Source organism: Huintestinicola butyrica, assembly GCF_025567215.1.
GTDB lineage: Bacteria > Bacillota > Clostridia > Oscillospirales > Ruminococcaceae > Huintestinicola > Huintestinicola butyrica.
This window is the reverse complement of sequence record NZ_JAOQKB010000002.1, coordinates 1-57671: the sequence shown is the minus strand read 5'-3', so window position 1 is coordinate 57671 and position 57671 is coordinate 1. Positions and strand designations below refer to the sequence as shown.

General features: G+C 45.0%; 50 protein-coding genes and 1 other annotated feature (1 of these 51 running past the window's edge). Of the genes, 40 read left to right on the top strand and 10 right to left on the bottom strand.

The window, feature by feature from the left end; all coding sequences use genetic code 11:
• From nusA to OCV68_RS02410, 15 genes are all read left to right on the top strand, one after another.
• Window positions 1–875, top strand: the 3' portion of a protein-coding gene (gene nusA, locus OCV68_RS02480) for a transcription termination factor NusA (RefSeq protein ID WP_022475730.1). The gene continues 169 nt to the left of window position 1, outside the view; the window shows 875 of its 1044 coding nt (coding positions 170–1044); its start codon lies beyond the left edge, outside the window; it ends in the stop codon at window positions 873–875.
• Between the two features lie 55 nt (window positions 876–930).
• Window positions 931–1179 carry an RNase P modulator RnpM gene (gene rnpM, locus OCV68_RS02475; protein WP_147621831.1) on the top strand — a complete coding sequence of 83 codons (249 nt, stop codon included), beginning with the start codon at window positions 931–933 and terminating at the stop codon, window positions 1177–1179.
• Window positions 1166–1474, top strand: coding sequence for a L7Ae/L30e/S12e/Gadd45 family ribosomal protein (locus OCV68_RS02470; protein ID WP_022475728.1), 309 nt, complete (start codon window positions 1166–1168; stop codon window positions 1472–1474). The genes rnpM and OCV68_RS02470 overlap by 14 nt, the downstream gene beginning before the upstream one ends.
• A 44-nt stretch (window positions 1475–1518) precedes the next feature.
• A complete protein-coding gene (gene infB, locus OCV68_RS02465) occupies window positions 1519–4173 on the top strand; it encodes a translation initiation factor IF-2 (protein WP_262570449.1) in 2655 nt (884 codons plus the stop codon).
• Between the two features lie 30 nt (window positions 4174–4203).
• Window positions 4204–4587: a 30S ribosome-binding factor RbfA gene (rbfA, locus tag OCV68_RS02460; RefSeq protein ID WP_022475726.1), complete on the top strand. Its 384-nt coding sequence runs from the start codon at window positions 4204–4206 to the stop codon at window positions 4585–4587.
• A 59-nt stretch (window positions 4588–4646) separates the two neighbouring features.
• On the top strand, window positions 4647–5633 hold the full coding sequence (locus OCV68_RS02455; RefSeq protein ID WP_262570447.1) for a DHH family phosphoesterase: 987 nt from the start codon (window positions 4647–4649) through the stop codon (window positions 5631–5633).
• Window positions 5621–6535 carry a tRNA pseudouridine(55) synthase TruB gene (truB, locus tag OCV68_RS02450; protein ID WP_262570445.1) on the top strand — a complete coding sequence of 305 codons (915 nt, stop codon included), beginning with the start codon at window positions 5621–5623 and terminating at the stop codon, window positions 6533–6535. The genes OCV68_RS02455 and truB overlap by 13 nt, the downstream gene beginning before the upstream one ends.
• A gap of 17 nt (window positions 6536–6552) precedes the next feature.
• Window positions 6553–7470, top strand: a complete 918-nt coding sequence (gene ribF / locus OCV68_RS02445; RefSeq protein WP_262570444.1) for a riboflavin biosynthesis protein RibF — start codon at window positions 6553–6555, stop codon at window positions 7468–7470.
• Between the two features lie 37 nt (window positions 7471–7507).
• Complete coding sequence (gene gltX, locus OCV68_RS02440; RefSeq protein ID WP_022475722.1) at window positions 7508–8971, top strand: glutamate--tRNA ligase; 1464 nt, start codon at window positions 7508–7510, stop codon at window positions 8969–8971.
• A gap of 182 nt (window positions 8972–9153) precedes the next feature.
• The gene (locus tag OCV68_RS02435) at window positions 9154–10263 is read left to right on the top strand and encodes an ABC transporter ATP-binding protein (RefSeq protein WP_262570442.1); all 1110 of its coding nucleotides are present in this window, start codon (window positions 9154–9156) and stop codon (window positions 10261–10263) included.
• Window positions 10263–10970 (top strand): ABC transporter permease, encoded by a 708-nt coding sequence (locus tag OCV68_RS02430; protein WP_022475720.1) that lies wholly within the window; start codon window positions 10263–10265, stop codon window positions 10968–10970. Before OCV68_RS02435 ends, OCV68_RS02430 begins: the two co-directional genes overlap by 1 nt.
• Window positions 10971–11023: 53 nt before the next feature.
• Window positions 11024–12598 (top strand): GldG family protein, encoded by a 1575-nt coding sequence (locus OCV68_RS02425; RefSeq protein ID WP_262570440.1) that lies wholly within the window; start codon window positions 11024–11026, stop codon window positions 12596–12598.
• Window positions 12598–14055, top strand: coding sequence for a DUF4340 domain-containing protein (locus OCV68_RS02420; RefSeq protein WP_262570438.1), 1458 nt, complete (start codon window positions 12598–12600; stop codon window positions 14053–14055). Before OCV68_RS02425 ends, OCV68_RS02420 begins: the two co-directional genes overlap by 1 nt.
• Before the next feature lie 184 nt (window positions 14056–14239).
• Window positions 14240–14536, top strand: coding sequence for a hypothetical protein (locus tag OCV68_RS02415; protein ID WP_022475716.1), 297 nt, complete (start codon window positions 14240–14242; stop codon window positions 14534–14536).
• 192 nt (window positions 14537–14728) lie between these two features.
• Window positions 14729–14857, top strand: coding sequence for a hypothetical protein (locus OCV68_RS02410; RefSeq protein WP_022475715.1), 129 nt, complete (start codon window positions 14729–14731; stop codon window positions 14855–14857).
• A gap of 78 nt (window positions 14858–14935) precedes the next feature.
• On the opposite strand, the gene OCV68_RS02405 is transcribed toward OCV68_RS02410, so the two are convergent.
• From OCV68_RS02405 to OCV68_RS02395, 3 genes are read right to left on the bottom strand one after another with little or no spacing between them, the layout of a single operon-like run.
• A complete protein-coding gene (locus OCV68_RS02405; RefSeq protein ID WP_262570436.1) occupies window positions 14936–16168 on the bottom strand; it encodes a phenylacetate--CoA ligase family protein in 1233 nt (410 codons plus the stop codon).
• Window positions 16169–16218: 50 nt separating this feature from the next.
• The gene (locus OCV68_RS02400) at window positions 16219–17280 is read right to left on the bottom strand and encodes a type IV pilus twitching motility protein PilT (protein ID WP_022475713.1); all 1062 of its coding nucleotides are present in this window, start codon (window positions 17278–17280) and stop codon (window positions 16219–16221) included.
• A gap of 20 nt (window positions 17281–17300) precedes the next feature.
• The gene (locus OCV68_RS02395) at window positions 17301–17846 is read right to left on the bottom strand and encodes a bifunctional adenosylcobinamide kinase/adenosylcobinamide-phosphate guanylyltransferase (protein ID WP_262570434.1); all 546 of its coding nucleotides are present in this window, start codon (window positions 17844–17846) and stop codon (window positions 17301–17303) included.
• A gap of 347 nt (window positions 17847–18193) precedes the next feature.
• On the opposite strand from OCV68_RS02395, the gene OCV68_RS02390 reads away from it, so the two are divergent.
• A complete protein-coding gene (locus tag OCV68_RS02390; RefSeq protein ID WP_262570432.1) occupies window positions 18194–18616 on the top strand; it encodes a hypothetical protein in 423 nt (140 codons plus the stop codon).
• Between the two features lie 53 nt (window positions 18617–18669).
• On the opposite strand, the gene OCV68_RS02385 is transcribed toward OCV68_RS02390, so the two are convergent.
• A complete protein-coding gene (locus tag OCV68_RS02385; protein WP_262570430.1) occupies window positions 18670–20931 on the bottom strand; it encodes a sialidase family protein in 2262 nt (753 codons plus the stop codon).
• Between the two features lie 224 nt (window positions 20932–21155).
• On the opposite strand from OCV68_RS02385, the gene OCV68_RS02380 reads away from it, so the two are divergent.
• From OCV68_RS02380 to leuB, 9 genes are all read left to right on the top strand, one after another.
• A complete protein-coding gene (locus OCV68_RS02380; RefSeq protein ID WP_262570429.1) occupies window positions 21156–22718 on the top strand; it encodes a DUF3794 and LysM peptidoglycan-binding domain-containing protein in 1563 nt (520 codons plus the stop codon).
• A 21-nt stretch (window positions 22719–22739) separates the two neighbouring features.
• Window positions 22740–24218, top strand: a complete 1479-nt coding sequence (spoIVA, locus tag OCV68_RS02375; RefSeq protein WP_262570427.1) for a stage IV sporulation protein A — start codon at window positions 22740–22742, stop codon at window positions 24216–24218.
• A 62-nt stretch (window positions 24219–24280) separates the two neighbouring features.
• Window positions 24281–24523, top strand: a binding site (T-box leader).
• A gap of 138 nt (window positions 24524–24661) precedes the next feature.
• Window positions 24662–26320 (top strand): 2-isopropylmalate synthase, encoded by a 1659-nt coding sequence (locus OCV68_RS02370; RefSeq protein WP_022475707.1) that lies wholly within the window; start codon window positions 24662–24664, stop codon window positions 26318–26320.
• 222 nt (window positions 26321–26542) lie between these two features.
• Window positions 26543–28111, top strand: coding sequence for a YceG family protein (locus tag OCV68_RS02365; RefSeq protein WP_262570424.1), 1569 nt, complete (start codon window positions 26543–26545; stop codon window positions 28109–28111).
• Window positions 28112–28116: 5 nt separating this feature from the next.
• On the top strand, window positions 28117–29283 hold the full coding sequence (locus tag OCV68_RS02360) for a toxic anion resistance protein (protein WP_262570422.1): 1167 nt from the start codon (window positions 28117–28119) through the stop codon (window positions 29281–29283).
• Between the two features lie 104 nt (window positions 29284–29387).
• Window positions 29388–30650 carry a 3-isopropylmalate dehydratase large subunit gene (gene leuC / locus OCV68_RS02355; protein ID WP_022475704.1) on the top strand — a complete coding sequence of 421 codons (1263 nt, stop codon included), beginning with the start codon at window positions 29388–29390 and terminating at the stop codon, window positions 30648–30650.
• Window positions 30651–30661: 11 nt separating this feature from the next.
• The gene (locus OCV68_RS02350; protein WP_022475703.1) at window positions 30662–30961 is read left to right on the top strand and encodes a Dabb family protein; all 300 of its coding nucleotides are present in this window, start codon (window positions 30662–30664) and stop codon (window positions 30959–30961) included.
• Between the two features lie 38 nt (window positions 30962–30999).
• Complete coding sequence (gene leuD, locus OCV68_RS02345; protein ID WP_022475702.1) at window positions 31000–31482, top strand: 3-isopropylmalate dehydratase small subunit; 483 nt, start codon at window positions 31000–31002, stop codon at window positions 31480–31482.
• A 37-nt stretch (window positions 31483–31519) separates the two neighbouring features.
• Window positions 31520–32602 carry a 3-isopropylmalate dehydrogenase gene (gene leuB / locus OCV68_RS02340; protein WP_022475701.1) on the top strand — a complete coding sequence of 361 codons (1083 nt, stop codon included), beginning with the start codon at window positions 31520–31522 and terminating at the stop codon, window positions 32600–32602.
• Between the two features lie 60 nt (window positions 32603–32662).
• Here the strand turns inward: leuB and OCV68_RS02335 are convergent, their stop codons facing one another.
• Entirely contained in the window at window positions 32663–33250 is a 588-nt protein-coding gene (locus tag OCV68_RS02335; RefSeq protein ID WP_262570419.1) for a TetR/AcrR family transcriptional regulator C-terminal domain-containing protein, read from the bottom strand.
• A gap of 199 nt (window positions 33251–33449) precedes the next feature.
• Here OCV68_RS02335 and OCV68_RS02330 point away from each other — a divergent pair, with 199 nt between their 5' ends.
• The 3 genes from OCV68_RS02330 to OCV68_RS02320 all read left to right on the top strand — a co-directional run bounded on the left by OCV68_RS02330 (window position 33450) and on the right by OCV68_RS02320 (window position 40328).
• Complete coding sequence (locus tag OCV68_RS02330) at window positions 33450–35948, top strand: efflux RND transporter permease subunit (protein ID WP_317259195.1); 2499 nt, start codon at window positions 33450–33452, stop codon at window positions 35946–35948.
• On the top strand, window positions 35935–39612 hold the full coding sequence (locus OCV68_RS02325) for a YhgE/Pip domain-containing protein (protein ID WP_262570417.1): 3678 nt from the start codon (window positions 35935–35937) through the stop codon (window positions 39610–39612). Before OCV68_RS02330 ends, OCV68_RS02325 begins: the two co-directional genes overlap by 14 nt.
• A gap of 137 nt (window positions 39613–39749) precedes the next feature.
• Complete coding sequence (locus OCV68_RS02320; protein ID WP_147621498.1) at window positions 39750–40328, top strand: hypothetical protein; 579 nt, start codon at window positions 39750–39752, stop codon at window positions 40326–40328.
• A 7-nt stretch (window positions 40329–40335) separates the two neighbouring features.
• Here OCV68_RS02320 and sigE read toward each other — a convergent pair whose 3' ends face one another.
• Both sigE and OCV68_RS02310 read right to left on the bottom strand, forming a co-directional pair.
• Complete coding sequence (sigE, locus tag OCV68_RS02315; protein ID WP_022475696.1) at window positions 40336–41055, bottom strand: RNA polymerase sporulation sigma factor SigE; 720 nt, start codon at window positions 41053–41055, stop codon at window positions 40336–40338.
• Window positions 41056–41071: 16 nt separating this feature from the next.
• Window positions 41072–41917: a sigma-E processing peptidase SpoIIGA gene (locus OCV68_RS02310; RefSeq protein WP_147621499.1), complete on the bottom strand. Its 846-nt coding sequence runs from the start codon at window positions 41915–41917 to the stop codon at window positions 41072–41074.
• Window positions 41918–42097: 180 nt separating this feature from the next.
• Between OCV68_RS02310 and OCV68_RS02305 the strand changes: the two genes are divergently transcribed.
• The 3 genes from OCV68_RS02305 to OCV68_RS02295 all read left to right on the top strand — a co-directional run bounded on the left by OCV68_RS02305 (window position 42098) and on the right by OCV68_RS02295 (window position 44822).
• Window positions 42098–42898, top strand: a complete 801-nt coding sequence (locus tag OCV68_RS02305) for a hypothetical protein (protein WP_262570412.1) — start codon at window positions 42098–42100, stop codon at window positions 42896–42898.
• A gap of 195 nt (window positions 42899–43093) precedes the next feature.
• On the top strand, window positions 43094–43786 hold the full coding sequence (locus OCV68_RS02300; protein WP_022475693.1) for an iron-sulfur cluster assembly scaffold protein: 693 nt from the start codon (window positions 43094–43096) through the stop codon (window positions 43784–43786).
• Window positions 43787–43820: 34 nt separating this feature from the next.
• Window positions 43821–44822 (top strand): GGGtGRT protein, encoded by a 1002-nt coding sequence (locus tag OCV68_RS02295; RefSeq protein WP_262570410.1) that lies wholly within the window; start codon window positions 43821–43823, stop codon window positions 44820–44822.
• 293 nt (window positions 44823–45115) lie between these two features.
• Here OCV68_RS02295 and OCV68_RS02290 read toward each other — a convergent pair whose 3' ends face one another.
• Window positions 45116–45421: a hypothetical protein gene (locus OCV68_RS02290; RefSeq protein ID WP_262570408.1), complete on the bottom strand. Its 306-nt coding sequence runs from the start codon at window positions 45419–45421 to the stop codon at window positions 45116–45118.
• Window positions 45422–45640: 219 nt separating this feature from the next.
• Between OCV68_RS02290 and OCV68_RS02285 the strand changes: the two genes are divergently transcribed.
• The 3 genes from OCV68_RS02285 (at window position 45641) to OCV68_RS02275 (ending at window position 48244) form a co-directional block, all read left to right on the top strand.
• Complete coding sequence (locus OCV68_RS02285; protein ID WP_262570407.1) at window positions 45641–45859, top strand: hypothetical protein; 219 nt, start codon at window positions 45641–45643, stop codon at window positions 45857–45859.
• 18 nt (window positions 45860–45877) lie between these two features.
• The gene (locus OCV68_RS02280) at window positions 45878–46387 is read left to right on the top strand and encodes a hypothetical protein (RefSeq protein WP_262570405.1); all 510 of its coding nucleotides are present in this window, start codon (window positions 45878–45880) and stop codon (window positions 46385–46387) included.
• 981 nt (window positions 46388–47368) lie between these two features.
• Window positions 47369–48244, top strand: a complete 876-nt coding sequence (locus tag OCV68_RS02275) for a hypothetical protein (RefSeq protein ID WP_262570403.1) — start codon at window positions 47369–47371, stop codon at window positions 48242–48244.
• Between the two features lie 47 nt (window positions 48245–48291).
• On the opposite strand, the gene OCV68_RS02270 is transcribed toward OCV68_RS02275, so the two are convergent.
• The gene (locus tag OCV68_RS02270; RefSeq protein WP_262570401.1) at window positions 48292–48870 is read right to left on the bottom strand and encodes a recombinase family protein; all 579 of its coding nucleotides are present in this window, start codon (window positions 48868–48870) and stop codon (window positions 48292–48294) included.
• Window positions 48871–49510: 640 nt separating this feature from the next.
• Between OCV68_RS02270 and OCV68_RS02265 the strand changes: the two genes are divergently transcribed.
• The 6 genes from OCV68_RS02265 to OCV68_RS02240 all read left to right on the top strand — a co-directional run bounded on the left by OCV68_RS02265 (window position 49511) and on the right by OCV68_RS02240 (window position 54309).
• Window positions 49511–49753, top strand: a complete 243-nt coding sequence (locus tag OCV68_RS02265; RefSeq protein ID WP_262570398.1) for a helix-turn-helix domain-containing protein — start codon at window positions 49511–49513, stop codon at window positions 49751–49753.
• A complete protein-coding gene (locus tag OCV68_RS02260) occupies window positions 49753–49953 on the top strand; it encodes a helix-turn-helix domain-containing protein (RefSeq protein WP_262570396.1) in 201 nt (66 codons plus the stop codon). Before OCV68_RS02265 ends, OCV68_RS02260 begins: the two co-directional genes overlap by 1 nt.
• Window positions 49953–51194, top strand: a complete 1242-nt coding sequence (locus OCV68_RS02255; protein ID WP_262570394.1) for a site-specific integrase — start codon at window positions 49953–49955, stop codon at window positions 51192–51194. The genes OCV68_RS02260 and OCV68_RS02255 overlap by 1 nt, the downstream gene beginning before the upstream one ends.
• 610 nt (window positions 51195–51804) lie before the next feature.
• A complete protein-coding gene (locus OCV68_RS02250; RefSeq protein WP_262570391.1) occupies window positions 51805–52389 on the top strand; it encodes a hypothetical protein in 585 nt (194 codons plus the stop codon).
• A 105-nt stretch (window positions 52390–52494) separates the two neighbouring features.
• A complete protein-coding gene (locus OCV68_RS02245) occupies window positions 52495–52788 on the top strand; it encodes a hypothetical protein (protein WP_262570388.1) in 294 nt (97 codons plus the stop codon).
• Between the two features lie 228 nt (window positions 52789–53016).
• Window positions 53017–54309, top strand: coding sequence for an ATP-binding protein (locus OCV68_RS02240; RefSeq protein ID WP_262570386.1), 1293 nt, complete (start codon window positions 53017–53019; stop codon window positions 54307–54309).
• Window positions 54310–54392: 83 nt separating this feature from the next.
• Here the strand turns inward: OCV68_RS02240 and OCV68_RS02235 are convergent, their stop codons facing one another.
• The gene (locus tag OCV68_RS02235) at window positions 54393–57362 is read right to left on the bottom strand and encodes a type III restriction-modification system endonuclease (RefSeq protein WP_262570385.1); all 2970 of its coding nucleotides are present in this window, start codon (window positions 57360–57362) and stop codon (window positions 54393–54395) included.
• Window positions 57363–57671 lie beyond the last annotated feature (309 nt).

The window sequence follows — 57671 nt, the reverse complement described above, 5'->3', positions numbered from 1 at the left end:
ATGTATGCGTTCTCAGAACTGTCGTTGATGATGAGCCTATCGACCTCAACGAGATAAACATCGAAGAGGCAAAGACTATCGTTCCCGGCTGCGTTTGCGGCGACAGAGTTCCTTACAAGCTTGATACAGCAAAGTTCGGCAGAGTTGCTGCTCAGTATGCAAAGCAGTCTATCCGCCACGATGTAAAGGAATTTGAGAAGGAAAAGCTCATTGCCCAGTACAAGGATAAGGTACATGACATTATCTCCGCAACAGTTCAGAAGGTAGAGCCGGCAACAGGCAACGCTGTTCTGCTGGTTGACAAGAATGAGATCTATCTTTACAAGAACGAGCAGATCCCCGGAGAGGTACTTACAGAGGGCGATATCATCAAGATATATGTTGTGGGCATCGTTAACCCCGACAGAAAGCCTGCCATCAAGATTTCCCGTACACATAAGGATCTGGTAAAGAGACTTTTCGAGCTTGAGATACCAGAGATATACGACGGCGTAGTTGAGATAAAGTCCATCGCAAGAGAAGCGGGCTCCAGAACAAAGATCGCAGTTTGCTCCAAGGACCCCAACGTTGACTGCGTAGGTGCGTGCATCGGCCCCAAGCGTTCAAGGATAAGCAAGATAGTTGAGGAGCTGGGCGGCGAGAAGATCGACATCATCGTTTATGACGAGGATCCTGCAGTATTCATTGCCAAGGCACTTGCTCCCGCTGATGTTATCAGGGTAGATGTGGCTGAGGGCGACGAAAAGGCGTGCACTGTTATCGTTCCCAACAACCAGCTTTCACTGGCTATCGGAAACAAGGGTCAGAATGCCAAGCTTGCAGCCCGTCTGACTGGCTATAAGATCGACATCAAGCCTGAAAATCCTGTGGACTGACCGTCCGCATTTATATAAATGAGGTGATATTGTGGCAGCGGTAAAAAAGATACCCATGCGTATGTGCCTGGGCTGCAATGAAATGAAGCCCAAAAAGGAGCTTATCAGGGTGGTAAGGTCTCCCGAGGGCGAGATATCTCTGGACACAACGGGAAAAAAATCAGGCAGAGGAGCTTATGTGTGCCCCAATGCCGAGTGCCTGAGACTTGCGAGAAAATCCAGAAAACTTGAAAAAAGCTTTTCCTGCCGCATATCAGACGAGGTTTATGATAATATGGAGAGAGAGCTGAATGAGCGTCAGTAAAGAAAAATTATTCGGTCTGCTTACGATCTGCCGAAAAGCGGGAAGAATGACCATGGGTTTTGATTCTGTTAAGGAGTCCATACTCACGGACAAAGCGAAAGCGGTTTTTCTTGCCTCGGATATATCCGCAAAAACAGAAAAAGAAGTCAGATTTTTCGCAGACCAAAAGGCTGTTCCCGTTCACTGCATTGATGCCACTATTGCTGAGATAGAGTTCTCGGTGGGCAGAAAAGCAGGTGTTATCGGAATATGCGACGAAGGATTTGCAAAGAAACTGACAGAGCTTATCGGATAATATCCGAAAGACGTCACGTAATAATAGGAGGGTAATTATAGCCTATGAGTACAAAACAGAACCAGACAAAATCCAAACTCAGCGAGGTTGCCAAGGACCTTAAAATATCAAATCAGGAGCTTAGCGACTTTATTTCCGATAAGTTCGGAACCGTAAAGAAGCCATCTGCAAGCATTACACAGGATGAGCTTAATTATATTCTCGAGTCTTTTTCACAGAATAATCAGGTGGATAGCTTCAATCCTTACTTCGAGTCAAGGAACAATAAGCCCGAGCCTAAGAAGGAAGAAAAGCCTGCCGATAAGAAGCCTGCACCTGCAAAGAAGCAGGAAAAGCCTGCCGCAAAGAAGGATACCGCTCCCAAGGCTCCCCAGAAAGCAGCTGCCGAGGCTGCAAAGCCCGCACAGCCTGTTCAGACTGCAAAGCCTGCTGCTCCCAAGGCTGAACCAAAGGCAGAAAAGCCTGTTGAGAAGAAGCCCGAGGCACCCAAGAACAATAATAACAATAACGAAAAGATGCCTCTTCACAAGAGCGAGCAGAAGTCTGCGCTTGAAAGGTTCAACAATCAGGTGAAGAAGTCTGACGAAAAGAAGAACAGCGCTGTTAAGCAGGAGCCTAAGAAGCCCGAAAACAAGATCGCTGACAATAACAAGACTGTCAAGACCAAGCTTGGCGGCAATTTCTCTTCCGAGAGCGTAAAGGTAGAGCAGAAGATGCGTACCGTTGATACAAGAGGAAGCTATGTTGATATCGACAAGTACAACGAAAAGTACGAGAATATCGCACCTCTTTCCGGCGGCGGAAGCGGAAAGCGCAGCAAGGACAATTTATCCAAGAAGCAGAAGCTCACACAGAAGTCTGCTCAGAGAAACAAGCAGCAGTATTCCAGCAAGAAGGAGACCGAGGCTGAGAAGCTCCGCAGACTGGAGCTTGAGCGTGCAAGAAAGCAGCAGCTCAAAGTTCTCATTCCCGACGAGATCGTTGTTTCCGAGCTTGCTTCCAGACTGAAGGTAACAGCTACCGAGGTCATTAAGAAGCTCATGGGTCTGGGCGAGATGTGCACTATCAACCAGGTCATCGACTTTGATACAGCTTCTCTCGTTGCTGAAGAGCTGGGCGCAAAGGTTGAAAAGGAAGTCATCGTTACCATTGAAGAGCGTCTTATCGACGACAGCGACGACGAGGGCGAGGGCGTTGAGCGTGCTCCCGTAGTTGTTGTTATGGGTCACGTTGACCACGGTAAAACTTCACTTCTCGACAGGATCAGAAACTCCCACGTTACCGACTCCGAGGCGGGCGGTATCACACAGCACATCGGTGCTTACAGAGTAAATTACAAGGGCAAGGACATCACATTCCTTGATACTCCCGGCCATGAGGCATTTACCTCTATGCGTGCAAGAGGTGCTTCCGTAACGGATATCGCTATCCTCGTTGTTGCCGCTGATGACGGTATCATGCCCCAGACAGTTGAGGCTATCAACCACGCAAAGGCTGCGGGCGTTTCCATCATCGTTGCCATCAACAAGATGGATAAGGAAGGCGCAAACCCTGACAATATCAAGCAGCAGCTCACCGAGCATGACCTTGTTGTAGAGGAATGGGGCGGCGACGTTATCTGCGTTCCTGTATCCGCAAAGACCGGTATGGGCATTGACGAGCTGCTTGAAAACGTACTTCTTCTTGCCGAGGTTGCCGAGCTTAAGGCTAACCCCAACAGACTGGCAAAGGGTACTGTTATCGAAGCACGTCTTGACAAGGGAAGAGGACCTATCGCAACTCTGCTTGTACAGAACGGTACACTGAGAACAGGCGATGTTATCATCGCAGGTACTTCCGTTGGACGTGTTCGTGTTATGACAAACGACAAGGGCAATGTTGTTCATGAGGCAGGTCCCTCTTATCCTGTTGAGATAACAGGCCTTGCAGAGGTTCCCTCCGCAGGCGATGTGTTCAACGCAGTTGAAGATGAGCGTCTCGCAAGAGAGCTTGTTGAACAGCGTAAGCATGAGGCTAAGCAGGAGCAGTTCAATCAGTATCAGAAGGTTACTCTTGACAACCTGTTCAGCCAGATCGAGCAGGGCGAGATCAAGGAGCTTCCTATCATCGTCAAGGCTGACGTTCAGGGCTCCGTTGAGGCAGTAAAGCAATCTCTTGAAAAGCTCTCCAACGATGAGGTCCGCATAAAGGTCATCCACGGCGCAGTTGGTGCTGTTTCCGAGAGCGACGTTATGCTTGCAAGCGCATCCAATGCTATCATTGTAGGCTTCAATGTTCGTCCCGACCCCGTTGCTACAGAAAACGCAGAGCGTGACGGCGTTGATATCCGTCTCTACCGTATCATTTACGATGCTATCGAGGAGATCGGCACCGCTATGAAGGGTATGCTTGCTCCCAAGTACCGTGAGATCGCTGTCGGACGTATCGAGGTCCGTCAGGTATATAAGATCTCCAACGTTGGTCTTGTTGCGGGTGCATATGTTCTCAGCGGCAAGGTAACAAGAGCGTGCCAGATAAGAGTTGTAAGAGACGGCATAGTTATTGCCGAGGATAAGATGTCCAGCCTTAAGCGTTTCAAGGACGATGCCAAGGAGGTAGCCGAGGGCTACGAGTGCGGTATCACACTTGAAAAGTTCAATGATATCAAGGAAGGCGATATCTTCGAAGCATTTATCATGGAAGAATATCGTCCCGACTGATAATAACAGTGCGGAAAGGACGGCGCAGATATGCCAAACTTTAAGAATGCAAGATTATCCGAAGATATTAAGCGTGAGATCTCAGGACTTATCCGTGAGAGAATAAAGGACCCAAGAGTAAAGGACGGACTTGTTTCTGTTGTCCGTACCGAGCTTTCGGGCGATAATTCACACTGCAAGGTATATATTTCCCACCTTGACGGCATGGAGGCTTCAAAAAATGCCGTAAAGGGTCTGGAAAGCGCAGGGTGGATGATAAGAAAAGAAATTTCCAACAAGCTTCATCTGAAAAAATGCCCCGAGCTGAAATTCATTGCGGACGACTCCATCGAGCATTCCGCAGAGATAGCAAAGATGCTCGAGAACATTGCGGAAGCTGAAAATGAGGAAGAGACACAGTCTGAAGACGAATAATAAAGCCGAGGAAGGCAGACAGCCGTAATGGTGCGGCTGTCAGAAAGGTGGTCATAGGTTTGAACAGTGATAAAAAGGTTGAAAGCATAACAGTTCTTGAAGCTGCAAATTTTCTGCTTAAAAATGACAATTTTTATATCCTTACCCATGTTAATCCTGACGGAGATGCTATGGGCAGCGGATTCGGACTTTGCAGAGCGCTGAGAGCTGTGGGCAAAAAGGCGAATGTCCTTTGCTCCGACCCCTTTCCCAAGAGATATTCCTATCTTTACAACGGCTATGAGCCTCAGAAGTTCGTTCCCCAGACTATAGTTTCAGTAGATCTGGCGGATACGAACCTTTTCGGAAAGGCTCTTTCCGTTTATGCGGACTTTGTTGACCTGGCTATTGACCACCACATTTCCAACACGGGCTATGCCGCAAAAACTCTGCTCAACGGCAAGGCTGCGGCTGCCTGCGAGGTGCTTTTCGAGGTGTTCACCGAGGGCAAGTTCCCCATAGACCTCCAGACTGCCGAGTGCCTTTACACCGGCATTTCCACAGATACAGGCTGCTTCCGTTTTGAAAATACCACTCCCAGATGCCATGAGATAGTGGCAAAGCTTATGGGATACGGTATCCCTTACGCAAAGATAAACCGTGAGCTGTTCGAGATAAAGAGCAGGGCACGCCTTACTGTAGAGCAGCACGTTATCAACTCCATGGAAATGTACCTTGATGACAAGTGCGCTGTTATTGCAGTTACCTCCGATATGATAGCGGAAACAGGACTTGCTCCCGAGGAATTTGAGGGACTGGCTTCCATTCCCATGCAGGTGGAGGGCGTTGAGGTAGGCGTTACCATCAAGGAAAAGGAGCCGGGCAAATTCAAGGTCTCCATGAGAAGTGCGGAGAGCGTGAATGTTTCTGAACTTTGCGCAAAGCTTGGCGGCGGCGGACATATCCGTGCGGCTGGCTGTACTGTGGAGGGCAACCTTTCCCAGGTAAAGCTCAAGATACTTTCTGTTATTGCGCCTGCGCTGGGTTTTGATCTATGGCTGTCATGAGTGAGCTTAACGGTATCATCTGCGTTTATAAGCCTGTGGGCTTCACTTCCTTTGATGTTATTGCCAAAATGCGTGGTATCCTCAAAATGAAAAAGCTTGGTCATGCAGGTACTCTTGACCCTATGGCGGAGGGCGTTCTGCCTGTGTTTGCAGGCTGCGCCACAAAAGCGTGCGATATGCTTCCCGACCATGACAAGGTTTACCGTGCAGGCTTCCGTCTTGGCGTTACTACCGATACTCAGGACAGCAGCGGAACGGTCATTTCAGAAAATGACACACCTGTTTACAAAGACGGGCTTATATCTGCGGCAGAGTGCTTCAGGGGAGATATAATGCAGCTTCCTCCCATGTATTCGGCAGTTTCGGTCAACGGAAAAAGGCTTTATGAGCTGGCAAGACAGGGCAAGACCGTTGAAAGAGAGCCGAGACCTATAACCGTTTATTCCCTTGATATAAAGGAATATGATGAGCAGACACGCAGCGGAGTTATGGAGATATCCTGCTCAAAGGGTACATATATCCGCACCCTTATAAATGATATAGGGGACAAGCTGGGCTGCGGCGGAATAATGACATCGCTTGTGCGCACGGCTGCCTGCGGCTTTACTCTCGATGACTGCGTGACTATTGAGCAGCTCCAGCAGACTGCCGACGGTGACAGGGACTTCGGTAAATATCTTCTCCCCGTAGAAGCTGTTTTTGACTATCTGCCAAAGGTAAGACTGTGCGAGGCTCAGGAAAGAATGTACAGAAACGGGATACGCCTTGACGTTTCCCGACTTGATATTGATGATGCGGCTTCGGAAAGATACGCAGTATTCGGCAGCAGCGGCGGATTTATCGGCACTGCCGTTATAATGCGTGACGAAGATCTTCTGAAAGTCGAAAAGAATTTTCTCTGATTTTTGAGGTGATTGCTTTGATCCTTCTGTCCGATGAGGAGCAGATAAACGGAAAATACACATCTGTTGCCCTTGGCGTTTTTGACGGAGTTCACAGGGGGCATAAAGCGGTCATTGACGCAGCTGCGGAAAATGCCGCAGCGAATGATCTCAGCGCCGCCGTATGCACTTTCAGGACTGCAACGGTGGATACCAAGGGCACAGGCTTTCGTCCCATTTACAGCGACGAGACCAAATGCCTGCTCCTTGAACACGAAGGGGCAGAGTATGTTTATATGCCCGATTTTTCCCGCATAAAGAATAATTCTGCCGAGGATTTTGTGAGAGATATCCTACGCAAAAAAATGAACGCCAAGACTGTGGTATGCGGCAGGGATTTCAGACTGGGCAGGGGAGCTTCCTGCACTGCTGAGGGACTGTCCGTGCTGTGCAGAGAAAACGGCATGGAGCTTATCGTAGTCGATGATATCACCGATAACGGCGTAAGGATATGCTCTTCCGATATAAGAAAGGACATTGCCGAGGGGGATATCGTTTCCGCAAACCGTCTGCTGGGGCATGATTATGCCATAACCGGCGAGGTGGTCAACGGCAATCATTTTGGTCGGCAGATGAATTTTCCCACCGCCAATCAGCGTATGGACAGCGGCTGTGTTCTGCCGAAATTTGGCGTGTATGCTTCCTATGCCATGATAGACGGAAAATTTTATAAGGGCGTTACCAATATCGGCGTGAAGCCTACAGTTGAAGTAGGCGATGCCCCTCATGCGGAGACATATTTTATCTCCTTTGACGGCGACCTTTACGGCAGGAACATAGTTCTGCGGCTGGTGGATTTTCTCCGCCCCGAAAAGCGGTTCCCGAGCATTGAAGCTCTCAGGAAGCAGATAGCAAGGGACACCGAGACCGTCAGAAGCAGAGAATACAATATATAAAAGTATATCTGATATTTTCAGAAAGGACTGTTTATAAATGGATACATCTAAGAAAATACGCACCCGATTTGCACCCAGCCCCACAGGCTTTATGCACATCGGCAACCTGCGTACAGCTATCTACACCTATATCATCGCCAAGAAGTACGGCGGAGATTTTATCCTTAGGATCGAGGATACCGACCAGGAAAGATACGTTGAGGGCGCAGTTGAAAAGATATATGACACCCTGAGAGTCTGCGGACTTAACTGGGACGAAGGCCCCGATATCGGCGGACCCGTTGGTCCCTACATTCAGTCCGAGAGAATGGGTATCTACAAGGAATATGCTCTGAAGCTCATTGAGTCGGGTCATGCGTATTACTGCTTCTGCACCAAGGAGAGAATTGATGCTCTTCACAAGGCTCAGCAGGAAGCTAAGGTATCCAATATGATGTACGACCGCCACTGCCGCAATCTTCCCAAGGAAGAGGTTGACAGGCTCCTTGCGGAGGGTACACCCTATGTTATCCGCCAGAAGATGCCTCTTGAGGGCAGCACTACATTCCACGATGTTCTTTACGGCGATATTACCGTTGAAAACGCTATCCTTGACGACCAGATACTTATCAAGGCTGACGGTATGCCTACCTATAACTTTGCAAACGTTATTGATGACCACCTTATGGGCATCACCCACGTTGTAAGAGGAAACGAGTATCTTTCCTCCGCTCCCAAGTACAACCTGCTTTACGAGGCATTCGGCTGGGATATCCCCGAGTATATCCACGTTGAGCATATCATGCGTGACGCACAGCACAAGCTTTCAAAGCGTGACGGCGACGCATATTTCGGCGATTTTGTTGACAAGGGCTTCTATGTTCCCGCTATCATCAACTATATCGCACTTCTGGGCTGGGCGCCCAAGGGCGAGAACGAGATATTCTCTCTTGATGAGCTGGTACAGGAGTTCGATATCTCGGGACTTTCCAAGTCTCCCGCAGTTTTTGATATCGTGAAGATGAAGGCTATCAACGCCGAGCATCTCAGACGTCTTTCCCACGACGAGTTCAAGGCTCTGGCACTTCCCTATATCCGTCAGACCTGCAAGCGTGAGGATATTGACATTGATGTTCTCGTAAAGACACTCCAGCCCAGAACCGAGCTTTTCACCGATATCCCCGAAAAGGTGGATTTCATTGACGAAATGCCCGAGTACAGCGATGAGCTTTACTTCAACAAGAAGATGAAGACAAACGCCGAAACAGGTCTTTCCGCACTGAAAATGCTTCTTCCCGTGCTGGGGGGCGTTGAGGACTGGAACGAGGAGAATATCCACTCCGCAATATTTGCTGAGATCGAAAAGCAGGGCGTAAAGAACGGATTTATGCTCTGGCCTCTCAGAGTTGCACTTTCAGGCAAGGCCCTTACCCCCGGCGGCGGAATCGAGCTTGCCGCAATTCTCGGCAAGGACGAGACCATCAGGCGTACAGAAGCTGCAATTACCAAGCTTGGCGGCTGAAAATACTCCGCTTTATCACTGCAGAAAGCATAAATTTGAAGATTTTTTCTGCATTAACGTGTACTTTTCACATAACTGACACATTGAAACGCTAAAATATCATTAACGAATTTGTGCAGTGATGCAGTAAAGTCATAGTGCGACTTTCGGAATTACAATTCTCACGGAGAGGAATGACTATAATGATCGAGGTTAAAAACCTTACCAAGCATTACGGCAGCAAAAAAGCTCTGGACGATATCTCGTTTACCGTAAATGACGGCGAGATACTGGGCTTTCTCGGCCCCAACGGCGCAGGTAAATCCACAACCATGAATATCCTTACAGGCTACATTTCCGCCACCGACGGAGAGGTGCTCATCAACGGGATAGACATTCTGGACGACCCCACAGCCGCAAAGAAGGAGATAGGCTATCTCCCCGAGCTGCCGCCCCTTTACCTTGATATGACCGTCAAGGAGTATCTCAGCTTTGTTTATGACCTTAAAAAGTGCAAGATACCCAAGCAGGCGCATCTTGAAGAGATCTGCAAGCTTGTAAAGATATCAGATGTCTATAACCGTGTCATCAAGCATCTTTCAAAGGGCTACAAGCAGCGTGTGGGCATGGCTCAGGCTCTTATCGGAAACCCCAAGATACTTATTCTTGACGAGCCTACAGTAGGTCTTGACCCCAAGCAGATACTTGATATAAGAAACCTTATCAAGAGGCTGGGAAAGAAGCATACCGTTATCCTTTCTTCCCATATCCTGTCCGAGATACAGGCAGTCTGCGACAGAATAGTTATCATCAATCAGGGCGTTATCGCAGCAGATGATACTACCGAAAACCTTACAAAAACCGTTTCCGACGATCTGCGCTACACCGCAAGGATCGACGGCCCCCGTGAAGAGATACTCAAGGTCATCGGCACAATTCCCGGCGTTAGGGAAGTTACTGCCGAGATGGAGAGAGAGCCCGGCGCTTACGATTACGAGATAGAGGTGGAAGAGGACTCCGATATCAGACGTGAGCTTTTCAAGCGCATTGCAAGCAGAAACTGGTATATGCTGGGTCTCAAGTCCAACGAAATGACCCTTGAAGATATCTTCCTTAAGATAACAATGGGCTCCGATGTCAAGATAAAGTCCAAGCCCGTTGACGAGGATACTCACAGAAAGCTGATGGAGCAGGTTGACGGTGCAGTTGCAGTGGCAAATGCAGTCGATATCGCAAACGCTGCTCAGTCCGCTCCCGATATCAATGAGTCCGACGGGGAAGAAGAGGAAAAAGCAGACGGAGGTGAAATGTAATGGGCGCAATTTTTAAAAGAGAAATGAAAGCATACTTTACATCACCCATTGCTTATATTTTTCTCGCAGTATTTTATATTATCACAGCCTTTTACTTCGTTAATATGAATCTGGCAAACGGTTCTACCGATATGTCCTATGTGTTTGCGGGAGTATTCGTTATTATGATGATACTTCTCCCGCTGCTGACCATGAGGCTTTTTGCAGATGAAAAGAAGCTCAAAACAGATCAGGGACTGCTCACCGCTCCCGTAAATCTTTTTGAGATAGTAATGGGCAAGTTTTTTGCAGCAACAGTCGTTTTCCTTGTGGGCATGGCAATATACATTCCCTATATCCTTGTGATACTGAAGCTTGCGGGAACGATCGCATGGGCTTCCGTTATCGGAAATCTTCTTGGACTGCTGCTTCTCGGCTGCTCATTCATTTCCATCGGAATATTCGTTTCCTCCCTTACAGAGCTTCAGATAGTAGCTGCCATCGTAAGCATCATCATCAACCTTGTGCTTTATATGATTGATGTTATCGCATCTACCGTAAGCATCGACATTCTTAAAAAGGTAATGGTCGCTATCGGCTTCTACAACAGATACACGGAATTTACTCAGGGTATCCTTAATATCACAAGCGTTGTGTTCTTTATCAGCACAATATTTATTTTCAACTTCCTTACCGTCAGGGTACTGGAAAAGCGCCGCTGGAGTTGATGCCTGACGGCTGACCGAATTGATGTTTACATCTGATGAAAGGAATGAAATAAATGGCTAAGGAAAAGAAAAATGCCGAGAATACAAAAAATACAGCCGTTTCCGTTGATGAGACCACCGAAAAGGCTGTAAAGAATAAAAAGGCATTCAATAAAAGAAAATTCAAGTACGGCTCCATTGCAACAGCCATTACAGTAGTGGTAATTGCAGTTGTCGTTCTTGTGAATGTTGTTGTGAACATGGCATCTGACAAGGTGAATATGTCCATCGACCTTACCACCAACGGAAACTTCGAGATATCCCAGCAGACCATTGACTACCTCAATACTGTTACCGAGCCTGTTTCCATTGTATGTATGTCCGATGAGCTTACTTTCCAGACCTCCAACTACATTTATTATAAGCAGGCTTACGAGGTACTTAAAAAGTACTCAATCTACAATGACAACATAACACTCAAGTTCGTTGATATGGTCAAGGACCCTACCTATGCTGACCGCTACAAGGACAAATACAAGGGCGAGATAAGCGCATACAGCATCGTAGTTGAAAGCGACAAGAGAATCAAGGTGCTGACTATACAGGATCTTTACAACACCGAAACACAGTTCGATTACTCTTCCTTTACTTCCTATGATGTTCCCGTTTCTTCCAAGGCGGAGCAGGAGATAACCTCTGCTATCATGTATGTTACCGACCCCGATCCTATGGAAGCAGTTCTTTTCAAGAGCGAGACATCGGGTACTTCCTACGACAATATCAATTCTCTTCTGGCTGCAAACGGCTATGAGGTAACTGAGATAGATCCTCTGGTGGATACTATCCCCGAGGACGCAGATATCGTTGTTATTGATGCGCCCCTTAACGATTACGATACCAACGTGATCGATATGCTCTATGATTTCCTCGACAACGGCGGAAATCTTGGCAAGAACCTTATCTATCTTGCAGACTACACCCAGAAATCTACCGCAAACATTGACGTATTCCTTGCTGAATGGGGCATAAAGGTAGAGGACGGCGTAGTAGGCGACCAGGACACCAACAATCTCCAGGGTCAGAGCTACTATGTTGTAAGAAACTACATTACCGACAATGATTATTCGGGAAATGTTGCACAGACAGCTCTTCCCGTTATTGATTACCAGTCCAGACCCATTACTCTCCTGTTCGACACCAAGGATACCAGAAGCACAGTTGCGCTTCTCCAGACCAAGGACACAGGCTTTGTGATGACCGAGGATATGCAGGCTGATATCCAGAACGGCAACACTCCCAATATCGTAAACGGAGTTCAGACCACTATGGCTCTGGGCAGAAAGTACGTTTTCGACAGCGACAACAATATGGTATTCAGCAATGTCCTTGTTATCGGTTCTTCCGAGACAATGGACGAGGCATTCACCTCCACCACTTACTATAACAACGGCGATTATTTCGTTTCCGTACTCAACACCATGGCAGGCAAGAACAGCGGTATCTCCATCGTTGCAAAGGATCTTTCCGCAGCAACATTCGATATCGACCAGGGCACAGTAACCAGATATATGGTTCTGTTCGTGCTCGTTATTCCTCTTGCAGTGCTTATCGTAGCTGCAGTGGTATTTATCAGAAGGAGAACTAAGTAATGAAATCGAATGTCAAGCTTCTGATAATCGGTGCAGTGGTGCTGGTGATGCTCATCGGTGCAATAGTTGCTCTTACAGTTCTGGGAAAGGACGACGAGGCTCAGGAGGCGGAGGAGACTACCGCCACCGAGACCCTCTCCCGTCTGCTTTATGAAAAGGATTCTTCCCTTATAAGCGATATCCATGTGAAGAACGAAACAGGGGAGTACGATATCGTCAAGTACGATGACAGCTCTTGGTTCGTCAAGGATTTTATCGGCGTGCCTCACAGCACAGTGGCGATCCAGGATATCCTGAGCGCTGCTTCAAGCCTTACAGCAGATCAGACAGCCTCGGACAATGCAGAAGACCTTTCTGTTTACGGACTGGCCTCCCCCCGTGCTGATGTTACAATTACCTTTGACGACAGCTCCAAAACTGTTAAGGAGATACTTGTAGGCTCAGATTCACCCTCCGCAGGTCTTACCTATGTATGCTTCAAGGGCGAGAACACTGTTTATGCCGTTGATACATCTGATATCGACTGCTATCTCAACGAAAGCTTTGACTTCCTTGCCAAGACAGTTTACACTGCCAAGCAGGCAGAGGACGAAAATGACACTACCGACTATACCAAGATAAATAAGCTGACCATTTCCCGCAAGGATATCGACTATGATATCGTGCTTGAGTATGATACCCGTCATGACGATGAGAATATTATCTCCGGCAACTCGGCTACTCATGTTATGACAAGCCCCGTTCAGCTGGATCTTAACCCCGATACTTCCTATGATGTGCTCAACGATGTGTTCAACCTTACAGCGACCGATATTGCTGTTGTTGCTCCAACAGATGAGATCATGGCACAGTTCGGACTTGACGATCCCTTTGCTGAGGTGGATTTCGATATCGTAGGCGGAAACTTCAAGCTCCTTATCGGCAATGAGTACGTTGACAGCGACGGAAAGGTGCTGGGAAGATACTGCTATGCTGACGGCATCAACATGATATATATGTTCAATACCGACACTATCCCTTGGGCAACTGTAATGCCGCTTGATATCTCCATGACTATGATAACAAGCACATACATCTACAGCATCAGCTCAATAGATGTGGCAACCGCCGACAGCAGCACTCATTTTGAGCTTAACGGCGATTCTTCCGATTTTCAGGTCAAGTGCAGCGACGGTGACGTTACCGCCGATAACTTCAAGAGCTTTTACCAGTTTATTCTCCGTGCCCCTGCTGAGGAGCTTTATCTTGAAGAAACCGATGCTCCCGCTGATATCACCATAACCATCACCCACCAGAGTGGTACGGACAAGATCGAGTTTATCAAGTCCGATGACCGAAAGACTATTATCCGTCTTAACGGCAGAACAAGCTTCAAGTGCAGAACAGCATATACCTCACGTCTCATTGAAAATCTGGGACATCTGCTTAACGGCGAGAATATGGTGGATACCTGGTAAACAGCGGCAGATTGCGGCATATTTTTCAGTAGCGGAGTGCTATAATGATATTATTCGGGCTGTAAAGAACTCTTATGAAAAATTTCCAAAATATGAAAAAACTACTTGATTTTTCTGTATATTTGTGTTATAATGTATTAAAGAGATAAATGCAGCAAATTCTGTGATATAAGGAGGAACAGCTATGAACGACGCAGCAGAGGTCAAGACAAAAAAATCCGACTTCTTCACTTACAAGGGTTATCCGCTGGTGAGAAAAGGTGACGAAATTTACTACGGCAATATGTACGACTCTTATGTTATAATGATGCAGATCATTGAAAAGACTAAAGTTGGCAATCTCGACGTTGCCAGCAAGGTAAGGATATACAAAATGGCTACCGACGAAAAGCTCAATCCCGTTGAGGCTATCGTCAAGCAGAGCGAAAAGAGCAGTCTTTATGAGGCTCTTGATATCGCATATATCTGGCTTACAAGATAAAACAGCATACCTTAAAAGGCGGCAGATGATGCCGCCTTTTTTATGCCTGATTTTTTTATCACCATTTTGCTGCCGCAGCATAATATGAACTATGAAGGCAAGACAAAGCGAAAACGTCGCTGAAAGCCTTCAGGGAATACATATCAGCAAGATATGCTCCCAACAATACATTTTTCAAAGGAGAGTTTTATTATGAACTGCAACTGCAACGGTGGATTTGGTGGAGGCAACTGCTGCTGGATTATCATTATCCTTATCGTTCTCTTCTTCTGCTGCGGCAATGGCTGCAACGGCGGCAACATCTGCGGCTCAGGCTGCTGATAATTTCGATACGGGCTGTATCATCTAAAAAAATGCCGCAGGGAGACCTGCGGCATTTTTCATGTTGAAAAGTATATCTTAATATCTGTTGTCGTAAACTCTTGTGGATTTCTTTTCGCTTCTGGGGAGGTCGCCGATGGCAACGGGCTTTGCATTAACGGTTATGCCGATCTTGCCCTTGAAGCCCTCAACGATCCTGTGCTCCAGCTCGTACTTGTTAACGCCCTCTTCTGCTTCAACATAAAGTGTGCAGATGTCCTTGCCCTCAAGGTGGTCGATAACGAACTGATACTCGCTTGATGCGCCATCAACGTTTTTGAGAAATTCCTCGATCTGGCTGGGGAAGATGTTGACACCCTTGACCTTGACCATATCGTCTGTTCTTCCGAAAATGGTGTCAATTCTGGGGCGCTCGCAGCCGCAGGCACATTTTCCAGGGATAATTCTTGTAAGGTCGTGTGTGCGGAAGCGGATAAGGGGAGCGCCCTGCTTTTTGAGAGTGGTGATGACAAGCTCACCAACCTCGCCGTCAGGGAGATTTTCGCCTGTAACGGGGTCAACTATTTCAAAGTAAAGGTAATCGTCCCATACATGAATGCCGTTGTGCTCGCCGCAGCTTACGCCGATACCGGGACCGTAAACCTCAGTAAGACCGTAAATATCGTAAAGCTCGATGCCAAGCTCCTTGGATATTCTGTCTCTCATCTTCTCGCCCCAGCGCTCTGAGCCGATAATGCCCTTTTTCAGCTTTATCTTATCGGAAATTCCACGCTTTGCGATCTCCTCAGCAAGGAGAAGCGCATATGAAGATGTGGCACAGAGAACGGTTGACTGCATATCCACCATCATCTTGAGCTGCTTGTCGGTGTTGCCCGGGCCCATGGGTATAGCCATTGCGCCCAGTCTTTCGCAGCCCAGCTGGAAGCCGATACCCGCTGTCCATAAGCCATAGCCGGGGGTTATCTGTATCCTGTCCAGATTGGTGATGCCCGCCATACGGTAGCAGCGCTCAAACATTATAGCCCAGTCCTCAACGTCATTCTTGGTGTAGGGGATAATAACTGGAGTGCCCGTTGTGCCCGAAGACGAGTGGATACGTACTATCTCCTCATCGGGAACTGCCTGAAGTCCCAGAGGATAAGCGTCTCTCAGGTCGCCCTTCCATGTAAAGGGGAGCTTTTCAAAATCCTCCTGAGATTTTATGTCATCAACGTTGATTCCCTCCAGCTTATGTTTGTAAAAACATTCCTGAGAGGTGAGCTTTCTGAGCTGCTCCTTGATAAGAGCAAACTGCTGTTCATTCATTTTCATAGTATGGGTAACCTGCCTTTTATAGATCTTTAGCCCTTAGCAGCAGGATATCAGAATCCTGCCATCTGGGTAAGTGTTTTTTCCATTTCTGTCTTGTCTGAACTGAATTCTATTGCAGTTTCGTAAGAAATAATGCCTCTCTTGTAAAGTCTGCCAAGGGTGTCATTGATGGTGCACATACCCTGACGTGCGCTGGACTGCATGGTGGATTCGATCTGAGGTATTTTGTTGGAGCGGATGAGATTCTTGATAGCGTCGTTTCCTACCATTATCTCAAGAGCTGCAACACGTCCGTTTCCGTCAGCAGTGGGGACAAGTGTCTGAGCGATAACGCCCTGTATCATGTTTGCCAGCTGAGAACGTACCTGCTCCTGTGCATGGGGAGGGCAGGCGTCAATGATTCTGTCCATAGTCTGCGCAGCGCTTGATGTATGTAATGTGCCGAATACCAGGTGACCTGTTTCTGCGGCAGTCATTGCCAGGGAAATAGTCTCATAGTCACGCATCTCACCTACGAGGATAACGTCGGGGTCTTCACGGAGAGCACTTCTCAGGGCGTTGCTGAAAGAATCAACATCTCTGCCGACTTCACGCTGGTGGATAGTTGCCTTTTCCTGAGTGTATTTGTATTCAACGGGGTCTTCGATAGTGATAACGTGGCAGGCACGGTTCTTGTTGATATAGTCAATGATAGCTGCAAGAGTGGTTGATTTACCTGAACCTGTAGGGCCGGTTACAAGGATAAGACCTCTGCGCTTCTGAGCAAGCTCGGTAAGAACGGGAGGCATTTTCAGTTCTTCAAGTGTGGGTATCTTGTTATTGAGAAGTCTGATACAGCAGGCAAGTCTTCCGCTCTGGCGGAATACGTTGACACGCTGTCTTGCACCGTTTTCAAGCTCAAAGCTGAAATCGATGTCATTTCCCTCAGTAAGAAGCTTCTCCTGGTCGGCCGAAAGAATTGAGAGAATGGTGCGGTTTACTACCATATCGCTGAGCTCGCCGAACTTTCTCAGCTCACCGTTTACACGTACAACTGTGGGAGCGCCGACTGTAAGATGGATATCAGAAGCATTGAGCGCTCTTGCTTCCATAATAAAATCTTCAAATGTCATATATAGCTGTTCCTTTCAAATTACTTGATATTAAACTGTATTCCGCTGGCTGAAAGATATACTTCGTTGGACATATTTGCTATTCTCTGGTTAACTGCGCCGAGAATTTCTCTGAAAGCAGCCTGTGCAGGGTCAGCGGGAGTTACGGAGAAGCCTGTTTCAAGGGTGATTATTATCATGCTGCCGTCCTTGACCATAATAGTGTCATACATTTCGGTAACATCACCGATGATCTTCTTCTCAATCTCTTTTTTCAGTTCGTCCGTCATGGCGGAAGCATCGGGGCACATTTCCTTGATGGTATTTGATGTGTATGCTGCCAAACTGTCAAAAATAACGAACTTGTGGTCAGTAAAATATGAAGCGGGAGCGCTTGTTACATTTGTTTTAATGTCCCATTCAACATAGTTCTGCTTGTTTCCGTACTCGATACGGTGCATAGTGTCAGCGTCAACAGCGTCCGATGTGCGCAGGTAAAGAACATAATCGCAGGCTGCAAAATATGAAACAGCCCATCTTGACTTGCCGCTTGCCGCTCCTCCTGTTATCAGGATAGTTTTTGACATTGATATCATCCTTTCAGTATATAAATGGGGGCATAATACTAATCACCAATAAAACTATAGACAAAAAATCATCGCATAATCCATATACGCAAGATTATGCTCGATTTTTTGTATAGTTTTTAATTGGTGCTTAGTATAAAATAACGTTTATTGTTAGTACCTTTTCCATATTATACCATTATTTTTTATACTTGTAAATAGTAAATTTAACATTTAATAAAAAAAATATCACAGTAGTGGTGCTTGCAGAGCAGAATGTTGAAACTGGTTAACAAATTTGACAAGAAAAATCTCATGTGATATAATCAGTTTAAATGAAAAATGATGTGGCGGGAGGAAATGGCATTATGACAGCTGATGAAATGTATGCGGTTTATGACGGAGTGACATATGCTCTTGAAAGCGTTATGCCAAAGACGGGTTTAGCAGCGCTGAAAAAGAATGAGCATGGGAAAACCATCATATTTAATGTGCCTAAGTCTGAGATAACCGCAGCGTGGCTTATTCATAAGATACCAATCTACGGCAAGCTTCGCTGCGATAATATCACCCTGTCGGGCAGCAGATGCTTTATCATCGCTTCCGTAATATGCCCGAAAAGTGAAGAGGGGAGCAGGAGAGCTGCACAGCTTAAAAGTCTCGGCTTTGAATGTTTTGCCTGTGATGAGGCTGCGGATACAGCCTGCTATATAAAGCAGACGGATATTTCCGATGCCATGCTTGAATTTGATGAGAGCGTATCGGACATCAATATTATGAATTTCATTTAATTTTAAGGGGCTGCCGCATTTAAGCTGCGACAGCCCCTTTTATTATATGCCTATTATTTTTCATTCTTGTCGCAGTATGCGATTCCCAGACCTACTGTGGACATATAGCATCTGCCGTAAACGTTCATATCGCCCACAACAAATTCGCCGTTTCCTGTGCCGCCGAACTGGTGAAGGTCATCGTTTACTCTTACCCATGTCTCGCCCTCGTCCTCGGACATATAAATGCCCTTTACATCACTGTCCTTGGGAGTGCCCCATACGTAGATAACATAAGGATCGCCGTCATTCTTGGGTTTGCCCAGTCCAACTGCCTCGCAGAACTTGAGACCGTTCACAAGAGTAATGTTCTCGCCGTGGTCGGTGGTCTTGAGAAGTCCGCTTCCGCCGCCGGGGATATAAACTGTGCCCTCAATGTCGGGAGCAACTGCCATGCGCTTGTAGGTGCTCATGGTATCGAACTTTCTCTTGAAGGACTTGCCGCCGTCGGAGCTTACATAAAGTATGCTGTTTGCACAGCCGTAAACATAATCCTTGTTAACAGGGTCGCCGATGAGATATACGCCCTGGCTGCCGATGATACCCTCGACCTTTTCCCAGGTGCTGCCCCAGTCCTCGGTGCGGTATGTAAAGTTTGAATTGGAGGGGCTCCAGATAAGAGCGGAGCCGTCAGCTGTAAGAGCGACCTTGCCCTTGTAGTAAACCTTGCCCTCTTCGGGAGAATTTGTGATATCAGTCCAGTTCTTGCCGCCGTCTGTGGAGTAGCAGAGGAGCTGATTGCTCTCATCGCCGCCGACCTTTACCCAGATGTTGTGGTCAAGGGCTGCAATGGCGATGCTGGTGGTGGAGCCTATCTGCCTTGTGTGGCGCTCACCTGAGGTGAAGATATCCTCGTGAGTGAAGCCGTCATAGTCGCCGATAGCGGATACAAGGGGATAATCCTTGTAGGAAACTATATCCTCGGGAACAACTTCCTCAATGCCCTTTGCTTCAAAATAGAATTCTGGAGACTCGTCCCAGATATTGTCGCAGGCGAAGATACCATTGCCTGAGTTTACAAGAATTCTGTTGGAGTCGCCGCTGTCCATGGCAAGGGAGCTGCACCAGTGGATAGCCGCATTGTATATCCAGTCCATGCCGTTTGTTGACATGGTGTATTTGCCGTCAAGGTTTTCCCAGGTTTCTCCGCCGTCAGTGGTGCGGAAGAACTTGTCGCCGAATGCGCCGTTGGGCTGCTCTGTCCATACCTCGGAGGTAACGAGAACCATGTTGTCGTCATTGGTGGGGTCGATAACAATATCGCCCACAGTCCAGTTGACTACCTGAATTTCCTCGCTTGTACCTGCATCGGCATTGAACTTGTAGAGAGTACCCTGAGTGGAGTTCCAGGGACCTTCGTGGTTGCCGTAGGAAACGTAAAGATTGCCCTTGGAATCAAGGTCAAATCTCTGAGGCATAAACTTCTGAGCCTTTTCATCGATTCCGGGGAGAACACTCCAAGTTTCGCCTGCGTCATCGGAGTAGTAAATGTTATCTGTCTTTGACTCGGAAACGCCTGCGTAAATGCGTGTAGTCTTGCCGTCAGCGGACTTTGAGCCGTCGAACGTTATAATGTTGATGCCGTTCTCGTTCTTGGTGGAGTTTACGGGGAAAGAAGCAACGGATTCCCATGTTTCTCCGCCGTCAGTGCTGCGTATCATACCGCCTGTTCTGCCGCCGCAGTAGATGATGTCGCTGTTATTGGGGTCAACGGCAATTCTCTCACCGTTTCCTCTGCCCATGCCGTTGCCGTGTACCTTTATCTTGTCGCTCACATCTATCTGCTTGAAGTGTGCACCGTAGTCATGTGATACCATTATACATGTCTTGGCATTGCTGAAATAAGATGTTCCCGCAATGAGATAAACATTAGCCGCATTCTGTGGGTCAACAGCTATGCCGTCGATTCCAAGCAATCCCTTGTCGTCCTCGGATATCTCATAACTGAGGCTTATCCACTTTTGAGCGCCATTATCCCATCTGTAAGCGCCGCCTACGTCTGTTCTTGCGTAGAAAAGCCCGGGCTCGCAGGTGCTTATGATGCCTGTTACAAATCCACCGCCGCCGATAGCGACCTGACCGTATGACCAGTCGGGATTTACATAAAGGCTGTCATCGGTATTTTCCGCTGCCAGTTCTTCCGACTGACCTGTGGTAGTTTCTTCTTCTGTGGTGTTTCCGCTGTCACTGCAGGCTGTAAGCGCCATTGATGACATTGCCATCATAAAGGCAGTGAGCAGGGAAGCTGTTCTTTTTAAGCGTGACTGCATTTTCATATTCTCCTTCTGATAAATTTATCATTCCTGAGACGTATCATTTTTTTGGGATATCTTCTGCCTGAAGATCCAATGAGAATATTATATCATTATTCTGCACATAAGTCAATCGTTTACATACTGATTTTTTTATCTGATATTTATAATTTTGCTTAGAATATATGGTAAGAATGCAGAATATATTGTGAAGAGGACAAAACGTTCCAACGAAAGGATGGTTTACAGTGAATTTGAAAGTCAATAAAGAACCCGTGAGATTTACCGAAAAAATATGCGGCTGCACTCAGGAGCAGTCCATAGAGCTGGATTATGTTCTGCCTGATTACTATCCCGAGATATTCAGGATAATCAAGTGCTGTGCCGAGCCAAAGATAACCTCCTGTGCGGCAAACGGCGACAGGATAACCTACGAGCTTACCGTCTGCCTGAAGATAATTTACTGCTCTGAAAACAGCTCCCGTCCTGAAGCTATTGACCAGAAGCTCGTTTACAGCAGAACGGTCAATCTTGACAGAAGTGTTGATTCTCCCTCAGTCTATATTTCCGCTGAGGCTGACCATATCAACTGCCGTGCCGTGAACCGCCGCAGAATAGATATAAGGGGAGCGGTCACTATCAGCATCAACGCATTCGGAGACTGCGAGACAGATGTGGTAAGCGAGGTATTTGGTGGAAATGTCCAGCTAAAGACCCGCAGCTGCCTCTGTCCCTCGTCCATTATCCGAACAAGCAGGCGTGTTACTGTTTCGGACGAATTTGACCTGGGAGCGGACGCACCTCCCATCGGCAGTATCCTCAGAGCTTCCGCCGAGATAGTTTCTTCCGATAAAAAGACTATCGCCAGCAAGGTCGCTGCCAAGGGCGAGCTTAAAATAAGCATTGCATATGTTCCTGCAGGTGGAGAGGACAGCAATGTGTGCTGTATGCAGTTTTCCATGCCATTCTCACAGCTTGTGGAGCTTGAAGGTATGGACGATACGTACGACTGCCGCATAAGCAGCTCGGTCATTTCCTGCGATATTATCCCACGCTCCGAGGGTGACGGCGAGTCACGCAGCATTGAGTGCGAGGTTTTGCTTTTCATCGATTGCACAGCTGTCAGAATGTCATCCTACAGTATTGCCTGCGATGAATATTCCACCTCTCACAGCTCATCGCATACCTGCACTTCAGTAAAAACGGCGCTGGAGCCTGTAAACGTTGAAAGCTCACTTATCGTAAAGGGCATCTGCGAAAATAAGGACAGCCCCATTTCGGTAGTGTACGACGCATGGTGTACGGTATCAAAGCTGAGGGCTGTTATCACTGACGGAAAGGCAATGGCTGTGGGTACTGCCGTGCTTTCCGTTATGGGAAGGACTGAAAGCGGCGATTTTATCATCTGCGAGACCGATGTTCCCATTGAGGAGGATCTTACCGCAGCCGCAGGACTTGACGGAAAAGCTCTTACTGCCGATGCGGATATCAGGCTGGTCTTCTCGGTGATATCCTGCGGATATACCATTTCCGATGAAAACAAGGCGGAGATAAAGGCTGAAGTAGCCGCAAGGGGACAGATAACCGGCTATGATACCGTGGAAGCCATTACCGATATTGCCGTTGACGAGGATTCTCCCCGTGAGAAGAACGACGAATATGCTCTCAGGCTGTACTTTGCCGAGGAGGGCGAGGAGCTGTGGGGCATTGCCAAGCGCTACGGTGCAGCCATTTCCAGAGTGATAGAAGAAAATGAGCTTGACGGAGACGTTATCAGGGAAGGCAGAATGCTGCTTATCCCCATTGCGTGACAAGAAAGGAAATATGCAGATATGGTTAAAAATGATATTTACACCGATATTGCCAAGCGTACCGACGGCGATATCTATATAGGTATAGTAGGGCCTGTCCGCACAGGTAAATCCACGTTTATAAAGCGGTTCATGGAACAGCTTGTCATTCCCAATATCGAAAGCGATTTTCGCAGGGAGCGGGCTGTTGATGAGCTTCCCCAGTCTGCTGCGGGAAAAACCATTATGACCACCGAGCCTAAGTTCATACCTGAAGAGGCAGCAGAAGTAGTGGTAGGGGAGAACGCAAGGTTCAATGTCCGCCTTATCGACTGCGTGGGATATATTGTCCCCAGCTCTATCGGATACATAGAGAATGAAGCTCCCCGAATGGTAATGACTCCGTGGTTTTCGGAAGAAGTGCCATTTAACATGGCGGCAGAGGTTGGTACAAGAAAGGTCATTACCGAGCACAGCACCATCGGTCTGGTTATCACTACCGACGGAAGCATTTCCGATATTCCCAGAAGCGAATACGAGGAATCGGAGCAGAGGGTGATAAGCGAGCTTAAATCCATAAACAAGCCCTTTGTTGTGCTGCTCAACTGTGTTGACCCCAAAAGCAGTAAAACTGCGGAGCTGTGCGCTTCAATGTCGGAAAAATACGGCACGCCCGTAATGCCCGTGAACTGCCTTGACCTGAACGGTGAGGATATCGAGAATATCTTAAAGCAGGTGCTTTTCAGCTTTCCCGTAAAGGAAATAAACATTTCCATGCCCAAGTGGATAACAGAGCTTCCCAAGGGGCATTGGCTGAAAAACGAGATATTCGACACCATTCGTGAGGCGGCAAAGGACGTTAAGACCGTCCGTGATGCCAGAGGTATAGTGGATAATGTGCGCCGCTGTGAGGATATCACCTATTCGGACGTGCGGAATATCGACCTCGGCAAGGGCAGCACCGATATTTCTGTTACCTTAAAAAGCGAGCTTTTCTACAGGATCCTCGGCGAGACAACGGGTATCGAGATAAAAAGCGAAAGCGACCTGCTGCCTTTGCTCAAAAAGCTTACCGATATCAGGCGTTCCTATGAAAAGATAGAGAATGCTCTGCGTGAGGTCGATGCCACGGGCTACGGTATCGTAATGCCCACCATTGACGAGCTTACGCTGGAAGAGCCTGAGATAGTCCGTCAGGGTGGAAAATACGGTGTAAAGCTCAGAGCGTCGGCTCCGTCTATCCACATGATGAAAGCGAATATCATCACTGAGGTAAGCCCCATTGTGGGCAGCGAGAAGCAGTCGGAGGAGCTTGTCATGTACCTCCTGCGTGATTTCGAGGAAAATCCCGGCAAGATCTGGGAGTCCAACATTTTCGGCAAATCCCTGCATGAGCTTGTTAATGAGGGACTGCACAACAAGCTTTATAGAATGCCCGTTGATGCACGGCTGAAGCTTCAGGAAACGCTGGAGCGGATAATCAACGAGGGCTGCGGAGGACTTATCTGCTTCATTCTGTAAAAAAATCCTCCGAAACTCTTGACAAAATCAAAACACCGTGCTATACTGTTTATTGTAATATTTCAAATGCTATGACAGGAAATAAACCCGCAGCTTCTTTTCCAGAGAGCCGCAGCATTGGTGAAATGCGGTACTGAACTTCGGTTATACTCGTCCTTGAGCAGTCGGCTGAAAGCATATGCAATTAGGCTTGAACGGGTTCTCCCGTTACAGAGATGCGCATTGTCAGATGCGAAATGAGGTATTGCAGGCAACTGTGATACGAATGAGAGTGGTAACACGGGTAAATTCAGCTCGTCTCTCGAAGCATAGGCTTCGTGAGGCGGGCTTTTTGTTTATGCGAAAGGAGGCGGCTGCCATGCTATCTGACCTATGTGGTTTATTACGATCAAATAAGGACCGTCTCTCTGACGGAAACAACAATTTTACAGGAGGAAATTACAATGAACGCATCTAAGTACACAAGAGGATATTTTATGCCCCCCGTTGAGTGCATGAAGTGGACAAAGAAGGAATATATCGACCACGCTCCCATGTGGTGTTCCGTTGACCTGAGAGACGGAAACCAGGCTCTTATCATTCCCATGAGCCTGGAAGAAAAGCTGGAATTTTTCAAAAAGCTGGTAGATATCGGCTTCAAGGAGATAGAGATAGGCTTCCCCGCAGCTTCCGAGACAGAATATGAGTTCTGCCGTGAGCTTATCGAAAGAAACATGATACCCGATGATGTAAGGATACAGGTGCTCACTCAGGCAAGAGAGCATATTATCGCAAAGACCTTTGAAGCTCTTGCAGGCTGCAAGAACGCTGTGGTTCACCTCTACAACTCTACTTCCGTTGCACAGCGTGAGCAGGTATTCAGAAAGAGCAAGGAAGAGATAATCAAGATAGCTGTTGAGGGTGCAAAGCTCTGTGCTGAGTACAGAGAAAAGACTCCCGGCAACTTTATTTTCGAGTATTCTCCCGAAAGCTTCACAGGCACAGAGCCTGAGTTCGCACTGGAGATATGTAACGCCGTTATCGACATCTGGAAGCCCACTCCCGACAATAAGGTCATCATCAACCTGCCTGTTACCGTTGAGCTTTCCATGCCTCACGTTTATGCTTCCCAGATAGAATACATGAGCGATAATCTCCACGACAGAGAGAATGTTATCATCTCCCTCCACCCCCACAATGACCGTGGCTGCGCAGTTGCGGATGCAGAGATGGGTCTGCTGGCAGGCGGCGACCGTATCGAGGGTACCTGCTTCGGAAACGGCGAGAGAACTGGTAACGTTGATATCGTAACACTGGCTATGAATATGTATTCTCAGGGCGTTGACCCCCGGCTGGACTTCTCCGATATGCGTTCTCTCGTTGAGATATACGAAAGAGTTACCCGCATGAAGGTAAACGAGAGAAGCCCCTACGCAGGCAGACTGGTATTTGCCGCATTCTCAGGCTCTCACCAGGACGCTATCGCAAAGGGCATGAAGTGGAGAGAGGAAAAGGATCCCGAGCACTGGAACGTTCCTTATCTTCCCATCGACCCCATGGATGTCGGTAGAGAATACGAGGGCGATGTTATTCGTATCAACTCCCAGTCCGGCAAGGGCGGTATCGGCTACATCATGGAGCAGATGTTCGGCATAGATATGCCTCCTAAGATGCGTGAGAACTTCGGCTATGCTGTCAAGAGCGTTTCCGACCATGCTCACAAGGAGCTTATGCCTTCCGAGATCAAGCAGATATTCTTCGATAAGTACGTAAATATCGAGACAAACTTCAAGATAGACGAGGTTCATTTTGTACAGAAGAACGGCATCACAGCAAGCGTTACCATCAACAAGGACGGAAAGCCCGTGACCTGCGAAGCAGTGGGCAACGGCCGTCTGGACGCAGTTTCCAATGCTGTTAAGAAGGAGCTTGGTCTGGAATATACCCTTATCACATATCAGGAGCACGCTCTTGAGACCAGCTCCCAGTCTCAGGCTGTGGCATATGTTGGTATCGAGACCAAGAACGGCGTATTCTGGGGCGCAGGCATCAATACAGATATCATCGACGCTTCCGTATCCGCTCTTGTTTCCGCTATCAATAACAGCGGAATAGTCGGCTGATAAAAACATCAGGCTGTGACCTGCCGTTCGCCTGACAGGTCACAGCTGAAATTTAATTGAGTTTAATGCAGTTTTAATCTGTTTTTTGTTATTTCTCTTGACAGGATATGTTAAAATATTGTATAATCAAACTGTACTGTTATATCCGACCGATAGGTGCGGTGATGTACAATATTATAAAACGGTGGCGATCATTAACCTATGATTTCAGGAATGAATACTTTGGTCGAAGTTATTTCCGCAGACATAAACCGCCTGACGGAGGATCTGCTGGAGGATCATTCTGCCCGTCTGTTTTCACGGGGCGGTCATTTCAACAAAAGTCAGCTCATACCTGTCTATTTCCTGCTTATTTCGGGCTGCTATGAGGAAGATACCTACAATAATTTCCTTTACAGCCTGCGGGACGATATAAAAAAGACCAACCGACCCTTTGCATTTATCGACACTCCTCTTGAAGAGCCGGGAGCGGCTGCCGAATATATGCTTTCGGGCATTGATACAAGCTGCAGCGGCTCAGTGATATCGGGACTGTGCGGTCAGGTAAATATCAACAGCGACCCCGGAAGAACTCAGCTTGCCCAAAAGGTGCTGGGAGATATGCTCTCATGCAGCAGGACAGATGTGCTTGATATCGGAATGTCGCTGGTGTATAAGTTCAATATCGTGGCAAACGCTATTGAAACGGGAACTTCCGATGATATCCCCATAGTGATGTATTACGGAAATCCCACTCCGAAAGATGTGCTGTTCCTTTGCTTTATGCAGCGCAGCGGATTTGATGTGATATGCGTATCGCCCGATAAAAGCTGCGAAAATGCTTTTGAGGTATGTCCCTTTGCGGATAAGCTGCAGAAGATAGAGCTGCCAATGTCGGCAAATATAAAGCCTTTCCCCCAGAAGCTTGTCAAAACCAAGATAGCTACGGTGGCATACAATGCCGAGCGTGAGCTTGATACCATGCTTTACGGCGGAGATACAATTTTCCGTGACAGGCAGTTTGACAAGATGGATTCAGTGGTGCTGAAAACCACATTTGATGAAATAAGCATACTGTGGGATCAGCCTGCAAAATTCCGTTCAGGCTTTGCGGTAAGAGGGGACAGGGTGATAGTTCCCACCATCTTTGCCAAGGTAAACGGCGTTGACGACGGCAACCTTAAGGATTACTGGAACATGACGGAAGATCTGCTTACTCCCGATTCCATTTACATCATCAAGTCACCGTCATATAAGCGGCCCGGGCTTAACGTTACACGAATATACGCACCGTATCATGACGGCAACAAGCTGAATATTCCCGAGCTGATGCGCTCGCCGCTGAATAAATACGGCTTCCTTTCCGAAGCGCTCCAGAGCCTTATTATGGAGAAGATGCAGGCGGCTATCGACGACGGAATGCTGGAAATGGATAATCCTGCCGAAACTGTGGATTACATCATGTATGCAGGTCTTAACCTTGACAGACGTGTGCTCCAGCTTTTGCAGAAGTATGATTATACAAAGGATATCCCGAAGTTTGTGGTGGTAGATGCGATAGAGGAGCCTTTCTCAAAGCTTGAATGTACTCAGCTGCTGCTGTTTTCATATCTGGGCTTTGATGTGCTGATACTTTCACCGTCAGGCTACCGTGATATCGAAGCATACGTCTCCGATGATGCTTTCGAGACACATACCATGAATCAGTTCCCGTATAATGTTTCTGTGCCGAGATTCAAGATCCCGACACAGCCAAGAGTGAAAAAACAGAATAACGGACTTTTTAAAAATTTATTTAAGAAAGGGCGATAAATATTATGGCATTACAGTTTACACCATCAGATGAGAAGAAGAGCGACGTTATTCCTGCGGAGGCTACCGTAGTTGACACAGCGGAGGCTTCAAAGGAGCTTAACCTCAAAATAACCGAACCTCAGACCTATTCCATAATCGACACAGCCAACGAGCTGAAGCAGGAGCTTGCTTCCAGCGAGGAGATCGACAAGCTTGTAAGCACTATCAACGCAAATGACCCCAACTCTATCATTACCTTCGGTAATCAGGTGGCAGAGGAGATTTCCAAGGCTTCCGACCAGGTGCTCAACTCCATGAACATGACCCAGCTGGACGATTCAAGCGAGCTGCTCAATGCTCTTAAAAATATCATGGATCAGTTTGATGTCAAGGAGCTTACCGAGGAAAAGAAGGCAGGCTTTTTTGCAAACCTGAGAAAGCAGCTTGACAAGATACTTGCCAAGTACCACACCATGGGTGAAGAGGTTGACAAGATATATGTACAGCTCAAGCAGTACGAGAGCGAGATATCTCAGTCCAACATAAAGCTTGAAACCATGTACAACGCAAATATTGAGTACTATAAAGAGCTCCTCAAATACATTATGGCAGGCGAGCAGGCTTGCAAGGAGCTTGACCAGTACATCGAGGACTTCAAGGTAAAGGTACAGAACAATCCCGATTCCGGCACAGCTGCAATGGATCTCCAGACTCTCGAGCAGACAAGATCTATCATGGAGCAGCGTGTAATGGATCTGAAAATTGCGGAAAATGTTGCAATGCAGACCGTTCCTATGCTCAAAGCAATGGAATTTTCAAACATCAATCTTATCAGAAAGATAAATTCCGCTTTCATCATCACAATGCCTGTATTCAAGCAGGCTCTTGCTCAGGCTGTTATGCTCAAGAGACAGCGTATCCAGGCGAATGCTATGAAGGCTCTTGATGATAAGACAAATGAGCTTCTTCTCAAAAATGCTCAGAATACCGTTGACCAGACCAAGCTCACAACTCAGCTTGCAATGGGCAGCTCTATCAAGGTAGAGACCCTTGAAAAGACATGGGAGACTATCGTAAACGGTATCGACGAGACAAGAAAGCTTCAGGAGGAGGCACGTACAAAGCGTGCTGAGGACAGCAAGCGTCTTGAAAAGCTCAAGGAAGACTATAAGGCAAAAATGAACAGCTAAGCTGTTTTTATCCCGCCGTCCTGTATATTGCAGGGCGGCGGAAAATATGGTGTATTCGGCGGGCGCACCACTATAATTTCCGTCGGGAATGGAGAAATTCAGTTATGGGTATGACTATGACTCAGAAAATACTTGCGGCTCACGCAGGCCTTGATAAGGTTGAAGCAGGACAGCTCATCAAATGTAAGCTGGATATGGTCCTCGGAAACGATGTTACCACTCCCGTTGCTATCAACGAGTTCGAAAAAGCAGGCTTTACAAGCGTTTTTGACAACACTAAGATTTCAATGGTTATGGACCATTTTACACCCAATAAGGACATCAAGTCCGCAACAAATTCACTCCAGTGCAGGACTTTTGCAGGAAAGTACAACATCAAGAATTATTATGATGTCGGCGAAATGGGCATCGAACACGCTCTGCTTCCCGAAAAAGGCATCGTAGCCAGCGGCGAATGTATCATCGGCGCAGACAGCCACACCTGTACATACGGCGCTCTTGGAGCTTTCTCCACAGGCGTTGGTTCCACAGATATGTGCGCAGGTATGGCAACAGGTGAGGCTTGGTTCAAGGTTCCCTCTGCTATCAAGTTCAACCTTACAGGCAAGCTCAATGAGTATGTAATGGGCAAGGACGTTATCCTCCATATCATCGGCATGATCGGCGTTGACGGCGCTCTTTACAAGTCAATGGAATTTTCAGGCGAGGGTCTTAAATCACTTTCTATGGACGATCGTCTTTCAATGGCAAATATGGCTATCGAAGCAGGCGCAAAGAACGGCATTTTTGCTGTTGATGATATCACAGTTGAATATCAGAAGGGCAGAGTTGACCGTGAGTACAAGATATATGAGGCTGATGCCGATGCAGAGTATGACGCTGTTTATGACATCGACCTTTCAAAGATAAAGCCCACAGTTTCATTCCCTCATCTTCCCGAAAACACAAAGACCACCGATGAGTGCGGCGAGGTAAAGATAGATCAGGTCGTTATCGGTTCCTGCACAAACGGCCGTCTCGAGGATATGGCAATGGCTGCAAAGATACTCAAGGGCAGACACGTTGCAAAGAATGTACGCTGCATAGTTATCCCCGCAACTCAGCAGGTTTATCTTGACTGCATAAAGAACGGATATATGGAAACATTTATAGAAGCTGGCTGCGCAGTTTCCACACCTACCTGCGGCCCTTGTCTCGGCGGTCATATGGGTATCCTTGCAAAGGGTGAAAGAGCAGTTGCCACCACCAACAGAAACTTTGTAGGACGTATGGGTCACCCCGAGTCTGAGGTTTATCTTGCATCTCCCGCAGTTGCGGCAGCTTCGGCTATAACAGGTAAGATCTCTGATCCCTCAGAGGTAATGTAAGGAGGATAATCATGGTAAAGCACGTTATTATCTGGACTCTTAAAACCGAATATTCCGACAGTGAAAAAAGAGCCGCTGCCGAAAAGATTAAAAGCGGTCTTGAAGGACTTGCAGGCAGGATCCCCGGAATGACAAGCGTAAAGGTCAATATCGACCTGCTGCCCTCTTCCACAGGAGATGTTATGCTTGATACGGAATTTACCGATGAAAGCGCATTGAAGGCATACCAGACCAATCCCGAGCACGTTGCTGTTGCGACATATGTTCGCTCTGTTGTCTGCGACAGAAAATGCGTTGATTACGAATGCTGATAAAGCCGTAGATAATGTTTTGAAAGGATTTGTTATAAATGAAGGTTTGCGGAAAAGTTCATAAATACGGAGATAACGTTGATACCGACGTTATCATTCCTGCAAGATATCTTAACACTGCCGACCACAAGGAGCTTGCGGCTCACTGCATGGAGGATATCGACGTTGATTTCGTAAAAAACGTAAAGCCCGGCGACATAATGGTAGCTGAGCAGAATTTCGGCTGCGGTTCTTCAAGAGAGCACGCTCCCATTGCTATTAAGACCAGCGGAATTTCCTGCGTTATCGCATCTACATTCGCAAGAATTTTCTACAGAAATGCCATCAACACCGCTCTGCCTATACTTGAATGCGATGAAGCTGCAAAGGATATCGACAAGGGCGATGAGGTTGAGATCGACTTTGACACAGGCGTTATCACCAACAAGACCAAGGGTCACACCTATCAGGCGCAGCCCTTCCCTGAGTTCATCAAGGAGATAATCGCAGCAGGCGGACTGCTCAATTCCCTGAAAAAGTAAAATAAAGCGGGAGCTTTTCCCGAAAGGAAGAATCGTTATGAATAAGAAAATCGCAGTTATAAAGGGCGACGGCATCGGTCCAGAGATAGTGACTGAGGCTATGAAGGTCCTTGACAGCGTGGCAAAGAAATTCGGTCACACATTTGAGTATGACCAGCTCCTTATGGGCGGCTGCTCCATTGATGCAAACGGCGTTCCTCTTACAGATGAGACCATTGCAAGGGCAAAGGCAGCAGATGCAGTTCTTATGGGCTCTATCGGCGGAAACACAGCTACTTCACCCTGGTACAAGCTCCCTGCGGACAAGCGCCCCGAGGCAGGACTTCTGAAGCTGAGAAAGTCCCTTAACCTCTTTGCAAATCTTCGTCCCGCAGTGCTTTACAGCGAGCTTAAGGACGCTTGCCCCTTAAAGGCTGAGATCGCCGACAGGGGATTTGACATGATGATAATGCGTGAGCTTACAGGCGGTCTTTACTTCGGCGCAAGAAAGACTGAGACCGTGGACGGCGTTGTTACCGCAACAGATACCCTTACATACAACGAGAACGAGATAAGAAGAATCGCAATACGTGCCTTTGACATTGCCATGAAGCGCAGAAAAAAGGTAACAAGCGTTGACAAGGCAAACGTTCTTGACTCCTCCAGACTCTGGAGAAAGATCGTTGAAGAGGTAGCAAAGGATTATCCCGAGGTATCCTATGAGCATATGCTGGTGGATAACTGTGCAATGCAGCTGGTAAAGGATCCTGCTCAGTTCGATGTTGTCCTCACCGAAAATATGTTCGGCGATATCCTTTCCGATGAAGCTTCCATGATAACAGGTTCTATCGGAATGCTGGCTTCCGCAAGCCTTAACGATACCAAGTTCGGGCTTTATGAGCCCAGCGGCGGATCTGCTCCCGACATTGCGGGTCAGAACAAGGCAAACCCCATTGCCACAATTCTTTCCGCAGCTATGCTTCTCCGTTATTCCTTTGATATGGATAAGGAAGCTGACGCAGTTGAAGCGGCTGTTGACAAGGCTCTCAAGGACGGTTACCGCACAGGTGATATCATGTCCGAGGGCATGAAGCACGTTACCTGCTCCGGAATGGGCGACGTTATCGCTGCAAATATCTGATAAAACAAATCGGACTGATGGACCGCATCAAACGGTACATCAGCCCGATATTTTTAGTTGTTACATCATTGCGGCAATTCCACGGAGATTGTTTTCAATGACAAATTCCATGTATTCGATGAATTTCTCGTTTGAAAGCTGGATATCCCCAAGAAGCTTGCTTTCCATCATTGAGGCGGCAGCCTGAGAATAAAAAGTCACGTTGAAATCGAATATATCCTGCTTTTCACGTATCTTTGCTTCAACGTCCTTGCCAAGACCAGCAAGCTTCGAGTAGATTGCTTTTTTTGTAAGCGCCTGCATATAATCTGTCAGGATATTTTTCAGATATCGGTGCTCAACTGAATTTAGCAGCGATAGGCAGAAGCTCTTGTTTTCCGAAAGATAATTCAACAGCCGTCCGAAGCTTTCCTTCCATGACACAGAGCTGTCCTGCAAGCGCATTACCTGTTCAGCTTCAATGCTGCAAAGCCACCTCAGCAGGTCATAGATATCCTCAAAATGGTAGTAGAAGGTCTGGCGGTTTACTCCGCAGTCATCAGTCAGTTCTTTTATGGTTATTTTATCCAGTGAAGAGTTTACAAGGCGAGATTTCAGAGCGGCAGCAAGCTGATATTTAATAGGTGCGGCTGTCTTTGTATTAGGCATTTTAAAGTATCCTTTCACGTTTGGTCATATATGTTCAGAATGATATGCTGATTAACATTATAACATATCCCGCAGGACTTTTCCAGACATTTTTCCAAAAATGTCTAAATATTTTTGACACTCAGTTATTTTTGTATATTGCAAGTTCACTTAAATTATGGTAAAATATTTGTATAAAACAGCGAAAGGAGTGCTATTTTTGTCAAAAGATAAAATTCCGCAGAATGCAGAAGAGAACGAGTCGTTTATGTATAAACTGGCTTCGTTCATTGTAGATAAAAGAAATCTGTTTTTTCTGCTGTGGATCTTTGCGATAATTTTCAGCTTTTTTTCACGTAACTGGGTAAAGGTCGAGGACGATCTTACCACATACCTTCCCGACAGCACCGAAACCCGTCAGGGTCTTACTCTTATGGACGATGAGTTTATTACATACGGTTCTGCTTCGGTAATGGTATCAAATATCACCTATGACAAGGCGGAAAGCATATCGGACGCAATAGAAAATATCGAGGGTGTATCCGAGGTCGCATTTGATGATTCGGAGGATCACTATAAAAATTCGTCAGCACTTTTCTCCGTTACATTTGACGGTGAGGCTGATGACGAGATAAGCGTCAATGCTATGAATGGCATCAAGGAGATGCTCTCCGATTATGACTTTTATGTATCGGGCGAGGTCGGTGTTGATACATCTTCCGAGCTGGCTCAGGAAATGAATGTCGTAACGCTTATTGCGGCAGTTATCATTATACTGGTGCTTACCTTTACGTCAAGAGCCTATGCGGAGGTTCCCGTGCTGCTCATAACATTCGTTGCGGCAGCACTTATAAATATGGGAACCAACTTCCTGCTGGGAACCATTTCTTTCGTATCAAACTCCGTAACGATTGTTCTTCAGCTGGCTCTGGCTATTGACTATGCTATTATCCTTATCCACCGATACAGCGAGGAGCATGAGAAAATGGCTCCCCGTGAGGCTTGTATAACAGCCCTCAGTAAGGCGATAGTGGAGATATCTTCCAGCTCCCTGACCACTGTATCGGGTCTTATCGCACTGGCATTCATGCAGTTCAGGATCGGTGCCGATCTTGCAATGGTACTGATAAAGGCTATCATGTTCAGCCTTCTGTCCGTATTTACTCTTATGCCCGGACTTATCATGCTCTTCTCAAATCTTATCGACAAGAGCGTGCATAAGAACTTCGTTCCCAAAATTTCGGCAGTGGGCAAATTTGCCTTTGCAACCAAATATGTTATCCCCCCTGTGTTCGTTGTATTAGCTATTGTGGGCTTTATTTTCTCCAATCAGTGCCCCTATTGCTACGGAACCAGTGACCTTAAAACCACCCGTGTCAGCGACCAGCAGATAGCTGAACAGAAGATAAAGGATAACTTCGGCAAAACAAATCTTGCTGCCCTTGTGGTTCCTGCAGGCGACTATGAGAGTGAAAGCAAGCTCATAAACCGTCTGAGTAACTATGAAGAAGTTGACTCGGTAATGGGTCTTGCAAATATCGAGGCAATGGACGGTTATGTCCTTACCGATAAGCTTACTCCCAGACAGTTCTCCGAGCTTGTGGGTCTTGATTATGAAGTGGCAAAGGTGCTTTATGCGGCTTATGCCATCAACGACGAGGACTACGGCGATGTTGTAAACGGTCTTGAAAGCTACAGCGTGCCCCTTATTGATATGTTCATGTTTGCGTATGACGAGGTCGATAAGGGCTATGTTACACTTGATGATGACCTTATGGACACACTTGAGGATCTCCACACACAGCTCAACAAGGCAAAGCTTCAGCTCCAGAGCGATGACTACAGCCGAATCCTTGTTTACCTGAATCTCCCTGAAGAGGGAACTCAGACCTTTGATTTTCTCGGAACTATCCACGATGAAGCATACAAGTTCTACCCCTCCGATAATGTTTACATTGTCGGTAACTCCACAAGTGACTATGACCTTTCATCGTCCTTCGTAAATGATAACCTGATAATCAGTATCCTTTCCGCACTGTTTGTTATCATAATCCTGCTGTTCACCTTTAATTCGGCAGGACTTCCTGTGCTGCTTATTGCGGTAATTCAGGGAAGTATCTGGATGAACTTCTCATTCCCTTATTTCGAGGATTCACCTCTGTTCTTCCTCAGCTACCTTATCGTAAACTCCATTCAGATGGGTGCAAATATCGACTACGCTATCGTAATTTCAAGCCGTTATATGGAGCTTAAGCAGCAGATGCCTATCAAGCAGGCTATAACCGAGACACTTAATCAGGCGTTCCCCACTATCATCACATCAGGTGCAATACTTGCAGCAGCAGGTGCACTTATCGGTGTGCTTTCATCAAACGGAACCATTTCGTCTATCGGTGTCTGCCTTGGACGTGGTACCCTTATTTCCATCGTTCTCGTAATGGGCGTACTTCCTCAGATACTTCTTCTGGGCGATACTATCATCGAAAAGACTTCCTTTACTATCAAGAAGCGTGAGCGCACTCAGGTCTCAAGTGGAAAGATCGCTGTTACAGGCCTTGTTCACGGCTATGTTAACGGACGCATTGATGCGATAGTCAACGGTATCATCATCGGTGATGTTGACGCACGCATTGAAAGCAAAAACGTTGACGGACTGACTGACGGTGAAGAGGATAATTCTCAGGGCGAAAGGGAGGAAATTACTGATGGATCGAATTAAAAGAATTTCAGCCGCTGTCGCCGCTCTTACAATGTGCGCAAATATCTGCTCCGCAGTTCCCGCAGTGTATGCGGAGGATTATTCGGCTTCCGCAAAGATATCTGCCGATAAGTCCGACGTGATATATATCAACTCGGCAGAGGAGTTTGCCGAGTTTGCAAAGAACTGCACCCTTGACAGCTATTCCGTTGGCAAGACCTTCGTGCTCAATGCGGATATCAGCTTTGCTGACAAGGAATTCGTTTCCGTTCCCTCATTCGGCGGTGTCTTTGACGGAAACGGCCATAAAATAAGCGGCTTTTCCATTACTGACAACGGCTCTGTTATGGGTCTGTTCAGATATGTTGAAAAAACAGGACGTGTAAAAAATCTCAATGTGTCGGGAAAGGTATCACCTTCAGGCTCTGCAAAGAAATGCGGAGGCATTGCAGGCGTTAACAAAGGAACCATTTACGGCTGCACTTTTAACGGTGTTATCACAGGCAAGGAGCAGTGCGGCGGAATAGTCGGACTTAACGATGAAAACGGAATGGTAGCTTCCTGCAAGAGCCTTGGCAGAATAGAAGCTAACCATTTTGCAGGCGGAATTGCGGGACAGAACACAGGCTTTATCATGCAGTGCGAGAACGCTTCTTCCGTAAATACCAACGCCACTGATTCGTCCCTTGACCTTGATAACCTGAAATTCGAGGACCTGTATTCCACCGAAAGTGCTGCAGATATCACAGACTGCGGTGGTATAACAGGCTATTCAACAGGCTCTATCCAGAACTGCATAAACAGGGGAATGGTAGGCTATCCCCACATCGGATATAACATCGGCGGCATATGCGGCAGGCAGAACGGCTATATCAGCCGCTGTGAAAACTATGGAACTATCAACGGCAGAAAGGATACAGGAGGAATCGTGGGTCAGGCAGAGCCGCATTTCTCACTGCTTTTCTCCGAAACAGGCATGAACAAGCTCCGTGACCGCCTTGATGAAATGAACGACATCATTGACCGGACTATTGATGATGCCAACAATTCGTCAAATCAGGTTTCGGGCGATATGGACGATACCATTGATATACTCCAGCAGGTGCGTTCCGATTCCGATGATTTCCTTGACGAGGCGGACAGGGTGATCAATTCAAATATTGATTCCATAAACGAGCTGAGCGCCCGTGTGTCTGACCTGATAGATATGTCCGAGCCCGCTTCAGACAGCTTTTCCAAGGCTTCCGATTCCATGACAGATGCCCTTGACACCCTCTGGGAAGCAGGGGATATGATGGCTGATTCGCTTGACAGCACAGATCAGGCATTTGATATAATCTTCCCAGGACTTAAAGACCTGTCAGACTCCATAAAATCACTGGGCGATGCAAACAAAAATCTCCGTGACAGCCTTTCTTCCCTTAATTCGGGTCTTGGCGATGAAGAGTCAATGAAAGATGCCATTGATTCGCTGAAAGATAATTTGGACGACTTCAAGGACACCAATGAAAATATCAAGAGAATAATTACCGATATGCTGAATGCTCTTGAAAATTACAATGATTCTACGGAGACAAAGGACGCTGTTGAGAAGATAAAGAATGCTCTGGAGAAGCTGAGCGGAGTTTCCGACAGCCTGGCAGATGATCTTGACAAGGCAGAAGATGACCTTGACGCCATCAAGACCCTTTATGATGCAGGTATCAGGGATCCCGAGGCGTATGACACATACATAAGCGATATCCTTGATATTCTTTCGGAGGGTTCAGGTTCGGAATTTTTCGACGGCCTTTCAGATCTGATAGACGGCATTTCCGATTTGGTCAATTCAGATGCGGCAAGCAACCTTAAAGACGTGCTTGAAAGATGCTCCGATGATATCCGTGATACCATTGACAACGCTCCCACCGCAACTATCATATACCCGAATGTAAATATAAGCAGCCTTTATGATGTTATCGAATATCTGAAAAAGTCTGCTGACGGCGTTGACAGTGCAGGGGAGTCGGCACAGTCGCTGATAGACCGTATCCAGGACGCATGGGATTATGTAGATGATGCGTCCGCATCGCTTATTGCAGCTGCATACAAGGCAGAGGAAGCAGTTCAGTACGGAAATGATTCCGTGACCTACATATCTGACGGAATGGACTGCGTTCACGATATTATTGACTATTTCGCAGGCAAGCCCGAGATAAGCTTTACAGGTGCTGATGATGCTTTCATCGAAAAGAGAGATACCCTTTCCGACAGCATTCAGAAGCTGCTTGACAGTCTCAGCGTGCTCAACGACAGCACCAGCGGTTCCGTAGATATCCTTTCCGAGGACTTCAGGCAGATAAACGACAAGGCTTCCGAGGTCAGCGACGCTGTTCTTGACCTTGTTGATGAGCTTAACGACAAGCCCACTGAGCTTTCGGACTACACTCAGGATATATCCGCCGAGGATAAGGGCGGCTGGGCAGAGGGCAAAATATCTGCCAGCAAGAATTATGGTCAGATAAACGGCGATGTAAGCGTCGGCGGCATTGCGGGAACCATGGGCATTGAAAATTCCATTGACCCCGAGGGTGATATCGAAAAGGTCGGAAGCCGTTCCTACGATTTTGTATATCAGTCCAGAACAGTTGTACGTGAATGCGTAAACAGCGGCGAAGTAATTTCAAAGAAGGATAACGTCGGCGGCATTGTGGGCGAGATGGACACAGGCTGCGTTATCAACAGCATTGGAATGGGCTCCGTTCAGTCCACTGACGGCGGCTATGCAGGCGGTATCGCAGGAAAATCCTCTGCAGCAATATACGGCAGCAGCGCTATGTGCCGCATCGAGGGCGGAGATTATGTGGGCGGCATCGCAGGCAGCGGACATGATATCCATAGCTGCATAAGCTTTGTTGATATACTGGACTCCGATGAAAACACAGGAGCTGTTGCAGGCGAGTGCGACGGCGAGCTTGAAAACAACGTTTACTCAGGCGGAGATGTGGGCGCAGTTGACGGCGTAAGCTACAGCGAAAAGGCATATCCCGTTACATATGAAGAAATGATCGCTATGGACGGTACACCCGAAGAATTCAGAGTGCTTACTCTTGTTTTCAAAAATGAAGATGATATTGTGGGCACTGTTGACTTCAAGTACGGCGAATCTGTAAGCGAGGATCAGCTTCCTGCCGTTCCCAAGAAGGACGGATATTTCTCCCGCTGGGAAGAGCATAATTATGAGCATATGACCTACGGCGGAGTGATAAATGCGGAATTTTTCAAAAATGTTACCACTATTTCCTCTGAAATGACCAGAGAGAACGGCTTCCCTGTAATGCTTGCTGAGGGTACATTTACCGATAAGGACATCTTGACTGCGGAAAATGTCAGCGGTGACGACTGGAACGTTTCTATCCCCGATGACGGTACAGAGAGCCACCTTATCCGTTTCCTGCCCCTTAACGGTGCAAGCGGCACAAAGGTGTTCGTTGACGGTCAGAAGGTCGATACTGAGGAGGACGGCAAATACCTTACCTTCACTGTAACTTCCTGTGATTTCACAATTACCACTGAGGAACATTCCTACAATATCCCGCTTATAGCAGGAGCTTCCGCAGGCGGCGCAGCAGTTATAATTGCAGCAGTTGCGGCTGCCGTGCATAAAAAGAAGAAAAAGGCTCTTGAAAATGTAATAAGGAAATAAAATCAAAGCAAATGCCGCCTGAGAAAATCGGGCGGCATTTGTTTTGTTTCAACAAAATTATTTGACATTTTTGCTGAAATGTGATATAATATTTTACTAATGACATATTGGATAGAAAGTCGGAAAGGAGAATGCCTGTGAACAATAAGCATACAAGCTATAAGGTAGCAGTCGGCGGAGTAGTGTCGGCGTTGTGCCTTACACTTATGTTCCTGACAGGCGTTTTTCCGCTGCTAAGCATGGCTATTCCTATCTATGCGGGAGCGCTTATGATAGTCGTGGCAAGGGAAGTCAGTACAAGCTGGGCATTTGCCGCATACTGTGCCGTGTCGCTGCTGTCACTGTTCCTCACGCCCGATAAAGAAGCTTCCACGCTGTTTATAATGTTTTTCGGGTATTATCCCATAATCCTGCCATGGCTTGACAAGATAAAATTCAAGCTGCTGCGGATATGCTGCAAGCTGGCAGTTTTCAACGGAGCCATTATCATATGGTACAAGCTCATTGCGCTTATAATGGGCGTTTACGATTTCTTCGGGGATTTTGCTTTCCTGGGCGAATATGCGGTGGCTGCCGTTATGGTGTTCATAAATCTGGTGTTTGCCCTTTACGATTATACCATAAGAATGATAGAAAGCGTTTATGTAAACTGGTTCAGACCTACGTATTTCGGCAAGAAAAAGCCAAAGCCGCAAAGCAAAAAAGATCATAGCTGAAAAAGGATCACAGCATCTGCCTGTCAAGCTCCTTTTTCAGCTTTTTTATTATCTTTTTTTCAAGCCGTGAGATGTAGGACTGGGAAATGCCTATCACGTCTGCCACCTCTTTCTGTGTCATCTCCTTTCCTGTTTTCATGCCAAAGCGCATTTCCATGATTATCCGCTCACGCTGGGGGAGAGAGGCAACAGTTTCACGGAGCACTGCTTTTTCCGCATCGTCCTCAATGCTGCTGTTGACAGTGTCCTCATCTGTTCCGAGAATATCCGATAAAAGCAGCTCGTTTCCGTCCCAGTCGATGTTCAGCGGCTCGTCAATGGAGATATCGTTCCTGTGCTGAGAGCTTTTGCGGAGAAACATAAGTATCTCGTTTTCAATACATCTGGAGGCGTATGTTGCAAGCTTGATGTTCTTTTCGGGCGAAAAGGTGTTCACAGCCTTTATAAGCCCGATGGTTCCGATGGAAACAAGGTCATCAACGCATATTCCCGTTGACTCAAACTTTTTTGCAATATATACCACAAGCCGCAGGTTATGCACGATAAGCTTTTCACGTCCTTTGGGGTCATCGGTCATCAGCATGGCAAATGCCTGTTCCTCCTGCTCTTTGGTAAGGGGAGGGGGCAGTGTTTCAGGGCCGTTTATGTAAAAAACACCGTCAGACAGTCCGAACAGCCGGCTTGCCCATTGCCTGAGTTTCAGTATTATCTGTTCCGAGTTAAACATTTTCATCAAGCCTTTCTTATATTAAAATTTTGGGGTGAAACACTGCGTAAGCATTATTGGAAGGAGATGCGCCAAGATATGCGTCTGCCTTTGAAAAGCAGCCTGTTTCATCATTTTTTATACATATCTCTTTTGGAAGTATCACAGGGATAAGTCCCGTGCCGGATGCGGTTGACCAGGGGATAAGCCGCCAACGGGTCATTACGGCAATATTTCCCGAGGCTGATATGTCCGTGCCGTCACACTGGGGTATATCTCCGTACAGCTTTGCCAGCTCGCAGGCGGGGCAGACTATCACAGGCTTTCCCGTAAAGCTGTCTTTCAGCAGATTGCCCGTGTCTGATATGGCTTTGAAGCTTACCGTTTTATCGCAGTCGGAAACTATCACGGTATATACCGCTCCCTCCTCCGAGGTGTCCGCAAAGTGCTTATACACCGCAATGCAGGCGTAGGCGGCTATTGAGGTTATCACAAGTGCGGGAAGCGAAAAGTCCGCATATAATATGCCGTTTCTGCTAACAAGCAGCTTTCCGCCCGAGATGTATGCAAGTCCCGTTCCCAGTCCGCCGTATATGAATGCGGTGAGATAGAAGATAAAAAGCCGTTTCAGATATATGCGCCTGTTTTCATATCCGAATGCCGTAAAAACTATCACTGCCGAGGATATAAGCTTTGTAAGCATCATCAGCCACACAGGCAGGCGGGGGAGAAATATCACCAGCGAAAACAGGCTGCCGAGCATTGCTGCGATAATGCCCCGTGAAGTTTTCATGGGACTGTGGGTTATTGTCTTTGCCGATTGTATCAGCAGAAAATCAACATAAATATTGACGATGATAAGCACGTCAGCATAAATAAACATTCCCAATCACCTCACATATGCTATTATACAGCAGCTGTTACAAGGTTTGTGTCGAAAATGAACCGCAGTATATTCGGACAATGGCAGGAAAATTTGTGTAAAAAAAGGTTGGGGCAGTCACATTTGGGCAATATTCGGAATAATATATGTATTATAAAATAAAAATATAGGAGGCTTTTTATGTACGACGAATATAAATACCCCGGGAAATGCCACGATATCAAGTCGGCAGTGCCTGTTGAGGTGCAGCGCATATTTGATTCCTGCTCTGAGCGTGACTGTATCAACGACCTTATGGTAACACTGGACGAGGGCTTTGTTCTCAGCGAGAAGACCACCGTGGTCAAGACACGGTGCGCAGAGGTCTCCAATGTTTGCGTTACCATTGACAGTATCCCGTTCAAAAACGGCTATTATGCGGTGGATATCACTTACACCTTCCGCTTGACTATGGACGCATATGAGTGTTCCTGCACCGATGAATCAGTTCCTCTCTGCGGAACGGCGGTGTGGAACAAGCGTGTTATTCTTTACGGCAGCAAGGCAAATATCAAGACCTTCAGCAGCACGGAAGAAAGTATTGGCGAGACCGACAGCTGCTGCCGCACAATAAATCTTCCCAAGGTAACCGTAAGCGTTGTAGAGCCTATAGCTCTTGAAACAAAGATAGACTGCATAAACACGGGCACCTGCGGAGATATTGCTGTGATCCGAGGCATAACGGTAACGCTGGGGCTGTTCAGTGTGATACGGCTCACAAGACCTGTATGCCTGCTTGTCCCTACATATGACTACTGCATTCCCGATAAGGAGTGCGCATCGCCTGCCGAGTCGCCCTGTGAGGTGTTCGGACGGCTGGATTTTCCCACGGAAGAGTTTTTCCCCTCGTCATGCCCTATGCCAGCGGCAGATAATCCTCCGGTAGGTCAGTATGACACAGATGCCGACTATCCGCCCGACAGTAATAATTTGGATATCTGAGATATTATTTAAAAGCCGTCTGATCTGTTATGAAGGTCAGGCGGCTTTTTCCTGCAAAAAAAGTTTGAAAAATGTAATTTTTTTCAGATGTTTTGAAAAGATACTTGATTTTTGGGGATTTATCTTGTATAATGTAAATGTATGCAGTGCGGTTATCCCGCTGCTGCGATAAACTGAAAGGAGTTTGTAACTAATATGATTTATTCTCATGAGGTTGAAACAATGTGCCCCGTTGCACAGGGCGTTGCACACGGTGCGGCTCCAATCCCCGAGGAAGCAAAATGGGTAAAGGCTAAGGAGATCAAGGACATTTCCGGCTTTACACACGGTGTGGGCTGGTGTGCACCTCAGCAGGGTACATGTAAGCTTACCCTTAACGTTAAGGAAGGTGTTATCCAGGAGGCTCTCGTTGAGACCATCGGATGTTCAGGTATGACTCACTCCGCTGCTATGGCTGCTGAGATCCTTCCCGGCAGAACCATTCTTGAAGCTCTCAACACTGATCTTGTCTGTGATGCTATCAACACCGCTATGAGAGAGCTTTTCCTCCAGATCGTTTACGGTCGTTCCCAGTCCGCATTCTCCGAGGACGGTCTCGTAGTAGGCGCAGGCCTTGAGGATCTCGGTAAGGGCCTTCGTTCTCAGGTTGGTACAATGTACGGTACTCTCGCAAAGGGTCCCCGTTACCTCGAGATGACTGACGGCTATGTAACAGGCATCGCTCTTAACGCTGACGATGAGATCATCGGTTACCAGTTCGTAAACTTCGGTAAGATGATGGACTTCATCAAGGGCGGCGACGATGCAAACACTGCTTTTGAAAAGGCTAAGGGACAGTACGGCCGTGTTGCTGATGCTGTAAGAATCATCGACCCCAGAAAGCAGTAATAGTCGAAGAAAAAAATAAGGAGGATAAACTACAATGGCTTTATTTGAATCTTATGAAAGAAGAGAAAAGCAGATTCTTGAGGTTCTTAACAAGTACGGAATCAGCTCTATCGAAGAGTGCGCAGATATCTGCAAGGCTAAGGGATTTGACCCCTACAAGATCACAGAAGGCATTCAGCCTATCTGCTTTGAGAATGCAAAGTGGGCTTACACTGTAGGCTGCGCTATCGCAATCAAGAAGGGATGTACAAGAGCTGCCGATGCTGCTGCAGCTATCGGTGAGGGACTTCAGTCCTTCTGCATCCCCGGTTCTGTTGCTGACCAGAGAAAGGTTGGTCTCGGCCACGGTAACCTCGGCAAGATGCTTCTTGAGGAAGAAACCAAGTGCTTCGCATTCCTGGCAGGTCACGAGTCTTTCGCAGCTGCTGAGGGTGCTATCGGTATTGCTGAGAAGGCTAACAAGGTTCGTAAGGAACCCCTTCGTGTTATCCTTAACGGTCTCGGCAAGGACGCTGCTCAGATTATCGCTCGCATCAATGGCTTTACATATGTTGAGACTGAGATGGACTACTACACAGGCGAAGTTAAGGAAGTATTCCGCAAGGCTTACTCCGACGGACTCCGTGCAAAGGTTAACTGCTACGGCGCTAACGACGTAACAGAAGGCGTTGCAATCATGTGGAAGGAAGGCGTTGACGTTTCCATCACCGGTAACTCCACCAACCCCACACGTTTCCAGCACCCCGTTGCAGGTACATATAAGAAGGAGTGCATCGAAAAGGGCAAGAAGTACTTCTCTGTTGCTTCCGGCGGAGGAACAGGCCGTACACTTCACCCCGATAACATGGCTGCAGGTCCTGCTTCCTACGGTATGACTGATACCATGGGCAGAATGCACTCTGATGCTCAGTTCGCAGGTTCTTCTTCCGTTCCTGCTCACGTTGAGATGATGGGTCTTATCGGCATGGGCAACAACCCGATGGTTGGTGCTACTGTCGCTTGCGCTGTTGCTGTTGAGGAAGCTATGAAGGGCTAATCTACGTGGTTTGCTCGATTTGCTGATTTAGGCTGGCGTACTCAATAATAAAAAATATCCCCTTCCGTACTCTAAACGTACTCCGATTTTGATTTGGAGTACGCATTGAGTACGGAGGGGATTTTGTTTTGTATCGAAAAGTGTTATTTATCACGATATAATCAATTCGATTTTAGATTGAATTTTTTTACAAAGAAATATCCCTCGGACCAAAAAACAGAAAAGTCCGAGGGATATTCTTTATAAGGAGTTCTAAGGAATTAAATTGATTATAGTTGTTTAAAAAGTAGATTTTAGGTTAAGTAGTTTAAAATGGCTTGATATTTTTTATTGTGCTGAAATTGGTGCATTCTTTCCTTTGTTGTGCCGATAACCGACTGGGTGAAGCTGTGGTCGCCCATATTTTTGAGAATCGGACAAACCGTATCCAGTACAAAATCGGCAGGAAAAACATCATAAAGATTTTGAGCTGTGATTTTGACGCCGTGGGTGCGTTCCAAATCATTGAATTGGCTTTTCCCGATGCGGTTTATCAATTGTCGGTTTTCCTCTGCGATTTTATCCCGTGCCGTAACACAGTATCGTCTGCTGTTCTGCATATTGCTATCCTCCTTTAACTGAATTATCATTTACTGACAATTGAATTATATCACAAAAAATAAAATAAACAAAAAAACAGTCCGAATCTATTGACAAGCAGGGGAACACGGTATATACTGAGAAAAAATAATCAAATCGGAGGAATGTTTTAACTGAACTACAAGCACATTATTTCAGCATTGGAAAAGAATCTTACGGCTTTGGAATGTCTGACAGGATTGGACGGCTTTGAGGAATCGCTAATGGAAAACATACATATCTGCTTATATTGGGAGGCGGTGTGTGATAAAGCTTTGGCTTATGCTTTTTATCTGTCCGAAAACAGCAATGATGTCGTTAAACTAAAAGAAATATCCCAAAGTCTGGCAGATGTCCGAAAAAAGCTTATGAACTCCTTTGGAAACAAAAGAATTTATATTCCTTTTGAAAGATGTTGAATCGGAGGTGTTTGTATTATGAGAAAACCAAGCATCAATCCGTTTTCCGTACAAAATGTAGTGTACCACTTGCTGTTGGGAAACAGTTCTATGACCACGCTCAAACTGAATGTTATGCTCCATATCATAAATCTGCAATTCAAGAGTGCGTTCGGCGACCTGCTATGGAATGTCAGCGAGTTTTATGAGGCTAACGGAATACAGAGGTCAATATGGGTAGACTTGCGATTCGGATTTATGCCCGAAACCGAGCTTTTCGGTGTAGAAATGTTTAATGCGCAATCAGATTCAAGGCACTGTAAACTGCCAAACAGCTTGAATGGCATCGTGCAAATGGTTCGTGCGATTTATAAAAACCTTAACAATAATGAATTGATGAGTGCCTGTATATTTTCGTCAATACCTTTGCGTGTTCCTGCCGAAAACTTCAACGGTGAAGCGCTTGTTTCTGAGTTTAAGCGGTATGACGAGAAAATATTCTTTGTTGCATACAATGTAGATACTATGGAAAAGATTATAAAAGGATAAACGCTGTTGAGGCCGCTCCCCCAAGCTTCGCATAATCCGTGAGAATGGCTTCGCTGATTGCTTTATAAAGAAAAAATATGTGTTTTTCTTTGAGCGTAAAAAGCTCTCGGAAAAGCACATATTTTTCTTTTTGCCTACATAGCTTCGCATAACTATGCAAACTCACAGGCTTCGCAAATGATAATGTATTACAGTATATTTCTACGCTTTGCGAGTAATAATGCACATTAAAGCGTTTACACACATTATTACTCACTAATATTGATTATATCAAAATAATTTTGTATAACAAAATAAAAATGCTCATTTGCATATCTTGAATGAATCTTTCAGGCATATCAAGCTCTTGAAAAACTTTTGCACCATAATTCATTTATGAGTTTTGAAAACAAGGGTCAATCTTCTAATTGAAGAATTCTTTCAGATTAAATCAAGTCCCTGGAATCTTTGTCTATGTTATGCTCGGAATCTTTTTCCCTGTAAAAATTAATTGCCTTGGATTTCGTTTCAATTGGAAGAAATCCTGCATTGAAAATGGAAAACATATCTTATGGGGGCTGCACCTTTTATAGTTTTGCTTTTTTTCTTGCAGGATATGTGTTGATGGATAAGAAACTTCTTTGCAATTAACCTTTAAGGATTTTTTATTGGGAAATTTTTTGTTTCCTTTTATAATAATATAGGGGCAAATCGGCTGAAACTGGCCAGAAATGACGTAAATAGGTCGTTTGAAGCTTGTTTTTCCTATGACAAAACAGGCACCTGTGCTTTTTATGGAAAGAAAGCCGTTTATGCCGTGTTTGCGTCATAATCTGATATTTATGCTGTGATAAGCCTGAGCCTGATTTGTCATTTATACTGACATTTCAGGCATTGCACGGCTTGTAAAAAATATTTTTATTTTTTCCGAGTTGACCCTTGAATCCGAAAATATTTTTTTGTATAATTTGGCTGCAAATAAATTTTACAAGGAGATATCAAATGACCCAATCAATACAAAAATACACACAATGTTTCGCTGCACACTCAACGCTTAAGAAATCATATTTCAGCTTGCGGGATTTGATGAACACATCAATTATTGTCGCTATCGTCTTGTCGTCAATCGCCTCGGACTGCGATGATGTTATGGACGGTTATCAGATGAATGTTTTCACGCTGGACAAAGACAGAAAAGAAATTTTGTGCAGGGAATTGAACCTGACAGCAAATTCGCTTAAAAAGAATCTCATTGAACTGGAGAAACACAGGGTTATTGAAAAGCTTGAAAATGATAAGTACAGAATGAATCCTTTTATTTTTGCGAGAGGTACTGAATCCACGATAAAAAGATGCAGAATTTATTGCACAGAAAATTGTCAATGTCCGTTTGAATCGCTTGCAGAAAGCCAAAAGAAATTTTCGTTCCTTTTTAATAATATTGAGAATTTAAAGAAATTTGCCTGCTTTACTGGTGCATACGGCTCAAAGAGAATAAGCAAAACGGAGCTATCTGTATTTCTGATGCTTACAGCAGAAGCGCAGTCCTGCAAATGCTATCACTCTCCCGAATATTGCAATATTGTTGAGATTAAATCATCGAATTATAAAAGTCTGGCCAGAACGCTCGGCATTGATGAGCGTTCTGTACGCAGAGCAATTACATCTCTTGTCGATATGCACCTTCTTTATAAGATACCGAATATAAACTATACTTATATGATAAACCCGTTTGTTGCGGCTAAGGGAAACATAAAGCTTATCAGAAACCTGCAATATGAAATGCTTAACGGCAAGCATAATGATTTATTCAATGGTTGTGCTCAGGGTGATATTGAGTATTATCGTAGGCTATCATTAGGAAAAAGCACAAAGTAAAATTATCCCTCAGAAGCTAAAATGCCTCTGAGGGATAATTTTGTTTGTCAGTTTATCTTTTGATATGACTCGAACCGTTTTATTCTTCGGTAAAGTGAATTTGTAGTCAAGCCGACAAGCTCGGCGAATCGTCTGGCGGTTATTTCATCCGTTTTCCACTTCTTATAGCTTCGTTCAAAGATTTCCTCGTCGATATGTTTGAATTGCTTTCCTGCATATTTTCCCTGTGCCTTGGCAATTGCGATGCCCTCACGCTGACGCTGTAGAATTTGCTCACGTTCCAGTTCCGACAGGGCGGCGAAGATGGACAAAACAAATCTTCCCTGCGGAGTGGTAGTGTCGATGTTCTCCTTGACAACAACGAGCTGGACCTTCTTTTCATTGAGAGTATCTACGATAGAGAGCAAATCTCTGATGCTTCGGGATAATCTTGATATGCTTTCCACATACAGAATATCGTCCTCACGAAGATAGTCCAACATTTTTCTCAATTCTGGCCTGTCCGTATTCTTGCCGCTGGCTTTTTCCATAAAGACCTTATCAAGTCTATAGCCGTGGAGCAGTTCTTCCTGCCGTGCCGTTTCCTGTTCAATGGTTGAAACTCTGATATAACCTATTTTACTCATAGAAACATCTCCTTTACTGTAATATAACTGAACATTCGTTCATTTGTATTATAGCAAAAACGAAAACGTATCGTAAGGGTTACTTTTTCATACGATACATAACGTAAGAGGAATAGTAATTCATACGTTATATATTTATAATAGTATATAAGGGCATACCTTAATGAGACGTTTATGACTAAAGCTTCAAAAGTGCTTTTGGTAATATTCAACAGTTATCGGTGCTAAAAATTGTTGAAAAAACAAAATTAAAATCCTTGTATGAAATCTATTGACTTTTAGTATGTCCTATGATATCCTATAATTGTAGAAAGAAAACAGTTCCGACTACAAAAAACATTTAATATCATTTTGATAGTGTTTAAATCAATCATACAAATACATACGAGTGCCGGTAAATCTGTTTATGCTGGGAACAACGCTCAAGACTTTGGAAGGAATAAAGCCTATGTAATATTAATTACGAATGACGATTACGAGTTAATATAAAATGTATATGAAGATTTAAACCCTCTTGCAGCTTGTGTAAGTCAGGGTTATTTTTATACCCATAAAGCAGATACACGAGTTGCTTTATGGGTTTTATTTATCAAAATGGATGGAGGTATTCACAAAATAAAATTTGAAGGGAGCATTTAATATGAATTCAACAACTAATTACGATTCAATGTTATATACAGTTAACGAGGTGGCAAAGATTATGCACACAAACAAGCAATATGTGTATAATCTTATCAGTTCCAACCAGTTGCCCGCAATAAAGCTTGGTTCTTTAAAAGTACGCCACGAAACTCTTTGTAATTTCTTTAAAGCCAATGAGGGCAAGGACCTCACTGACCCGTTTAATATAAAGCCTATTTCTTATGTGAGAGGTGAATGCTAATGAAACTCTATACCATAGAAGAAACGGCTAAAATGCTGAATACGACCAAAGCGGATGTTTATAGACTCATCAGAAATAAAGAGCTTTCGGCGATAAAGTTTGGTGAATGTAAGGTTAAAGGCGAATCACTGGACAGCTTTTTTGCCGCTAACAACAGCACAACTATCAATTGCTTCTCTGTAATTGGAGGTGAGTGCTGATGAAACGTGGGGATGGCGTAAATCTTCGAGATGGCAAATGGCAGTATCGGTTTGAAGGTCCCAAAATAGATGGAAAGCGTAAACAGATAGTCAAAGGCGGTTTTAACACACGGGAAGAAGCTTTTGCGGCGAAATTGAAAGCTATGGCTGAATTTGAAGCCACAGGTGAAGTTTTCAAGCCGTCGGAAATAAGCGTTTCTGACTTTATGGACAAGTGGTACAATGATGAGTGTGTGAATAAGAAGAAAAAGACAACTCTTAATAATTATGAAAAGATAATTCGTTTGGATATAAAGCCAGAAATCGGAAAATATAAGCTTCGCACTATATCGCATTCCACGCTTCAAAAACTTATTGATAAACTGGCCAGCGAAGGCCGCAGCAGAAACACTATATCCGTTATCAGCGGAGTACTTACCAGCAGCTTTAATTATGCGGTCGAACCGCTTCATTATATACAGAAAAATCCGATGGAACACGTAAAGCTTCCTTCTAAGAGAGCCGAAGGTAATATTGCTCTCAATACAAAAAGCCGTGTTTATATCGATGAAAAACGAATGAATGAGATTTTAACGAGATTCCCAAAAGGTTCATCGGCATATATTCCTTTGCTTCTGGGATACAGATGCGGACTCAGGCTTGGTGAAGCGTATGCACTTACCTGGGATGACATAGATTTCGAGAATAAAACATTGTCCGTGAATAAGCAGGTTCAGTGGCAGAGTAATGGGAACAAGAGCGGATATTGGTATTTTTCCGCACCAAAATATGATTCCAATCGTATAATTCAGATAGATGATGCATTTCTGAAAATCCTAAAAAACGAAAAGGATACCCAGGAACGTAAAGCCAAAGCGTATCTTGATACCGAATATACATTTTATTATGAGGAAAAAGGTACGAGAATCATCTGCACTAACGACAAAGGCAAGAAAATCAATTTTGTGTGCAAAAGAGAGGACGGTACATATATTCAACCCAGAACTATGCAGCACACTTCTTCTGTAATCCATAACCAGCTTGGATTTCCTGAATTTGATTTTCATTCTTTGAGGCATACTCACTGTACAATGCTGCTTGACAATGGTGCTGACCCAAAGTATGTGCAGACAAGACTTGGACACAAGAGCGTACAAATTACGCTTGATATCTACCAGCACTTGACGCAAAAGACAAAAAAGACCTGTGACAGCATACTTAACAATATCTATAACAGCGATAATCAGAATACAGTCAATTAAATAAGTAAATACTCACGTTTTTACGTGTTATTTAAATATATAGAAGCCCAAAGCTTCGCAATCAAAATTTAATAGCACCCATACTAAGTAGTAAAATCGGGGTCAGAGCGGAAATTCACAACTTCCGCTTGAAAAAAGAACAGTGCTGAAAACACTCGGAACCCAGCCCCCTCCAAACTTTCTGGCAGTGGAGAATGCTGAACACATTAAAGCTTGTCAGGTGAAATCACAAATATCATTCCGATTTGTGGTGAGGTGCATAAGGTGGTGAATGTGCAGAAAAGTATAAATTTATAGTGTTCTTCCGTGTTTTCGGGTAGGGCTTGGTTCAATATACTCTTTTTGCGCTTTTACCATCTAATGTGAGGATGGCAGGCGCTTTTTTTATGCCTAAAGGGAAACGCTTGGTGTGTGAATATACAAAATTGTTTGTTAGTTTTGCACAATAAGCAACTCGGGTATTTGTCACTGTTTAACCCTTGAAACGTTATATCCAGTTGTTATAATTTAGGCACACAAATAAAATCCACCTTCAGGTATATGTAATGACCTGAATTATTTGTAAAAGTTTATAATTCATTATTATTTAAGAAAGAATCGGGAGGAACATATGAATAAAGAATTTTATTTTTATAATAGTCAAATCAGTCAGTATGGCGTTGAAAATGGATATGTGGATTTGGAAGCTTTTGCCTCGAATTTTCCGCATATACCACTTTGCGATAAGATGTTTAATAATGTTGAGTATGAACTCATTAACGGAAGTAATGTTTTTTACTGTGATTCTGCAGGAAAAGAATATACCTTTGAAGAAAGAGAAGATAAAGTATCTGATATAAGTTCTGAAATTGATGAGCTTATCGACCAAAAGGGTATGTATGAGGATATGCTTGAAAACGAAACCTCAGAAATAAGTGATGAAGAGCTTGAAAATCTTATTAGTGAATTGGATGATAAAATTGCTGATTTAAATAATGATATATCTTCACTCGAATACGAGGTGGAAAATCCCCCTCTTTCGTTTTATCATATTGACAAAAAGGGTGTAGACCTTCTTTCGCACTATACAAACGAGCAGATATATTATATACCTGAGTATGATATGTACATTTGGGGCATTACGCATATAGGCACAAGCTGGACTTGTGTTCTAACTAACATAAAGATTGACCCCACCTGGACTAAAGCAGCTTAAACAGCATAGTATTGCCTGAGCGATACTATAGATGTTGCTCAGGCAAAATAAATCGCTAATGTGTTATTTTTATAAAACCAAATTATATTAGGAGGTACAATTATTATGAATTCTTTCAGTACATTTGAATTGGGAAGAGTGGTTTTGACCTATGGCATCTCAGAAGCATTATACGAAAATCCGCTGTTCGAGGAAGAGATTATGGGAGCTTTCATCAGATATTGCGTAAGAGATTGGTCAGATATGGAGCATCAGGAAGATAAAGATATGAATGATGAGGCTTTAGCGACTGGAGAAGGAAAAATCCTAGCGTCATACCAAACCTCACAAGGGAAAATTTATATTATTACAGAATGGGACAGAAGCTACACAACGATTATGTTTGCCGAAGAATATTGATTTAACGTGATATGGTGTAATTACCGTAAAAGTGTTTGTGCTTTCCAAGCTTATAGCAGAGTGCAGGAAAGCACTTTTTTAATGTTTTGATGTTCGGGGTGAATATGGATAATAATATCAGCCGATAATTAAGTCAATAAAAATAATTGATTATAATATTTTTCTTGACTTAAAAGTATAAAGGTGATATACTGGTTATAATAAAAAGCCGAAAGGAGTACAGCCTATATGATTAGAAAGGTAACTGGCCAGCTTATCAGCTGGAAGAACAGCGCTACCCGAAAGCCTATTATCCTGAATGGGGCACGACAGGTCGGAAAGACATATATTCTTCGTGAATTCGGTAAAGCAAACTATAAAAACGTGGTATATATAAACCTTGAAAGTAATGAAACAGCGGCATCAATGTTTGATGGTGACATTGACCCAAAGCGGCTCATCAAATGCCTTGAAGCAGAGGCAGGAGAGCGTATTCTTCCCAATGACACTCTTGTTATTCTTGATGAAATACAGTCCTGTGAACGTGCTGCCACTTCCCTAAAGTATTTTTGTGAGGAAGCTCCCGAATATCATATTGCAGCGGCAGGAAGCCTGCTTGGCGTAGCTATAAACCGAAACAAGACATCATTCCCAGTTGGAAAGGTGAATATTATTCAGCTTTTTCCTCTCGATTTTGAGGAGTTTATGTGGGCAACGGGCAATGATATGCTTTGTGATGAAATAAAACGCTGCTATAACAGCATAGAACCTATGAACGAGGCTCTTCATAAAAAGGCAGTTTCGCTGTATTATGATTATCTTATTGTTGGAGGAATGCCAGAGGCTGTCAAGTCATTCGTGGAAACAAATTCATATATAGATGCCAGCCTTGTTCAGACAAGTATTATAGACAACTATACTGCTGATATGGCCAAATATGCAAGCAACACTGAAACTGTGAAAATCAGAGCTTGCTATAACTCCATTCCCGCACAGCTTGCCAAGGACAATAAGAAATTTCAGTATAAAGTCGTCCAGAAAGGCGGCTCGGCATCTATATTCGGAGCATCTCTTGACTGGCTCAAACAGGCAGGTGTCATACTTGAATGTCAGCGAATCGACCAGGGAATGCACCCTCTGGCCGTTTATGCGGACCAGACCGCTTTCAAAGTGTATATGTCCGATGTCGGTCTGCTTGTAAACAAGTCTAAGATGTCGGTCAATACTATTCTTTCGGGCGAAACGAATATTTTTATGGGAGCGGTTACGGAAAATTACGTCGCTCAGCAGTTCGCAGCCAAAGGTTATCCGCTATACTACTGGTCAACAGCCAATTCGCAGGCTGAACTGGATTTTGTTCTTCAGAAAGAGGACGAGATATACGCTGTTGAGGTCAAAAAGGGCGAACACGTTCGGTCAAGAAGTCTCAGTGTGTTCTCACAGAAGTTTTCTCCGAATGTGGCTATTCGGCTTTCACAGAAGAATTTCGGAAAGACAGAAGATGTTATTTCCATACCGCTCTATGCTGCGTTTTTGATATGACTTTATTGTTGGTCTGGTATATACAAAACAGTCCGCATTCTTTATGGGATGCGGACTGTTTTTGTGGTTTGCTGACCAGATAGTCAAACATTTTCAATAAAGCTATTGAAATCATCAACTGCGGTGAACACAGCCCCTCTGTTGATTGCCTCAAAATGCTTTTGACCGCATTTGATTTTTTGAGATTCGGTGGGGCGAAGTGACTGTTCGTTAATATTGGCTTTGGTTTCAATGACAAAGTATAGTTTTTTCATTCCGTCTTTTTCAATAAGCACTGCCCAGTCAGGGTTATATGAACCCAAAGGAGTAGAAACCTTAAACCAATCAGGAAGTTTGGCATATAATTTAATATCTTCGTTTGCTTCAAACTTCTGCGCAAAAGCGGCTTCGTTATCACTGTCATATACCACATAGTCATAAACGGACTTCTTGGCTTCAATCATATTGTGTTCCAGATATCCTGCAAGCTCTTCTGTATCAAACAACTCTTGAGCATAATACTCATCATCACCAAGTCTTGTGTATTTTATTCCATCGACGAGCATTGACTTCATATTTGCAGAGATAATCTTGTTTGCATCTTCCATATACTTCTGAGGATTCTTCTTAAACATATCAAGTGTTCCGCTGCATTTTAGTATCGAAACAATCGTCCTGCGAGTAAGACTGGTATTCGTTTGAAGGTATGTTACAACATCTGGAAGCATTTGAGTTTCTTCACCTGAATAGACAGTGGTATGAACCTTTTCTGTTGTTTCAAGCCCTCCTGCTGTATGCTTAAGCTCAGCTTTGGAGTAAATCAGTTTGGCGGAAGCAGTATTAAGGTTAGCCCTCATTTCATCGCTGCATTTCTGTATAAGCTTATTCGAGTCGAATGAAACGGAATAAGCGGTTTTGTATTTTATCTTATCCCACAGCTCTTTAAAATCGGGACTTAAATATATCTGTTTGTTAAGCGTTACTGTTTTCTTTTCTGAAGCAGGCTTAATATTGAGATTTCCGCTGATTTTCTTGCAGATGGCTGTAATTGCAGACAAGTTATCCTTTACTTCATCGGGAATAATGAGTGCGTTGTCTTTAAGGACTCTTTTCAGCTTATCCTGGACTTTTCCTTTGTCGTCGATATAACCGTTATCCTCAAATGATTTATATATAGCTGCTGATTTTTCTGCACCGAGGTAGCTTATGTTCCCATTTGAATCGGTCACGCTGATATTGGCGAAGGTATGTTTTTCAATATATCCAAAACGGATACCTTCATCATCTTCATATTCGTGCTGAAGACTTTTGGCATAATCTTCATAGCTTTCATTTGCCATTACAGTAAGTGTATTTATTGCCGAACCGTGCAGACGTTCACCCATTTGATTAACGCATAAACGCAGACCACGACCTATTTCCTGACGTTTCTTTATTTCACTGTTTGTTTCGTTAAGTGTACAAATCTGAAAAACATTAGGATTATCCCAGCCTTCACGAAGTGCAGAGTGTGAAAAGATGAACCGAAGCTTTGTATCAAAAGATAAAAGTTTTTCCTTATCTTTCATAATAAGGTTATAAACATCATCATCAGACGTTGTTGTTCCGTTGGTATCCTTGAAAACCCCCTTTTTATCCACAGAAAAATATCCATTATGTACAACGGTTTCATCGTCACTGATAAGCTTTGCATCAATAAGCTTTTTATATTTTGGACGTTGGATAAGCTCTTTATAATGCTTTTCAAAAAGCTGAGCATATTTGCCTTTATGAGCATTTCCGTCTTCATCATAATAACGATAGTTTGCAACTCTGTCGATAAAGAACAGACTGAGAACTTTTATGCCTTTGCTGCTTAAAATAAGCTCTTTGTTCAGATGTTCCTCAATGGTTTTGCGTATCTGCTGCTCCTTGATTGCTGTATCGTCTATATCGCCCACGGCACGACCTATGCGCAGTATCTCAGGTTTCATAGTGAAGCTCACATATTCTTCGCCCTTTTCACAGTATATCTCATCAACGATGTATCCTTCATAAATGGAACGATTACCTGAAAGCTTTTCAGAGAGGTCACTTCCCTGTTTTACAGTCACGACCTTACGCTTTACCTCGCCTTTTACGAGGGCATCAATCTCAATTTTTGCAGTGATAGGAGATTTTTTGTTATCAACAGATTTAAGCAGCATATATGCACGATTATGATAACCGCTTGCCGCAAAGCTTGCTACTTCAATCTGCTTAACAAGATTCATTTCAAATGCATCAATTGCATCAAGCTTATAAACGCAGTTGTGTTTTTCCACGTGTGTCGCTGAATATCTTAATGTACATAAAGGATTAAGAGAAGCAATTGCTTCTTTTGATTTTGGCGTTGTATCAACAGACTGCGGTTCATCAATAATAACGAACGGATTTGTTTCTGCAATAAGGTCTATCGGACGCATACCATTCATTTTATCATTTGAACGATGAATCAGGTTAGCTTTGTTCTCTTTTTCAGGGTCCGTAAAGCTTTTGCGGAATGCATCTATGTTAATAACCATTATCTGAATATTATCGGCTACAGCAAAATCACGTACCTGACTCAGCTTTCCGCTGTCATAAACAAAATAGTCGTATGGTGTATTATCAAACAGCATATCAAAATGTTCTTTTGTTATGTCCAAAGATTTTTTTACACCCTCTTTGATTGCAATGCTGGGAACAACGATAATAAATTTAGTAAATCCGTATGCCTTGTTCAGCTCAAATATTGTACGCAGATACACATAAGTTTTACCTGTACCCGTTTCCATTTCAATGTCAAAGTCATATTTACCGTGTTCAAGAGCGGTCGATTGTTTAAGACCATTGCGGAGCTGAACTTCATTCAAATTATCAAGGATATCTTCTTCATCAAGTTCAAGCTTATTGCCGATACCGGTAGTAGAAAAGAATGTTCCCTGTCCTTCCATTGTATTATAAAGTGACACAGTAAAATTCGACTGTTTCGGTGTCTGGCCTCTGAAAAGGTCAACAACAGAGGATACTGCCTGCTCCTGATATTCAAGGTTGGCATCAAATTGAAGTTTCATATCATTGCTCCTTTACTGTATATTTCATTAAAGGTTTAAATGTATTTTTATCAAAATAGATTTTGTTTATCAAACTTCTTGTGAGTACTATTTCCATTATAATTAATTCATATAACTCATCATCTGAGATATTAATGCCATTCATATGAGTCATATCATTTCTTAATTTAACAATTTGCTCTATTTTTGAGTAGGTATACTCTATATCATAATATGATAGATTGTCAAGTCAAGTGCAACAAAATCAGAGAAAAAATTTTTTGAGCACCTCAAAGGGAGTAAGGAAATTGAGACGTTTTCTCGGACGAT

Excerpts from the sequence above, each read along its gene's own strand:
- rnpM (WP_147621831.1), top strand. The coding sequence starts at position 931 with ATGCGTATGTGCCTGGGCTGCAATGAAATGAAGCCCAAAAAGGAGCTT.
- OCV68_RS02470 (WP_022475728.1), top strand. The coding sequence starts at position 1,166 with ATGAGCGTCAGTAAAGAAAAATTATTCGGTCTGCTTACGATCTGCCGA.
- infB (WP_262570449.1), top strand. The coding sequence starts at position 1,519 with ATGAGTACAAAACAGAACCAGACAAAATCCAAACTCAGCGAGGTTGCC.
- rbfA (WP_022475726.1), top strand. The coding sequence starts at position 4,204 with ATGCCAAACTTTAAGAATGCAAGATTATCCGAAGATATTAAGCGTGAG.
- truB (WP_262570445.1), top strand. The coding sequence starts at position 5,621 with ATGGCTGTCATGAGTGAGCTTAACGGTATCATCTGCGTTTATAAGCCT.
- gltX (WP_022475722.1), top strand. The coding sequence starts at position 7,508 with ATGGATACATCTAAGAAAATACGCACCCGATTTGCACCCAGCCCCACA.
- OCV68_RS02435 (WP_262570442.1), top strand. The coding sequence starts at position 9,154 with ATGATCGAGGTTAAAAACCTTACCAAGCATTACGGCAGCAAAAAAGCT.
- OCV68_RS02430 (WP_022475720.1), top strand. The coding sequence starts at position 10,263 with ATGGGCGCAATTTTTAAAAGAGAAATGAAAGCATACTTTACATCACCC.
- OCV68_RS02425 (WP_262570440.1), top strand. The coding sequence starts at position 11,024 with ATGGCTAAGGAAAAGAAAAATGCCGAGAATACAAAAAATACAGCCGTT.
- OCV68_RS02420 (WP_262570438.1), top strand. The coding sequence starts at position 12,598 with ATGAAATCGAATGTCAAGCTTCTGATAATCGGTGCAGTGGTGCTGGTG.
- OCV68_RS02415 (WP_022475716.1), top strand. The coding sequence starts at position 14,240 with ATGAACGACGCAGCAGAGGTCAAGACAAAAAAATCCGACTTCTTCACT.
- OCV68_RS02410 (WP_022475715.1), top strand. The coding sequence starts at position 14,729 with ATGAACTGCAACTGCAACGGTGGATTTGGTGGAGGCAACTGCTGCTGG.
- OCV68_RS02405 (WP_262570436.1), bottom strand. The coding sequence starts at position 16,168 with ATGAAAATGAATGAACAGCAGTTTGCTCTTATCAAGGAGCAGCTCAGA.
- OCV68_RS02400 (WP_022475713.1), bottom strand. The coding sequence starts at position 17,280 with ATGACATTTGAAGATTTTATTATGGAAGCAAGAGCGCTCAATGCTTCT.
- OCV68_RS02395 (WP_262570434.1), bottom strand. The coding sequence starts at position 17,846 with ATGTCAAAAACTATCCTGATAACAGGAGGAGCGGCAAGCGGCAAGTCA.
- OCV68_RS02390 (WP_262570432.1), top strand. The coding sequence starts at position 18,194 with ATGACAGCTGATGAAATGTATGCGGTTTATGACGGAGTGACATATGCT.
- OCV68_RS02385 (WP_262570430.1), bottom strand. The coding sequence starts at position 20,931 with ATGAAAATGCAGTCACGCTTAAAAAGAACAGCTTCCCTGCTCACTGCC.
- spoIVA (WP_262570427.1), top strand. The coding sequence starts at position 22,740 with ATGGTTAAAAATGATATTTACACCGATATTGCCAAGCGTACCGACGGC.
- OCV68_RS02370 (WP_022475707.1), top strand. The coding sequence starts at position 24,662 with ATGAACGCATCTAAGTACACAAGAGGATATTTTATGCCCCCCGTTGAG.
- OCV68_RS02360 (WP_262570422.1), top strand. The coding sequence starts at position 28,117 with ATGGCATTACAGTTTACACCATCAGATGAGAAGAAGAGCGACGTTATT.
- leuC (WP_022475704.1), top strand. The coding sequence starts at position 29,388 with ATGGGTATGACTATGACTCAGAAAATACTTGCGGCTCACGCAGGCCTT.
- OCV68_RS02350 (WP_022475703.1), top strand. The coding sequence starts at position 30,662 with ATGGTAAAGCACGTTATTATCTGGACTCTTAAAACCGAATATTCCGAC.
- leuD (WP_022475702.1), top strand. The coding sequence starts at position 31,000 with ATGAAGGTTTGCGGAAAAGTTCATAAATACGGAGATAACGTTGATACC.
- leuB (WP_022475701.1), top strand. The coding sequence starts at position 31,520 with ATGAATAAGAAAATCGCAGTTATAAAGGGCGACGGCATCGGTCCAGAG.
- OCV68_RS02335 (WP_262570419.1), bottom strand. The coding sequence starts at position 33,250 with ATGCCTAATACAAAGACAGCCGCACCTATTAAATATCAGCTTGCTGCC.
- OCV68_RS02325 (WP_262570417.1), top strand. The coding sequence starts at position 35,935 with ATGGATCGAATTAAAAGAATTTCAGCCGCTGTCGCCGCTCTTACAATG.
- sigE (WP_022475696.1), bottom strand. The coding sequence starts at position 41,055 with ATGTTTAACTCGGAACAGATAATACTGAAACTCAGGCAATGGGCAAGC.
- OCV68_RS02310 (WP_147621499.1), bottom strand. The coding sequence starts at position 41,917 with ATGTTTATTTATGCTGACGTGCTTATCATCGTCAATATTTATGTTGAT.
- OCV68_RS02305 (WP_262570412.1), top strand. The coding sequence starts at position 42,098 with ATGTACGACGAATATAAATACCCCGGGAAATGCCACGATATCAAGTCG.
- OCV68_RS02300 (WP_022475693.1), top strand. The coding sequence starts at position 43,094 with ATGATTTATTCTCATGAGGTTGAAACAATGTGCCCCGTTGCACAGGGC.
- OCV68_RS02295 (WP_262570410.1), top strand. The coding sequence starts at position 43,821 with ATGGCTTTATTTGAATCTTATGAAAGAAGAGAAAAGCAGATTCTTGAG.
- OCV68_RS02290 (WP_262570408.1), bottom strand. The coding sequence starts at position 45,421 with ATGCAGAACAGCAGACGATACTGTGTTACGGCACGGGATAAAATCGCA.
- OCV68_RS02280 (WP_262570405.1), top strand. The coding sequence starts at position 45,878 with ATGAGAAAACCAAGCATCAATCCGTTTTCCGTACAAAATGTAGTGTAC.
- OCV68_RS02275 (WP_262570403.1), top strand. The coding sequence starts at position 47,369 with ATGACCCAATCAATACAAAAATACACACAATGTTTCGCTGCACACTCA.
- OCV68_RS02270 (WP_262570401.1), bottom strand. The coding sequence starts at position 48,870 with ATGAGTAAAATAGGTTATATCAGAGTTTCAACCATTGAACAGGAAACG.
- OCV68_RS02265 (WP_262570398.1), top strand. The coding sequence starts at position 49,511 with ATGAATTCAACAACTAATTACGATTCAATGTTATATACAGTTAACGAG.
- OCV68_RS02260 (WP_262570396.1), top strand. The coding sequence starts at position 49,753 with ATGAAACTCTATACCATAGAAGAAACGGCTAAAATGCTGAATACGACC.
- OCV68_RS02255 (WP_262570394.1), top strand. The coding sequence starts at position 49,953 with ATGAAACGTGGGGATGGCGTAAATCTTCGAGATGGCAAATGGCAGTAT.
- OCV68_RS02250 (WP_262570391.1), top strand. The coding sequence starts at position 51,805 with ATGAATAAAGAATTTTATTTTTATAATAGTCAAATCAGTCAGTATGGC.
- OCV68_RS02245 (WP_262570388.1), top strand. The coding sequence starts at position 52,495 with ATGAATTCTTTCAGTACATTTGAATTGGGAAGAGTGGTTTTGACCTAT.
- OCV68_RS02240 (WP_262570386.1), top strand. The coding sequence starts at position 53,017 with ATGATTAGAAAGGTAACTGGCCAGCTTATCAGCTGGAAGAACAGCGCT.
- OCV68_RS02235 (WP_262570385.1), bottom strand. The coding sequence starts at position 57,362 with ATGAAACTTCAATTTGATGCCAACCTTGAATATCAGGAGCAGGCAGTA.